Annotated in this window: 30 protein-coding genes and 2 pseudogenes; 19 read left to right on the top strand and 13 right to left on the bottom strand. The window is 69.7% G+C overall.

Features of this window, described 5'->3' with window-relative positions; genetic code table 11:
* The first annotated feature begins 490 nt into the window (after positions 1–490).
* Positions 491–2938: a Helicase associated domain protein gene (locus AB0C46_RS37315; protein ID WP_362833558.1), complete on the top strand. Its 2448-nt coding sequence runs from the start codon at positions 491–493 to the stop codon at positions 2936–2938.
* A gap of 523 nt (positions 2939–3461) precedes the next feature.
* Here AB0C46_RS37315 and AB0C46_RS37310 read toward each other — a convergent pair.
* Positions 3462–4247, bottom strand: coding sequence for a hypothetical protein (locus tag AB0C46_RS37310; RefSeq protein WP_362833557.1), 786 nt, complete (start codon positions 4245–4247; stop codon positions 3462–3464).
* Between the two features lie 123 nt (positions 4248–4370).
* Between AB0C46_RS37310 and AB0C46_RS37305 the strand changes: the two genes are divergently transcribed.
* Positions 4371–6083 (top strand): DUF262 domain-containing protein, encoded by a 1713-nt coding sequence (locus AB0C46_RS37305; RefSeq protein WP_362833556.1) that lies wholly within the window; start codon positions 4371–4373, stop codon positions 6081–6083.
* Position 6084: 1 nt separating this feature from the next.
* The gene (locus AB0C46_RS37300) at positions 6085–9279 is read left to right on the top strand and encodes an SNF2-related protein (protein ID WP_362833555.1); all 3195 of its coding nucleotides are present in this window, start codon (positions 6085–6087) and stop codon (positions 9277–9279) included.
* Here AB0C46_RS37300 and AB0C46_RS37295 read toward each other — a convergent pair.
* Both AB0C46_RS37295 and AB0C46_RS37290 read right to left on the bottom strand, forming a co-directional pair.
* The gene (locus AB0C46_RS37295; protein ID WP_362833554.1) at positions 9229–9813 is read right to left on the bottom strand and encodes a zinc ribbon domain-containing protein; all 585 of its coding nucleotides are present in this window, start codon (positions 9811–9813) and stop codon (positions 9229–9231) included. The genes AB0C46_RS37300 and AB0C46_RS37295 overlap by 51 nt on opposite strands.
* Before the next feature lie 218 nt (positions 9814–10031).
* A complete protein-coding gene (locus AB0C46_RS37290) occupies positions 10032–12350 on the bottom strand; it encodes a Helicase associated domain protein (RefSeq protein ID WP_362833553.1) in 2319 nt (772 codons plus the stop codon).
* Positions 12351–12575: 225 nt separating this feature from the next.
* Between AB0C46_RS37290 and AB0C46_RS37285 the strand changes: the two genes are divergently transcribed.
* The 9 genes from AB0C46_RS37285 (at position 12576) to AB0C46_RS37245 (ending at position 25533) form a co-directional block, all read left to right on the top strand.
* Positions 12576–13586, top strand: a complete 1011-nt coding sequence (locus AB0C46_RS37285; protein ID WP_362833552.1) for a TniQ family protein — start codon at positions 12576–12578, stop codon at positions 13584–13586.
* A gap of 254 nt (positions 13587–13840) precedes the next feature.
* Positions 13841–14479, top strand: coding sequence for a TnsA-like heteromeric transposase endonuclease subunit (locus AB0C46_RS37280; RefSeq protein WP_362833551.1), 639 nt, complete (start codon positions 13841–13843; stop codon positions 14477–14479).
* Positions 14476–16698 carry a transposase gene (locus AB0C46_RS37275; RefSeq protein ID WP_362833550.1) on the top strand — a complete coding sequence of 741 codons (2223 nt, stop codon included), beginning with the start codon at positions 14476–14478 and terminating at the stop codon, positions 16696–16698. Before AB0C46_RS37280 ends, AB0C46_RS37275 begins: the two co-directional genes overlap by 4 nt.
* 35 nt (positions 16699–16733) lie before the next feature.
* The gene (locus AB0C46_RS37270; RefSeq protein WP_362833549.1) at positions 16734–17873 is read left to right on the top strand and encodes an ATP-binding protein; all 1140 of its coding nucleotides are present in this window, start codon (positions 16734–16736) and stop codon (positions 17871–17873) included.
* A 92-nt stretch (positions 17874–17965) separates the two neighbouring features.
* The gene (locus AB0C46_RS37265; protein ID WP_362833548.1) at positions 17966–19030 is read left to right on the top strand and encodes a hypothetical protein; all 1065 of its coding nucleotides are present in this window, start codon (positions 17966–17968) and stop codon (positions 19028–19030) included.
* A gap of 134 nt (positions 19031–19164) precedes the next feature.
* Complete coding sequence (locus AB0C46_RS37260) at positions 19165–19338, top strand: hypothetical protein (protein ID WP_362833547.1); 174 nt, start codon at positions 19165–19167, stop codon at positions 19336–19338.
* A gap of 78 nt (positions 19339–19416) precedes the next feature.
* Positions 19417–21300, top strand: a complete 1884-nt coding sequence (locus AB0C46_RS37255; RefSeq protein ID WP_362833546.1) for an AAA family ATPase — start codon at positions 19417–19419, stop codon at positions 21298–21300.
* Positions 21297–23042, top strand: coding sequence for a UvrD-helicase domain-containing protein (locus AB0C46_RS37250; RefSeq protein WP_362833545.1), 1746 nt, complete (start codon positions 21297–21299; stop codon positions 23040–23042). Before AB0C46_RS37255 ends, AB0C46_RS37250 begins: the two co-directional genes overlap by 4 nt.
* 259 nt (positions 23043–23301) lie before the next feature.
* Positions 23302–25533 (top strand): hypothetical protein, encoded by a 2232-nt coding sequence (locus AB0C46_RS37245; RefSeq protein ID WP_362833544.1) that lies wholly within the window; start codon positions 23302–23304, stop codon positions 25531–25533.
* 132 nt (positions 25534–25665) lie between these two features.
* Here AB0C46_RS37245 and AB0C46_RS37240 read toward each other — a convergent pair whose 3' ends face one another.
* The 5 genes and pseudogenes from AB0C46_RS37240 to AB0C46_RS37220 all read right to left on the bottom strand — a co-directional run bounded on the left by AB0C46_RS37240 (position 25666) and on the right by AB0C46_RS37220 (position 31977).
* A complete protein-coding gene (locus tag AB0C46_RS37240; RefSeq protein ID WP_362833543.1) occupies positions 25666–26865 on the bottom strand; it encodes a hypothetical protein in 1200 nt (399 codons plus the stop codon).
* Between the two features lie 154 nt (positions 26866–27019).
* Positions 27020–27196 carry a hypothetical protein gene (locus tag AB0C46_RS37235; protein ID WP_362833542.1) on the bottom strand — a complete coding sequence of 59 codons (177 nt, stop codon included), beginning with the start codon at positions 27194–27196 and terminating at the stop codon, positions 27020–27022.
* Positions 27193–29136 carry a patatin-like phospholipase family protein gene (locus AB0C46_RS37230; protein WP_362833541.1) on the bottom strand — a complete coding sequence of 648 codons (1944 nt, stop codon included), beginning with the start codon at positions 29134–29136 and terminating at the stop codon, positions 27193–27195. Before AB0C46_RS37230 ends, AB0C46_RS37235 begins: the two co-directional genes overlap by 4 nt.
* Before the next feature lie 106 nt (positions 29137–29242).
* Positions 29243–30532 (bottom strand): annotated as a pseudogene (locus AB0C46_RS37225) (ThiF family adenylyltransferase); the annotation flags it as partial.
* A 131-nt stretch (positions 30533–30663) separates the two neighbouring features.
* Positions 30664–31977, bottom strand: a complete 1314-nt coding sequence (locus tag AB0C46_RS37220; RefSeq protein ID WP_362833540.1) for a hypothetical protein — start codon at positions 31975–31977, stop codon at positions 30664–30666.
* Positions 31978–32449: 472 nt separating this feature from the next.
* On the opposite strand from AB0C46_RS37220, the gene AB0C46_RS37215 reads away from it, so the two are divergent.
* The 4 genes from AB0C46_RS37215 (at position 32450) to AB0C46_RS37200 (ending at position 37109) form a co-directional block, all read left to right on the top strand.
* Positions 32450–34264 carry a hypothetical protein gene (locus AB0C46_RS37215; protein ID WP_362833539.1) on the top strand — a complete coding sequence of 605 codons (1815 nt, stop codon included), beginning with the start codon at positions 32450–32452 and terminating at the stop codon, positions 34262–34264.
* Complete coding sequence (locus tag AB0C46_RS37210; protein ID WP_362833538.1) at positions 34198–34713, top strand: hypothetical protein; 516 nt, start codon at positions 34198–34200, stop codon at positions 34711–34713. Before AB0C46_RS37215 ends, AB0C46_RS37210 begins: the two co-directional genes overlap by 67 nt.
* On the top strand, positions 34710–35162 hold the full coding sequence (locus AB0C46_RS37205) for a hypothetical protein (RefSeq protein ID WP_362833537.1): 453 nt from the start codon (positions 34710–34712) through the stop codon (positions 35160–35162). The genes AB0C46_RS37210 and AB0C46_RS37205 overlap by 4 nt, the downstream gene beginning before the upstream one ends.
* A gap of 1293 nt (positions 35163–36455) precedes the next feature.
* Entirely contained in the window at positions 36456–37109 is a 654-nt protein-coding gene (locus AB0C46_RS37200) for a hypothetical protein (protein ID WP_362833536.1), read from the top strand.
* Positions 37110–37361: 252 nt separating this feature from the next.
* Here AB0C46_RS37200 and AB0C46_RS37195 read toward each other — a convergent pair whose 3' ends face one another.
* Complete coding sequence (locus AB0C46_RS37195; protein WP_362833535.1) at positions 37362–37751, bottom strand: hypothetical protein; 390 nt, start codon at positions 37749–37751, stop codon at positions 37362–37364.
* A gap of 418 nt (positions 37752–38169) precedes the next feature.
* Between AB0C46_RS37195 and AB0C46_RS37190 the strand changes: the two genes are divergently transcribed.
* Positions 38170–38388, top strand: coding sequence for a hypothetical protein (locus tag AB0C46_RS37190; RefSeq protein WP_362833534.1), 219 nt, complete (start codon positions 38170–38172; stop codon positions 38386–38388).
* On the opposite strand, the gene AB0C46_RS37185 is transcribed toward AB0C46_RS37190, so the two are convergent.
* Entirely contained in the window at positions 38377–39468 is a 1092-nt protein-coding gene (locus AB0C46_RS37185; RefSeq protein ID WP_362833533.1) for an IS630 family transposase, read from the bottom strand. The genes AB0C46_RS37190 and AB0C46_RS37185 overlap by 12 nt on opposite strands.
* A 225-nt stretch (positions 39469–39693) precedes the next feature.
* On the opposite strand from AB0C46_RS37185, the gene AB0C46_RS37180 reads away from it, so the two are divergent.
* The gene (locus tag AB0C46_RS37180; protein WP_362833532.1) at positions 39694–40374 is read left to right on the top strand and encodes an MFS transporter; all 681 of its coding nucleotides are present in this window, start codon (positions 39694–39696) and stop codon (positions 40372–40374) included.
* 329 nt (positions 40375–40703) lie between these two features.
* On the opposite strand, the gene AB0C46_RS37175 is transcribed toward AB0C46_RS37180, so the two are convergent.
* The 3 genes from AB0C46_RS37175 to AB0C46_RS37165 all read right to left on the bottom strand — a co-directional run bounded on the left by AB0C46_RS37175 (position 40704) and on the right by AB0C46_RS37165 (position 44891).
* Positions 40704–41135 carry a hypothetical protein gene (locus tag AB0C46_RS37175; protein WP_362833531.1) on the bottom strand — a complete coding sequence of 144 codons (432 nt, stop codon included), beginning with the start codon at positions 41133–41135 and terminating at the stop codon, positions 40704–40706.
* A gap of 289 nt (positions 41136–41424) precedes the next feature.
* Positions 41425–41787, bottom strand: a complete 363-nt coding sequence (locus tag AB0C46_RS37170; protein WP_362833559.1) for a peptidase inhibitor family I36 protein — start codon at positions 41785–41787, stop codon at positions 41425–41427.
* A gap of 365 nt (positions 41788–42152) precedes the next feature.
* The gene (locus tag AB0C46_RS37165) at positions 42153–44891 is read right to left on the bottom strand and encodes a LuxR family transcriptional regulator (RefSeq protein WP_362833530.1); all 2739 of its coding nucleotides are present in this window, start codon (positions 44889–44891) and stop codon (positions 42153–42155) included.
* A 320-nt stretch (positions 44892–45211) separates the two neighbouring features.
* On the opposite strand from AB0C46_RS37165, the pseudogene AB0C46_RS37160 reads away from it, so the two are divergent.
* Positions 45212–45649: pseudogene (locus AB0C46_RS37160) on the top strand (helicase); the annotation flags it as partial.
* Between the last annotated feature and the right edge of the window lie 893 nt (positions 45650–46542).

The following is a 46542-nucleotide window of genomic DNA, read 5'->3' as shown; positions in this document are numbered from 1 at the left end:
TCGGCACCGAGCGGGGAACCCCGCTCAGGCGCGTTGCGCCGGCTATGCGCCCGCTCCGCGGGCGCAGGCGTGGCAAGCCACGCCTGTCAGTTTCCGCTTCGCTTCAACTGACATGTGGTAGGCCCGCGTTGCGGGCCTGTTCCGGCGGCAAGCCGCCGGTCGAGCCGCTTCGCGCCTCGAGGCAGGTCCGCTTCGCTCCCCTGCTGAAAGGCTCGCTACAAGGAGAGGCGTGCGGAGTCTGTCTTCTTGTCTTCTCGGGCACTTGACGCTCCGTCACATGTTTCTGACGGGCCGTCACTTCTGAGTGTCTCCCATACTGCTGGTGGCGGGATGGGGGTCTTCGGGGTTCAGATGCAGGGGCTGTCATGTGTGAGGCACGCTCGATTGTAGCGTGCGATGGCCTCGCAACTTGAGGTCTTGCATCATAATTTCTCTGTAGAGACTCTACCCTGAGGGCTCACTGCCCCCGTAGATCGAAAGGCGGGATCTCATGCCGAGGAAGCAGCGGCTCCGTCCACATCAGGTCGAGGCAGTTGATGCGGTGGTCCGCGCGCTCGGGTCTTCGGTGAGCGGAGAGCTGCCGGACGCGGCGGTGCGTGCGCAGGTGATTGCGCCTCCGGGAGCTGGCAAGAGCCTGATCGCGGTTTTTGCAGCGCAGGGGCTCCGTGCCGAACGGGTGTTGGTTCTGGTGCCCACGCTCGACCTACTGGGTCAGATGGTGGGCGTATGGCGTGCTGGCGGGCGTGGTGGTCGCTTGTTCGGGGTGTGCTCTGAGCGCGAGAAGGCTGCTGTGGGGGTGCGGTGCACTACGGATGCGGGTGAGTTGGCGGGGTGGCTCGCGGGTGCGGGCCGGGTGACGGTGTTCGCCACGTATGCCGCGGCTGGTCTGGGGGTCCTGGAGCGTGCTCACGCGGCCGGTGCGGGGCGTTGGGATCTGATGGTGGTGGACGAGGCGCACCGGACGGCGGGGGTGTTGGGGAAGCCGTGGGCAGTGGTGCATGACGATCGGCGGCTGCCGACGGTGCGGCGGTTGTACATGACGGCGACTCCGCGGTTGTGGGAGGTACCCGGGCTGGAGGGGGCAGCCCGTGGGTCGGGGCAGCTGGTGGCATCGATGGACGATGAGGAGATCTTCGGGCCGGTGGTGTACCGGCTGACGATGTCGGAGGCGATCGAGCGGGGGCTGATCGCGCAGTACCAGGTGGTCTGCGTGGATATTGCTGATCCGCAGCTGTCGGCGGTGCGGTTGGTGGGTGCGGAGGCGTTCACGGATGAGGTGCGGGGGGTGCGGTTGGCGGCCTTGCAGACGGCGGTTTTGAAGACTGCTGCGGAGCACCGGCTGCGGCGGGTGCTGACGTTTCATCACCGTACGAGTGAGGCGGAGGCTTTCGCGGGCGGGCTGGGGCAGGTGGCCTCGGCGTTGTGGGAGGCCGATGCGGGATCGTTCGCAGAGGCGGGAGCGGTGTGGGCGGACTGGCTGTGTGGGGAGCATCGGGCGGTACACCGGCGGCAGGTGTTGGAGACCTTTTCCGCGGGGGTGGTCGAGGATGCCGTGATGGAGCTGTGCGTGCTGTCGTCGGCGCGTGTGCTCGGCGAGGGGGTCGATACCGCGGAGTGTGATGCGGTGGTGTTCGTGGATGCGCGGGGCTCGACGCCCGATGTGGTGCAGGCGGTGGGCCGGGCGCTGCGGATGCAGCCCGGGGAGGGCAAGGTGGCCTCGCTGGTGGTGCCGGTGTTCCTGGAGCCGGGTGAGGAGCCGGACGAGATGCTGGCCTCGCGGTCGTACACGCATCTGGTGAAGGTGCTGACCGCGCTGCGGGCGCACGATGCCGAGGCCGTCGAGCAGCTCGCCGTCCCCCAGTCCCCCAGCCGGAAGGCTGCCTCGGGCGCGGGCGGGGCAGCGGGTGGGGCGGTCAGCGGGGCGGCGCAGGGGCTGCTGCGGTTCTCCACGGCCCGGGATCCGGTGCAGTTGGCGGCGTTCATCAGGGCGCGTGTACTGCGGCCCGAGGGTGAGTACTGGCGTCGGGGGCTGCAGGCCGCGATGGCTTACGCCGCCGATCAGAGGCACCTGCGGGTCCCCTACGGGTATACCGCCCCCGATGGTTTCGCGCTGGGGGTGTGGATCGCCAAGCAGCGCGTCGCCTACCGCCAGGGCACCCTGGCTGAGGAACGGGTGAGGGAACTGGATGCGGCCGGGATGGTGTGGTCCCATCTCGAGGTGGCCTTCTCCGAGGGCCTGGCCGCCGCGCGCTGCTGGGCGGGGGAACACGGGCACCTCCTCGCCCCCACCGAGGCAACCTGGCAAGGCTACCCCGTGGGGATCTGGCTGCGTGACCAGCGTGCCGCCGCGCGACGAGAACGAGCGGCGCAGAACGGGCCTGGCGGGGGCCGGGCATCGGGGAGGCCCAACAGTGCGCGGCGGTGGCGGGAGCTGGAGATGATCGATCCCGCGTGGTGCCCAGCCTGGGACATCGCCTGGCAGCGGTGCTTCCACCTCGCCCGCACCCACGTCAACGGCGGCGGGGAACTGCCCGCTGTGCCCGGGGAGATCGTCGTCCAGGGCGAGGACCTCGGGCGGTGGGCCAGCGTCCAGCGCACCGTTGCCGTATGGGGCGGCTTGCTGCCCGCGCAGCAGTGGCTGCTCACGCAGGTGCTGCACCTGACGCCAGACCAGGAGCAGCCTCAGGCAGGACCTGCGCCAGGCCGGCAGAGGGCCGTGAGTAGGACGCGGGCGCAGATGTGGGCCGACAACCTCGCCGCCGCCCGCCAATATCGCCAGCGGGAAGGACACCTGAATGTCCCTCGCCAGCACGTGGAAACCGTGGACGGTGACGACCGTGCGCTGGGAGTGTTTATCGCCAACTGCCGGGCACGCAAGCAACGCCTGGCCCCTGACCGGGTGCAGGAGCTAAGTGCCGTCGGATTGAAGTGGGGGTGAGGAATCACGTGTAAAGGCCGCCGACGTACGCGGCCGTCGCACCATCATCACCCTCGATCGCGCCGACTGGGATCTGGAGAGAATGGGGCGCCCCCGGACCAGGGCGCGGTGTGCGGGGGCGGCCCGTGCCCTGTCGTCCTGTCGTCCTGTCGTCCTGTCGTCCTGTCGTCAAGCAAGGCACTACGACCGTAGAGCCCCATCCCAGCAGGCGCCCGGTGCGGTAGGTCGGCTGGGTGAGCGCCGGGGTGTGCAGACGACACCGTCGAACCGGATCGACAACCCCGCCCAGCCCGGGCGGTGCGAGGACCTAAAGGCCGACCGGGCAGGGGCGCGGGACCGCGGCTGGCGCGTTGTCGGGTGCGAGTCGGGTTACCTGCTCTGATGCTTGCTTCGACGGGATCGGGACGGCAGTCGAGAGTCACCGAGCTGATGCAGATCATCCACTCCCGCACTGCTGGTGCCGCCTGCGGCTGTAGTGGGCCGTGGGTGCCCTGACGGCCCAGGGAGTACGAGGCGGTTGTTCTCAGTCGTTACGGTGACGGGCGAGCATGTGGTTCAAAGCCAGGTCGTGGGCGGTGGCGGGGCTGCGGACGTAGGAGCACACCAGGCACGTGCCCGGGCCGTAGCCGACACCGAAATCGTCGAGGCCTCTGACAGTGAGGGTTTCGCGTCCGCAGACGGGGCAGTCCGCAAGGCCCATGCCGTCGATCAGGTGAGCAGGCAGGTGGTCGGCTGCGAGGGCGCTCCGCCGGTCGGCTTCCTCCTCGCCGATCAGTTCCAGGTAGTCCTGTGCCCGTAGTCGCTCGTACCGGTCCTGGATCTCGTTCTTGACCCAGTCGGCTTCCCGTTTCTCCTCACTGACCTGGCGCAGGCATGAGTGGTCATCAAGTTCGAGCAGTGCGACGACATGCCGCTCCTCCAACTCGCCCACACCGCGTGCGTGCCGCACCCGCTGGGTCTGCTCCAGGGCGTCGTTCAGCGTCGCCACGTCCACTGCGATCTCCGGCTCGTCGGCCGCGTCCGGGACAACGCGTATGCCCTCCCTGGCCTCGTCGCATTCTTCAGCGATGATCTTCAGCAGCTGTGATGCCGCCTTCAGCCGGTGGTCGCCGTTCCTGCGTTTCTCGGTCTCCTGCCCTGGCCAGGTGCGGGCGACGATAGCCGCCAGCCCGTTCGTCAACGCCTGATCGAAAATCGCGGCAGCACCAGGGACCTGGAAATCGACATCCAGCACCGTGGCGCACCGGCCGTACTCTTCGGCTCGTTTCTCCTGCACCTCCTCATCCTCACCGATGGGCCACGGCAGCACAGGGGCGGCCCTTGCCGGCGCCAAGGTGGTCGCTGGGCTTGGCCGTGCAGGGCACCCGGGCTGAGCTGGTCGAGAGTCGGGCCGACGTCGGCACCAGCGTTTCCTGGCGTCTCAGCGCAGACAGTGTGCGGCGGCAAGGACGCCGAGAGGGCGGGCCGCAGAGGTGACCGCCGTGTCCGCCGGGGATTGTCAGACCCTCCCGCTACCGTCCCTTTTGTCTCATTTTTCTATCTTTGGAGGTGTGGGGTGAGGGACACCGGCATTGAGCTAAAGCGGTTTCTGGACGAGGCCGAGGGCGGGGCGTACGACCTTCCTCCGATGCAGCGGGCTCTGTGCATCCGGCCCGCCTTCTCCGTGCGGCTGATCGACTCTCTGTACCGGGGCTACCGGGTCGGCTCCCTGCTGATCTGGGAACCGCCGGTGGGCCACCGGCCCGCCGCAGGCCGCTACCAGACGCTGGCCGGGCGGCCACGCTGGTGGATCCTGGACGGCCAGCAGCGCGGCACCTCCTACGTGGGGGCCTTCGGACGGCGCCCGGCCTGGATGCCCGAGGAACGCTGGAGCGACATAGGCGGGCCGGCTCTGGAGGTGGCGGCGCGCTTCACCGCCGCAGGCCGCATCCAGTTCCGTGCCCACCAGCCGGGCCGTGTGCGGCACGTCCGGCTCGCCGATCTGGTCGCCGGCGGTGAGGTGCGCTCCCTGCTGGAGGAGGCGAGCCTGAACCCCACCGATGCCCTGGTGGAGAAGGCGCTGGAGCTGCGGGCCGGGCTGCTGCGCTATGTGCTGCCGGTGGAGTGGCTGGCGGCCGAATGGGCCGACGCGGCGGAGAACTTCATCCGCCGCAACCCCTCGCTCAAGCCCGAGGAGCGCTCCTTGTGCAGCCTGAGCATCGCCTTCGAGGAACTGCAGCGCGAGCACGTCGATGCGCTCGTGCAGAGGGCCCGCACGGCGGGCTTTGCCCACTGCCTCGACCGCCATCAGCTCAGCCTGGTCCTGCAGGACTTCCTGCCGCGCGAGGCCCGCCGGGCCCAGGGACGGTGGGCGCAGCGCGATGCGGTGAGCCGGGCCATGGAGCGGACCGAGCAGTCCGTCACTCAGGTCATCGCCTTTCTTCACCGCCACGGCATCACCAGCGACGCCGTGCTGTGGTCGCCTCCCATGGTGCGGGTGCTGTGCGCCTTGTTCGACCGTTTCCCCCAGGCGGCCGCCTCCCCGTTCACTTGGCAGTGGCTGGCTCATGCCGCCGCATCCCAGTTCTCCCCCGGCGGCCCCCGGCCCGCGCGCCCTGGCCGGGACGTCCAGGCCGTCGTGGCCTGTGCGTCCTTCCAGGAAGCCGCCGCACTGCTGGCCGGGCAGATGGCTCCCGTGCACGCCTCTAGGCTGCAGGCCGAGGAGTTGAGCAGTCCGTGGGCGTCCAAGCGGCAGCTGCTGGGGGCGGCCGGCACGCTGTATGCGATGGCCTGCGCGCGCCGCATCTGCGGTCCGGTGGTCGACCTGGCCGACCCAGCCATGGTCTTTCCCGACCCGCGGATGCGGCCGCGGCTGCTGTGGCCCGATGCAGGCAAAGAGCTCAGCCTGGCGGCCTGGGCGCTGCTGGGCGACGCCAGCGCCGAACGCATCCAGGCCGGCGGTGGGTGGAACCGGACCGTGTTCGAAGATCTGGACGTGCCCCCGGGCATCCTGGCCGCGCACCAGCTGGCGCCCCCGGTCGGCGGGGCGGTGGCCGTGCCGGTGGAGCAGCAGCTGAAGCTGCGGGCGCAGGCCATGACGGATGCCGTCAACGCGTTCCTCGAGGCCATCGGGCCGCTGGCCGTCCCCCGGGGAGAGGAGGTCTGACATGCCCTCCACCCTCCCGCCGGACGGTCCGCAGTGGCGGCAGGCCGGGGTGTATACCAACGAGGACGGGCAGAGCGTCGCCGGGCTGCTGACCGGCTGGCTGCGCGAGGCGGAGCGGGACGGCGGATGCCTGACACTGACCGCCGGATACATCAGTTTCCGCGGGCTGGAGCTGCTGGTGCCCGCCCTGCGGCGGGTGGTCGAGGCTGGCACGCCGGTGCGGCTGTTGATCGGTGCGGAGCCGACCGGGCGGGCCGCACTGATCGAGCCCGCCGGACCGCCGGAGGACCGCAGACGGGTCGCCCAGGCACTGGGGCAGAGCGAGCAGGCACTGCGCGCCGAGCTCAATGGCGTTCCCACCACGGCGGCCAGCGCCTGGCGGCTGTATGAGATCCGGCAATGGCTGCGCCATCCCGGGGCGGAATGCCGGCGCTGGGAGCACCGGTTCCTGCATGCCAAAGCACTGGTGGAGGTCACGGCTTCGGGCCGGTGCCGGGCAGTGGCAGGCTCCTTCAACCTGACCCTGCCGGGGCTGTGCACCAGCGGCGAGCTCGGCCTTGCCGCACACAACGCCCGGCAGAGCCGGGCCGTGGCCCAGGTCGTGGAGCGGTTCTGGCAGCAGGGCGCCTCCTACGACCTGGCTGCGCTGATCGACGAGCGGCTGTGCCCGTATCCAGCCGAGCTGGTGTATCTGCGGATGCTGCTGGCCCGTTTCGGTGACGAGGTCAACGCAGCCCCCTCGCCGCTGTCCTTGAAGACGTTCCAGCGCGACGGGGTCGCCAAGGCGCTGGCGGTGATGGACCGTTACGGCGGTGCGCTGCTGGCCGACGAGGTCGGCCTGGGCAAGACCTACATGGCCGGGGAGGTGATCCGCCGCCTGACCCTGACTGGCGCGGGACCGGTGTTGGTGGTGTGCCCGGCCCACATCAAGCAGTCGGTGTGGCGCAGGCGGCTGGACGAGTGGCAGATGGACGGCGTGCACGTGCTCAGCTACCCGCAGCTGCTGCTGCGGGTACGCCGCCTGATGCGCCGGGGCAACGACAGTGCCTGGCGCCGCTACGGGCTGGTGGTGCTGGACGAGGCGCACGCCCTGCGCAACAGCAACACCTGGCGGTGGGCGCTCATGCAGTTGCTCGCCCGGCAACCCGTGCGGCCGAAGATCCTGATGCTGTCGGCGACCCCGGTACAAAACCGGGGCCGTGACCTCTCCCAACTCCTCAAGATCGTCGCCCCGTTGCGGGACGAATCCGACGACCCGGTGCAACGGCTCCGTCCGTCCTTCGACGAGCTGGAGGAACTGTGCGAGCACGCGGACATGCTCGACGAACGGGACCTGGAGCGGCTGCACACCGAACTGGACCGGCTGATGGTGCGCCGCACCCGGCCCTTCATCGTCCAGGCCTACGCCCGCGAGGCACGCCGGCTCAAATTCCCCACCGTGCGGCAGGTTCCGGTGCGCTACAGCCTGCCGCCGCCGCTGCAAGTCCTGTTCGGTGATGTGCTGGACGCGGTCGGCCACGACAATGCCCTGTCCGAGGACCAGCTCACCGACCTGGAGAAGCTGCGCGGGCCCACGCCGCGGGTGGCCACCCTGCGGCTGGCCGCCTACAAGGCAACCACCTATCTACGTGTTGATCCCGACGAGCCGCGCTGGCTGCCCCTGCTGCTCGGCCTGCTGCGCATGGGTCTGCTCAAACGCATTGAGTCCTCCGTCGCCGCATTCGCCGCAACCGCCTCCCACATGGCCGAACGCACCCGCACCGCCCTCGACGAACTCGACCGGGGGCGGGTGCGCGTCTACGTGCCCGTCCGGCTCAAGAAGGAGATCCGCGAGCTGCTGGACTCCCCCACCCGGCAGGTGGCCCACAACGGTGAAGAGCTGGACTACAACACACTCGTCGACCACTACCTCGGCGGCGAACGCCCTCCGCCCGGCGCGCACACGACGGGACGGGACTTCCGCTACCGGCAGGCCACCGACTTCGATGTGGCGTCCATGCGAGCCGACCTCGAACACGACCTCGAGGTACTGGAACACCTTGCCCGTACCGCTGCCGCAGCCGTCCCTCATGACCCCAAGCCCGACGTCATCACAGGGCTCCTGGCCCGGATCTGCGCCGGGCTGTCGTCCGCGAAGACCGTCCTGTTCGCCAGCTCCCGCGTCACCACAGCGGATCTTGGAAAGCGCCTGGAAACAGCCGCAGCCGCAGGCGGCCCGCTGGACCTCCTCCAGGGCCGCATCGCCAATCTCGGCGACACCGAGATCCCCTCCAAGGCGCACATCGCCACAGTGCTGGGGCAATTCGCACCACTGACCGCCGCCAACCTGACCGGCGAGATCGGTTCCGAGATCCCCGAAGACCTCTACGACCTCCTGCTCACCACCGACATGCTTGCCGAGGGCGTCAACCTCCAGCAGGCCAGCTACGTCATCCACTACGACCTGCCCTGGAACCCGAAAATCCTCGAGCAGCGGCTGGGCCGCATCGACCGCCTCGGCTCCCCGCACACCCACGTGACGTCCTACACCGTGCTGCCGGACGTCGGGCTCGATCTCGTCCTGCGGCTGGTGGATCGGCTCATGGCCAAGACCCGCGTCGCCGCCGCCTGCGTGGGCACCCCCAGCGAACTGCTGCCCGGCGCCCCGGTCGAACCGCGCAACTTCGTCGACCTGATCGACCAAATCGACCATCCGCCATCCCGCCGCGGCCGCCTCCCGCTCGCCGAACACCAGCGGGTCTGGCTCGCCCGCGCCCTGCGCGAACCACGCCTCAAAGACGCCCTCGACCGACTGCCGCTGTGGTGCGGGGCCATCCACCCCGGCCACTTCGACGTCCCCGGCGTCGTCTACTGCTTCACCGTCCTCCAGCCACCCGACCAGCGGCGCATCACCGCCTTCGCTCGCGTCCACGGGCACCCCCGCCACCAGGCCATCACCCTGGACGCCGCCCGCTGCCTGGAGCAGGCCCATCTTGATCTCGAGCAGTGGCTCGACGCCTGCACACAGCACGCCGTGCCTCTCGCACCCCAGCCGCATGTCGCCCCGGCCGAAATCCAGCTGGTCTGGGAACTCCTCGACTACGCCCGCCAGCAGGTGGCCACGGCGCACGGCGTCACCGACGACCCCGCCGGCGAGCGCATCCAGCTAACCGCCTGGATACTCCTGCCTGACCGCAACGCCACCCCGGCTTCCTGACCTCCGGCACAGAATCGTTGACATCCTCCCCCTCCCAAAGGAGGGGGATTCCCGCCAGCCGGCCGGTGGTGACCGGCTTGGGCTTCGGGTGGGTTCCCCGTTCAACGGCCGTGCCTGGCGTGGGATTTCCACTCCAGGGCTGACCGGCCCTCCAGGGGCGTTTAGCCTCTCCGCCTGCCCGGCGGCGAAGATCACACGCGACGCATTGAGGTCACGGTCATGCTCAGTACCGCAGCCGCCGCACCGCCAGGTGCGCACGTGCAGCGGCTTCTTCCCGTCGTCTCGCGGTGTGCCTCCCCCGGCTGAAGCCGTGAGTATCCACTGATCGTCTGGATCCCGGTGCAGGCACGCAGAGCTCGCGGGCGGTCTGACGGGCCGGAGCCTGTCCCCGGGACGCCGCACCCGCGTGCGGGCCTGCCTTGGCTCCCGGCCCGGAGCCAAGAGGGCATGTGACCGAGATGCGTCGGGACGCGATGGTGCACGGCGGAGTCGTACGCGACTGGGGACGTTCAGCGGTACGTCCCGGGCGGACATGACGCGGAGCCGGGATCCGGGCTACCCCGGGCCGCCCGGCTTCGCTTCCGGCCGCCCACGGCAACCCGGCGGTGCCTTCGGATTACGCGCCGAGCGGTGTCGGCATGGCGCCGACCGGCAGGGCCTGAAGGCGGGCGGACAAGGCCCGGGGGCTCTGGTCGAGATAGGTCATGCCGCCGGTCCCGCACAGATACGTGCGAGCGCCGGTCGCGGCCGCTTTATACCAACGTTCGTGTCCACCGCATGTCGAGTGCTTCGAGAGCATCGAGCTGTTCGCGGGACAGACGGTAGGGCCGCCGGCGTTTGTCGGAGAGCCATTCCCCGAGGCGGAAGGAGCTGCCGCGGTCCCAGACGACATGGTCGTAGGGGACGTTGAGGTGCTGATGGGTGCGCCAGTAGGCGTGGGCGTGGCGCAGGCCGTGGGCGAAGGCGCGTTCGCTCTGGCTGCGGGGCGGGCGCAGCAGCAGGGCGAGCGGGTGGTGGAGTGGCAGGGCTCCGAGGAGGTTGTGCTGAGCGGAGCTGAGGCTGGGCAGGACTTGGAGTTGCTTGTCGAGCCACTGCTCCAGCGGTCGGTCGTCGCTGTCCGGGGTGAGGTCGGGAAATGCCAGTTCGCCGCGGCGGGCGGCTGCGAGAGCGCGTGCGTAGATGCGCCGCCAGTGGCCGTGCTTGTCCCAGCCGGCGTCCCACCAGGGGTAGATGTCGGTGAGGGCCCGCTGGTAGCAGTAGGGCAGTTGCCCGCGGCGGGCCTTGGTGCGGCATGTGTTGATCCAGCGGCCGACGTCCATGCCCCGGAAGCGTTCCCCTGGTACGGGCGAGAGGTGGCCGTGCTGGGCGTGGTAGTCGCGGGCGATGTCCAAACGGTGCTCGATGCTGGTGCGGGGGTGTGCCCAGATCATGCCCAGCGCGTCGAGCGCTTCGATGCGTTCGGGCTTGAGGCTGTGGTTCATGCGCAAGGAGCGCTGGTTGCCCAGCCACCAGCCGAGATAGAAGCGGTCGGGGCCGCAGTAGCTGCTGGGCACTTTGAGGTGGCCGTGTTGTTCGCGGTAGCGGCGTGCGCTTTCGAGGCCGAGTTCCCAGATGCAGTTGTGGGGGTCTTCGGCGTACAGGCTGAGCAGGGGGATGAGTTCGTCGGCGCGTTCGGGGCGCGCCACCGGGTGCAGGGGGTCGGTGGGCTTGGGGTGGCGCAGGTAGTGGACGCGGTGGAAGACATGCTCGTCGTAGAGCTTGAGGGCGGACAGGACCTGTTGCAGCAGGTAGAAGCGGGTGCCTTTCGCGGCGTCGGCGAGGTCCTGGCCGGGGGCCTTGTAGACGGGGATGATGATGTGGGCGACTTTGTTCTGGCCGGGCACCGGGCGCAGGGCCCGGCCGACGGCCTGGACGATCTGGTACGTGCTGGTCTTGGCGCTGGTGAACAGGACGGAGTCGATGGCGGGGACGTCGACGCCTTCGGCGAAGATCATGCAGTTGGTCAGGACGGCCCGCAGTGGCTTTTTGTCGCTGGAGGTCAGGGAGGCTTCTTTGAAGGCGCTGACCTGGGTGAGCCTCTCGTAGCGGCTCTGCTCGCAGTTGACGGTGCCGGCCTGGAGCGGGCCCTGCATCCGCTTGGGCATCAGGGCAGCCGTCTCGGGGAGGGTTTCCGCGAAGACCTCGGCGGCCTTGATCCGTGGGGAGAAGACCAGGGCGCGTCGTAGGTCGTAGTCGTGCATGGCGCGCAGCAGGGCGACCTCGGCGGCCGCCATGCGCAGGCCTTCGGAGTCGGCGGCGAGCATCGGGTTGCGGTTGAGGATGGCGCGCAGGTCGGCGTCTTCCACCTCGATGGCGACGATGCGGTAGTCGGCCAGCAGCCCCTGGTCGATGGCGTCGGCCAGGGAGAGGCGGAAGACGACCGGGCCGTAGAGGTTCAGGTCGTCCATCGAGGCGACTTCGATGTCGATCGGGAGGTCCTGGCCCGTGTTGGACTCGAAGTTGCGGGGGGTGGCGGTGACGAAGAGCCGGTGGTGGGCGAAGATCTGCTGGCTGTTCAGCAGCAGCGCCCAGGGTTTGGCGAGGTTGCCGGCGGTGCGGTGGGCCTCGTCGCTGACGAGTACGTCCCAGGGCGGCATGTGGAACAGCCGGTGGGCTTCGGCGATCTTTCCCAGCGAGTGGTAGGTCGCGAAGACGCTGACCGGGCCGTCGGCCTGGGAGATCTCCGCGGCGAGTGCGGCAGGGGTGGTGACGGCGGTCAGGATGCCGCGCAGGGCCGGGTCCTTGGGCAGGTCCGGATCTCCGCTGAGGGCAAGGTAGCGGCCGGGGCGGCCTTCTTTGTGCCACTCGCGGGCGGTCTGCTCGAGCAGTTCCAGCGTGGGCACGACGTTCACGGAGGTGCCCGTGGGCGCCATGTGGTGCACGACGTTGAGGGCGATGAAGGTCTTGCCGCTGCCGCACGGGGAGTCGACGCGGCAGCGGGGCGCACCGAGGAGGAACTCGGTGACGCAGTTGTCGACCGCCTGCTGCTGGAACGGGCGCAGCGGGGTACGCAACCGTGGTAACTCGGCCATAGCCGTGCTCCTTTCGGGTTTTTGAGGCAGTCAGGTCCTCCTCGAGGGTGGAAGGGGGCCTGCCGCCCTGCAGTGCACAGACGCCCGCACTTCACTCGAACGGGTGATGGGGGCTTGCGGCCGTGCGCGGTCGGGACTGGGATGCGGAGGTTGCGTTGTGCGCGTGATCCCGGCCGGGCCGCGCGCGGCCGGCCTGTGGCGCATGCGGTCCTGGTGGGAGGTGCGATGGCAGACAGGACGGGCGTATGGGGACCGCGCCTGCGGCTGCGGGTCCCCGTGCCGCACCTGGCCGGCGAGTCGACCGGCTCGTTCGTCAATCGCCTGGCACATGCCCACGAGTTGGAGCTCGGAGATCTTTTGGACCGGGTGGGCACGGGCCGCCAACCGGTCAATCCTCGTCTGCCGGCCCTGGCGGAGCTGTATGTCAACCGGGCGGCACTGGATCATCTGGCGGTGCTGTCCGGCCGGACACCGCACCGGCTGCAGCTGGCCCTGACCAACCTCCAGGCTCGTTTCCTGCTGCCGGGAGATGATCCGGCGCGCTGGCAGTGGCCGTTCGAGGTCCGTGGGGGGCATGTGGTGCGCTGCTGCGACCTGTGCGCCCTTGCCCGGGGTGTGGGTGAGGCGGCGTGGCTGATGGGGCCGGATCCGTGGCGGGTGTGCCTGCGTCACCGGCGATTCACGGACGACCACCGCGGCCAGGACCCGCACGTGGTGCGGCTGGAGGGACTGCCGGAGGTGGTGCGTGCGCACGCCGACCGGTTGCGGCTGGAGCGCCGCTTCGGGGCGGCGGGAGCGGAGCTGTTCGCCGACGGCTTCCAGATGGTGGCGCGCTGGTGGGAACGTACGCCGGACGTGTGGAGCTGGACGCAGCGGGCCTGGCGGGCGGGACTGGAGGGGCGGGAGCTGCGCACCGGCCCGCTGGTGACCTATCCGGAGGCCGTCCAGCTGGCGCGGGAGATGCTGCGCTACGAGCAGCGCGGCGAGCGCACGCCTGCGGCGCGGGCGGTGTGGGTGCAGGACGTTCAGCAGCTGATGGCTGGCTGGGGGTTGGAGGACGTGGACGGCTGGGGCGAGCTGGCGCAGTGGCTGGATCACCATGCTCAGCCAGCTGCGGCCTCGTTCGCCGACGGTGCCGGTGGTGCCCGTCGGCGCCGTCGGCGGGTGCTGGCCGTGGGGCACAGCCGACTCGCTGAGCCGTCCGGCTCGTTGCGCGAGCGCTCCTGCATGGCCTGAGAACTGGCCTTTGTCAAGGGCGAGTTGACCGGAGGCTGGTTTGTCAAGGGGGTGTCACCCGTTCGAGTGATGCCTGCTTCGGTGCACTGACCGCTGCGGGCGGGAGACGGCCAGGCTGGCGTCACGGCCTGGTTCGGGGCGACGGCTCCGGCGGGCAGACGCGGAGGGAGGCGCCGGGTGCGTGAGGTGAGGGCGTGGCATCTCGACGACGATGGCCGCTTGGTGTGTGTCGCACCCGAGGCGCTGTGGGGGGGGTGGCGCTGGAGGAGCGCCAGCCGCCTACAGATCCGGTCGCCTACCACGGCCGGCAGGGTAAGCTCACCGACTGGTGGTCGGCGACGACCAGCACGCTGGTGGTGTGCGGGTCCAAGCGGCGCACCTATGTGGCCACCGAGCTGGACTTCGATCCCGCCATCCGCCGTTTCGCCGGGGAGCCGGTCGAACTGCACTGGGAGCAGGGCCGCATCCGGCACCGGTGGCGGCCGGACTTCATCGCCCTGACCCGCGACCAGCAGCGGCAGGCCGTGGTGCTCGCCCCGCACCGGATGGGCCCGCAGTGGCGCGAACGCCTGGCCGCCCTGCGCGAGGTCGCCGCTCAGGCCGGCTGGAGCGTGTGCGTGCGCCCGGTCCCGCACGGGGTGCGGCGGGAGAACCTGCTGCTCGTGGCGGACTTCCGGCAGCCTGCCGTCTGCGATCAGGCGCATGAGCGTGCCCTGCTGGCCGCGTTTCGACGACCGCGCCCGCTGAAGGAGGGCGTCCTGGCCAGCGGAGTGCCCGAGTTCCTCGGTCACGACCATGTGTACCAGCTCATCTGGCGCCGTCTTCTGGACATCGACTGGAGCCGGCCGCTGCTGCCCTTCTCCCCGGTCTGGGCGGCAAGGGGGCAGCGATGACGGGCACTGTGTCGGGCTGGTTCGAGACCGACCGGGTCTGCCTGGGGGATCTGGTGCGCTGGCGCGGTGGCGTGTGGGAAGTCAGCGCCTTCCAAGGGCGGCAGATCACCCTGCGGCCGCAGTCGGGCGATGTGGCGCCGGTGGACATGCTGTGGCGGGAGGTGGAAAGCGCCCCGGACTTCGCCGTCCTCGACAACGACGGGCAGGACGTGGCCCGCGCATGCCTGCCCGCGCTGGGCGAGCTGCTGGAGGCCGCCACCCCGGCAGAGCGCGAGAAGGCCCTGTGGTGGCACGAGCACATGAAAGAACTCCACACCGGACTGCGGCCCGGCTCCACCACGGCCCGCCCCGGCTACGACCCGGACACCACCACCTTCAAACAGCGCTGCCAGACCAAGTCGGCCGAACTCGCCGCCGTCGGCATAAAGTTCAGCTGGCGGGCGCTGGATGACCGGCGCCGCGCCTGGAAGGGGGCCGACGAGAATCCGCTGGTGCTGCTGTACGACGGCCGCAAGACCCGCACCCCCGACCCGGGCGGCCGCACCGACAAGCGGGTCATCGCGCTGATGCACGAGGTCACCGCCCGCCACGCCCGCGAGTCGGGCGGCCGGGTCAACCGCGTGTACGAGGACGTCGAGACCCTCGTCCGTCAGCGTTACCGCTGGGAGTTGCAGGATCCTCGGGAGGCGGAGCGGCTGCTGCTGCCCCGCTCGACGTTCTACACCCGGATGCAGGAGCTCGGGCTGACCGAGCAGCTCAAGAAGACCACGCGTCGGCGCTCACGCGAGGCCAGCAAGCCGCGGCGCCCGTACACGCCGTCGGTGGCGCTGCGGCCGGGCCAGCTGGTACAGATCGACACCTCTCCGCTGAAGATCAAGGTGATCGGGGACGACGGCCGCGCCGTCTCGGCCGAGCTGACCGCCGCGATCGATGTCGCCTCCCGCTCCTGCACGGCCCTCATGATCGTTCCCGTGGTGACCGGGGAGGGAAAGCCGGGGCAGCGCATCGGGGGCCGCGCCACCAAGGCGTTCGATCTGGTGCTGCTGCTGGCGCAGTGCTTCGCCCCGCTGACCATGCGGCCCGGCTGGGACCCGCTGACCGCGGCCCGCAATTCGGCCCTGCCCTACGGCCAGCTGTGTGCGGCCGACGCCCGCTTCGCCGAGGCCGTCGCGGCCCGCCCGGTCATCCACCCGCGGACCATCGTCATCGACCAGGGCAGCCCCTATCTGAGCGATCACTTCAAGATGGTGTGCAGCTTCCTGGGCATCAGCATCGAATACGCCCGCAAGGACACGCCCACCGACAAGCCGCTGGCCGAGGCCTTCTTCCACGGCTTCGCCGACACCTTTAGCCAGTTCGTGAAGGGCTGGACGGGCCGCAGCTTCGAGCAGCGCGGCTACGGCGTCGAACGCCAGCGCCTGTTCAGCATCAACCAGGTACAGGCCGCGGCCGAGGAATGGGTGGCGCTCGACTACCAGCAGCAGCCGCACGAGGGGCTGCGCAGCCCCCTGTATCCGGGGATGGTGCTGTCCCCGAACCAGATGTACGACCGGCTGGTGGCGAGCGACGGCTACCGGCCCCGGCAGCTGACGGCCGAGGACAACCGCAAGCTGCTGGTGCCGGCCTGGGTGACGGTCACCGACAAGGGCGTCCAGATCGACAACCGCACCTACCGCTCCCTCGATGGGCGGCTGCGGGATCTGGAGGGCCTCGACTCCGGACTCGCGCACAAGAACGGCCGGTGGGAGGCCCGTTACAACCCCTACTATCCCGGCGTCGCCTGGCTGTATGACCAACGGCTGAGCGGCAGGTGGATCCCGGTGGAGTTCCTCTACCGGCACATGCTGGCCGACCTGCCGTGGACGCACTATCACTGGCAGGACGCCGCCGAGGAATGGGCGCTGGGCGGCGGCAGCCGCGAGGATGAGGTGGCCATCACCCTGGCCGTGAAGGAGCGCCACCGCCGCACCCGCCGCGGGCCGATGGCCCGGCAGGCGGCCGAGCCCCGCCTGCCGTTCCGCGGAGTGATCCGCCCCGAGACCGGCGACGCGTCCGACTCCGCGGCGCCGGCCACGCCGCTGGACCCCGACATCGTTCCCGCCGCCCCCTCGCTGCCCGTGCCAGCCCGGGATGTCGGCAACGGCCGCTACACCCTGCCCACCTGGGCCCCGGCCGGCTCCGAGGACGACCCGCCGGCCGGCACCGCTGCGCCCGCATGAACCCGCCTCTCGCTTCACCCGCCGAGGAGAGCCGTATGAAGACCACCGCGCCCGCCGCATCCGATGCCCGGGCCGAGATGGCCCACCTGGTGCGCACCACGCCGCCCCTGCCCGCATGGATCTTCTCCTGGGAAGGCTGGGACCGGTATGTGCGCACCGAGTTCAATCCACCCGACCTGCTGGACTGCGCTCCCGCGGACGTGGAAGTCGACGTGGACGACCCGCGGGTGGACTACCACCGCCATCTGCTGATGATCGAGACCGCGTTCTTGGAAGACTGTCTGCTGCGGGCCCGAGGAACCTTCGGTGTCAACGGCAACCGGTACGAGGGCCTGCTGGACATGGTGATCGACGGCCCGGCCGGCACCGGCAAGACATACCTGCTGCGGCTCATCGGCCGGGAGCTGCAGCGCAGGGTCGAAAAACACTTCAGCGACCGGATCCCGGTCGTGCACATCACCGTCCCGCACGACCCGGAGAACAAACTCAACTGGATATGGGAGATCGCTTCCTTCCTTGCTCTGACACCCGAGCCCAAGAGCGAGGCGGAAGCCCGTCAGCCGCGCCGCATCCCCGACCTGTCCCTGCCCGTGCACACCGTCATGGAACGCAAGCAGACCCGCCTGCTGCTGGTCGACGACATCCAGCGGGTCTCCCCCGCCCAACTTGGCCCGATCCTGCACTACTTCGACTACCTGCGCACCCGGCTGGGCATCACCACCATCTTCTGCGGCACCGGCGCGACCGACATCGTCCATGCCGCCCGCAAAGGCTGCGACCGCCGCGACGAAGCGCTGTGGACCGCCCACCAGCGGCTGCAGCCGGGGGCCACTCCATCCGACCTGAAGGCGGCAGTGGCCAAGGAACACAAGGTGCGCAGCCTGCTGCCGGTCACCTGGGTAGACCCGCTGCCCTGGAGCGATGACAACCAGGAGCCCCTCCTGGCCGTGCTCAAGGGCTACGAAAAGAACCTGCGCATGCGCAAGCTGAGCAAGGACGTTCTCACCCGGCACGCCCAGTACCTGCACGACCGCACCGGCGGCTACTTCCTCTACCTGTCCCAGCTCATCTGCGGCGCCGCCGTCGCCGCAATCCTCGATGGCACCGAGGACATCACCCGCGAGCACCTTCAGGCCATCCGCATCGGCCGGGAAGAGATCCTGCCCAGCCGCTGACCACGCCCGCGAGCACCGGGCGGCACAGGTTACAACCGCCCCCCGCGCCCGCACCGTTTCCGCCAGCATCCCTCTCCAGGATCGAGCCCACTATGAGCGTGGAGCTGACCGGCATCCAGGACGTGCATGCCCTGTGGCTGCAGACACTGGACTTCCTCCGCTACAACCCGCCCCAGACGTGGGCGGACATGCTGCAGCAGGAGGGAGTGACGTTCTTGATGCCGCCCGCCGTGGCGGCACTTGAGCGGGTGGAGGATCAGGCGGCCGCCCTGGCCAATGCGGAAAGGCGTCGGCTACGCAAAGCGGACTTGTTCTACATCACCCGGGAAGCCGCCGCGAGCGTCGCGGGGATAGACGTCCCGTGCATCGCCCAGATCGCCAGCATTGTGCCCTCGCCATCCGGACTGATGGTGTGGGAAGAGCCGCCGGTGCACATCGAGAGGGGTGTTGTGCTGCGGGCCGTGTCCTGGGGGCCCGCCTATGACGGTGGCACCTGGTGGTCCTGGTGGACGGATACGGCAGCCTGTGTGCGCGCCGGCATCACCGAGCCGAGCATGCTGATGATCCACGGAGGGCTGACCTTCCACGAGGAGGTCCACACCGAGCCCGACTTCTGGCCGGTGCAGGCCGATGACCCCGCGCTCCCGGAGCACCTGCAGTTCCGTGCCCTGCTGTTCACGTGGATGGCGATCTCCTGCGGTCTTCTGGTGTACCGCGAGTCTGTGGGCCCCAGCCAGGACATCTGCGGGCATCTGCGCCGCACGGGTATGGAGTCCCGGGCGGTGCACCGTGTGATCCCGGCCAGCAGCGGCGACCGGCCGGAGCTGGCGCAGATCCTGCGCCGCCAGCTTCAGCTGGACGGAACGTCCATGGAGGAACGGCCCTACCCAGGCTACCTGCCGGCGCAGTTGGCGCCGTGGCACGTCTATGTGCCGGGTCTCGGGCACCGCCTGATCGTGGAGATCCCCTCTCTTGAGCCCGGGCAGACCGCGGTTCCCACGCTCGGCGCCAGCCGGAGGGTCGGCAACCTCGCATTCGCGCCGGTCAGGACGGTACTGCGCCAGGGCTGGCAGTTCCACAACGGCTATGTGCAGTCCCTGCTGCGCTACGAGCCGGAGTTCGGACTGCTGACGGAGCCCGGTGATGAGGAGTTCTGAACGCTTGCGCACCCCACGGCACCCGTGACCGCTGTCTTGGGCAGCTACCGGGCCGGGCCTTCCCCCACAGACCAGCCCCGGCCTGCGGGAAGCGAGGGTGGTCGTGCCGACGGGCATCACCAGGCACGGCGCTGTTGCGGATCGGCTTCGAAGACGACTACCTGCAGCGCCTGGTGATGTACATGGCGTTCCTCTTGGACGCCCGGTTCGCAGCTCACGTGCAGCTGGGCCCGGCCTCACGGCAGCTGGCCTTCCTGTGGCGCGGGCCATCATCTGCGCTGACCGCTTTGGGTTACGACGAGTTCTGAACGCTGCGCCAGACAATGCCCACTATTATCCGATGATCGCTATTCCTCAGAGTGACATGCCGGGGACGGGGGCGGGCAGTGTACGTGGCCGAGGTGCTGGTGGAGCGGTTCCGGTCGTGCGAGCGGGTACAGATTCCGCTGCGGCCGGAAGTGACGGTGTTGGTCGGGGAGAACAACGCGGGCAAGTCGTCCGTGATCGACGCGCTCCGGCTGCTCACGGACCCCCTGGACGGGCGGCGCGTGCGGTATTTCGAGGAGTCCGATGTCCTCACCACCGCGGCCGCGCAGGGCGGCCCCAGCCTGCAACTGGACGTGGCCGGCATCGGCCCGCAGGAAAGCGGCGCGTATCTCGAGGCGCTGCTGCCCCAGGGGACTCCTGACAGCCGTACCGCCCGGTGGCAGGTGTCCTGGACGCCGCCGCAAACGGGCGGGCGGCGTGGAAGCACCGTCTGGGCGCAGGGCGCGGGCCTTCCGGTCACGGGGGACCCTCCGGCGCGGGGCGGTGTGCGGCATGTCTATCTGCCAGCGCTGCGCGATGCCGAGCGGGAGCTGGCCTCGGCGGGCGGGGATCGGGTGCGGATGATCCTTCGCGGGCTGCTGGGCGATGACGAGCAGGCCGATGCCTTCGTGGAACGGATCGGCACCGAGCTGAAGAAGGTGGCAGCGGACCCGGACGTGGTCAAGGTCAGCGAGAAGATCAACCAGCCGCTGCGGGATCTGACGGTCGGCGCGCATCCCCAGGCGAGTGAACTGGCCCTGGCCGAGCCGACGTTCGCGTCGATCGCCCGGTCGCTGCGCATGCTGCTGGGTGATGTCTCCGCCGCGCCATTCCCGTTGTCGGCCTCGGGGCTGGGTTACGCCAACACCCTGTTCATCGCCACGGTGATGGCCGAGCTGGACGCGGCGGCAGAGGCGGATCTGACCGTGCTGCTGGTCGAGGAGCCCGAGGCGCACCTGCATCCGCAGCTGCAGACCCTGCTGCTGCGTTACCTGCAGCGGCGGGCGCGCGCCTCGCGCCGGCAGCCGTCGGGAGATCCGGCTGAGCCGGCCGGGCATCTGCAGGTGGTGGTCACCACCCACTCCCCCATCCTGTCGGCCGCTGCGAGCGTTCAGGACCTGGTGGTCATGGCGCGCTGCCCGGGTGAGCTGTCGGACAGCTGGCGGGCGCGGCCTTTGCCCATTCCCCGGCTGCAGTTGAGCCCGGACCGGGTGCGGCATCTGGACCGCTATCTCGATGCCACCAAGAGTGCTCTGCTGTTCGCGTCGCGGGCGATCCTCGTGGAGGGCATTTCCGAGCTTCTGCTGCTGCCGGCTCTGGCCGAGCGGGTCCTCGCCGCAGACGAGGACGCCGATGCGCCGGCGAAGCGGGAGGCGTTCGAGGCGGTGGAACGGTTCTTCGGCACCACCCGGGTGATCGTGGACGGTGTCGGGTTCGAGGTCTATCTGCGGGTGCTGCTGGCACCCGTTGACGGCATCTGTCTGGGCCGGCGGGTTGCCTTGATCACCGACACGGACGTGGCACCCGATCAGCCGGAACCACCCCGGCTGCAGTCGCTGCGGAAGCTGCCGCGCGGCTGGCATTCTCCTGGCGAGCTGCACCTGGCCGCGGCGCCGAGGACGCTGGAGCCGGCCCTGTGGTCGCAGAACAACATCACCGCCTTGCGGGCGGCGTTCCTGCGCTGCGCGCCGCACTCGCAGGACCGCTGGAAGCAGGTCGTTGAGGCGACGGATCCCGCCCTGGCGTTCGGGGAGCTGTTCGTCCCGAAGGCCAGCCGGACCGTCACCGGCACGGACGGAGAAATCCTGAAGGGCACCGAGATCTCCAAGGGCCGGTTCGCGCAGGAACTCGCCGACATACTGGCCGACCGGGTGGTGCCGTTCACGGTGCCCGAGTACCTGGCGGGTGCCATCCGTTTCATCACCGCCCAGGACACGAGCACGCTCGCAGTGGGCGCGCCATGACGACGCCTCAGCAGGATCCGGTACGGGCCGACGCCGAGAAGCAGCAGCAGGCCGCCATGGTCGTGGCTGCGCCTGCGTATGTGGCTGCCTGCCCGGGCGCGGGCAAGACGCATGTGATCACCAACCGGCATCTGCAGTCGCCCCGGCGGCGGCTGCGGAAGGGGCGGGCACTGATCTCGTTCACACGGGTGGCGCGGGACCAGATGGCCCGGCGCTGCCGCTCGGCGGGCCGCGCCGATCTGGTCCAGGCGCCGCACTTCATCGGCACGCTCGACTCGTTCCTGTGGGAGTTCCTGGTCAAGCCGCGGCGGGCGGCCCAGCCGGCGCCCCGTCTGCTGGAATCCTGGGCGAGCATCAAGGCCCCAGTGGAGGGCGCGGACCGGGAGATCAACCTGCACCGCTTCCCCATGACGGTAGATCCCTCCTACAGCGAGGCGCGCGAGGCTGTTGCCTGGGACAAGCTCGACTACGACACCCGCCAGCTCATCAAGGACACCTCCTACAGCCGCGCGCAGTGGGAGAAGAAGATCTTCGAGACCCGCAAGGCGTGGTGTGACGAAGGCTATTTGACCGGGCACGAGGCGCGGGTCCTGGCCCTGTGGAACCTGCGCCACGCCAAGACCGCCACCGCTCTGCTGCCCCCGCTGCTCTCCCGGTTCGCGGAAGTCGTCGTCGATGAGGCACAGGACTGCTCCGCCGCCGACCTGGCGATCCTTCAGCTGCTGCACGACGCAGGCCTGCCGCTGGTTCTCGTCGGCGACCCGGACCAGGCCATCTACGCCTGGCGCGGCGCCGAACCCCAGGCTCTCCAGTCCTTCGCCGCTCAGCTCTCCCCCGCCCCGCACCGCCTGACCGGCAACTGGCGCAGCTCCCCCGTCATCTGCCGGCTCGCGTCCACCCTGCGCACGGGGCAACGTCCGCCGGACACCTCCGTGGTGCGCGACGACGACATCCCCGTCCTCGTGCTGCCCACCCGATTCGCCGACTCCGGCAGCCGGCACCTGCACGCCCCAACCGGTGCCGGCATCGTCGACGCCTTCCGCACGCTGGCCGAGGAGTACGCCGTCCCGGCCAAGGACTGCCTGGCGACCGCCTACAAGTACGCCACCCTTCCGGGCATCACCCGGGAAAAGCCCAACACCAAAGCAATCACCAGCCTGGGCTGGGCCCGCACCGTCACCCACACCCCGGGCGCCAGCGGCGATGACCTCGCCCGGGCCTGCGCGGTCGCCGTGCGCGTCCTGTTCGGGTACTGGTACCCGGGCGAGACCGGCGGCCCCGACCGCATCATGGCCGGCCACCGTCTCTCGGCCGGACAGGTCAACCGCACGGCGTTCGCCTTCCTGCACAGCCTGCCTGCGCCCCACCGGGAATGGGGGCCGCAGGTCTGGCAGGCCATGAAGGCCTGGCCCGCTCTTCCCGGGGCTGCTCCGCAAGGCGGCAAGGGCCGCCCCGCCGGAAAACCCACCGTGTCGCGCCTCCGGGTGGCCACCGGTATCCGCACCAACATCGTCCACCAGCTCAAGGGCGACGAAGCAGACGGCGTCCTGCTGTTGCTGCCCGATGCCGGAAGCGTCCAGCGCTGGGCCACCGCAGACCCGGCCACCGACGAGGTCCTGCGTGTCTGGTACGTCGCCGTCACCCGCGCACGCCGCCTGGCCGCCATCGCCGTACCCGAGGACGAGACCGACGCGCTGGCCCAACTGCTGGCCAAGGACCAGGTACCGGCCCGCGTCGCATGAGATCTCCTTCATGCTGCCTGACCCGGTACGGAGACAGGCAGCGTGGGGAGAAACCCGGAAGGCAGCGCAGTGAGCATCGCCGGCCTGCAGCGCCGGCATGACGACATCGGCGGCGGATGAAGTCTATCTACTTGTGCGCTTTTGAGATCAATAGGCCGTAGCCGTGCCGGACTCGGCGAGGACCGGGCTAGGGTCAACTTCGGCCTGGTCACGATGGTTTGGGCCGGTGACGAAGTTCGCTCACGAGGGAGCCAGCGCAATGCACGGTCAGTTGACACCGGACGTGCCACTCGGCCCGTTCGAGGGCACGGCGATCACGGTATGGTCGGGGCAGGGCAAGCAGGCGAAACTGCATGCCAAACCCTCGTGTTCGTACCTGCGCTCGGCTCACGGCGTCGAACGGACGGTACATCTGGATGCCGTTGTGGTAGGCCGGATGTGCCCGCAGTGCGGCACCTACGGGTCCTGGGCACGTCCGGGTACAGGGCTGGCGGTGTTCCTGGACACGGTGACCGGGCTGGGTCTGTTGTATGAACTGGACAGCTTCCGCGCACCGGACGAGGACACCTTCAGCGACGAAGAGGTCCGGCACGCGGCCGCTGTGCTGTACACGCCCGTGGCCGACGGTCCGGCGGTCCCTGCCGAGCAGGACGACGCGGAGGACGACGAGGACGGCACGTGGGAGGAGCGGCAAGAGGCCCAACGTGTACGCGAGTCGGTGCTGCGGCAATGGGGCGGCGCGCTGGCGAGCATGCACCGTACCCACCGGAAACTGGCGCTGTTTCCCTGGCTGCGGGCCTGGGCCGGGGAAGCTCTTGAGGCAAAAGCCGGGTATCTGCGCGTCCTGCAGGAGCAGGCCCGGCTGCTGGTCGTCGAAAGGGCGCTGCTGGCGGCTGCCGCGGCGGCTGCCATGACGGAACCGGATGTTCCCGCCGACGAGCCGGCCTTCGCGCCGCTGGGCGGCCCCGGCAAGGCTCGCCGGCTGCTGCTGAAGCTGTGGCGGCGGTGGCGCAGCGCGGTCGAGGACAGCTGGGACGACCCGCAGCAGCAGACGTACGTGGTTCATCACCTGACCGACACGATGGGCAGCCGCCGCAAGGGACGCAAGCAGATACTGGATCGGGCCCGGGCGGTGGTGGCCGGCTGGGAGGCCGACGTCCGAACGGCGGCCGGCGGGCGACACGGCGAGCGGGTTGTGGTCGCTCGTTTTCCTGATGATGCGGCGGAGCGCGGTTCTGGCAGGTCACTTGTGGACCGGCTGGGTGAGTGGGAACTGGGGGTGCTCGCCTCGTACACGGCCGGCACCGTCTGGGAGCCGCAGTCCGTCCTCACCCTGCGGGTGCCGGAGCCGGTGGCCGTGCGGCTTCTGACTCACCCTCACACGCTCTCCTACAGCGAGCCGGAGACTGCCGAGGCCGGACAGCCTGCGGCGCCGTCCCCGGCAGAGCCGCGGCCTGGGACCGGATCGGGGCTGGGGCCGGGGGTGTTCGACGACGCGCCGGTCCACAGCAGGCGACCGGTCACCAGCGAGCACCTGCGCGCGCTGCGCACCGCGATGCGGGATGCCGAACAGCTGTACGTGGTGTTCTCCGTCGACGGCGGGCTTGAGGTCGTGGCCTTGAGCGTTCTGGAGGAACGGTGCAGCTCAGGATGGCAGGGTTGCATCGTCGCCGGTGCAAGTGACTTGCCCGACGCGCTCTTCGCGCCCCGCCAGCCCTCTTCCGGGCAGGAGGAGCCGGTCTGGCCCGCCCGTATCCACGATCCGCATCACGAGGCGTTCGGCAGCCATCTGAGCTCGACAGAAGGCGAACGGGTGCTGGTGCGGCTGCGCGAGGGGCGACGCGACACCGATCACGCGCTGCGTTCGCTGGCTCTGGCCCGCGGCGTGGCCGACCTGCGCCGGCTGGAGGCTGTCGGGTATGACGACCGGGATTTTCCGCGCCGTCCCTTCGTGTCGGCGGTCTGGCACGGTCTGCTGGCCATGGAGCAACTGGACCTGGAGCCCTTCGAACACGACACCGGCACCGGGTGGCGGCAGGGGTCGGGGCTGCCGCTGGGCGTGCTCGCCAAAGTGCAGGTCTACACCTCGGACGCGGAGGGCCGCTATCAGGGCCGGGCCCACTCCCCCGACTGCAAGCACCGGCGTCCGGAGCGCGGTGTCACCGGCGACGACGACTTGGTGAGCATCGCGGAGTTGCTGGACAACAAGGGCTTCGATCCGTGCAGTAAGTGCGGCGGGTATGCCGTGCGCCGTCTCAGCCAGGATCAGGTCGCCTACTACCGCGCCGCGCACCGGCTACACAGCCTCACCGACCAGGTGCGCTCGGCAGCGGTCGGCAGCGCCGGCAGTGCTGAACTGGCGGCGCAGCTGACGGAGTTCGCCGAGCTTGACCGGCGGACTGCCGACGCGTGGTTCCCGCTGCGGAAGGAAGCCCGCCAGTGGCGGCGGACGGTTGCTGCTCTGATGGGTGAGCTGTCCGGATCGGTATGACCGAGGACAGGGCTGCGGCGCTCGGCGCTGGAAGGCTGCCCCGGCGTCCGGCGGGCCTCTCGCAGCGCCGGTTGGACGCCTCGGCCGTCGGGCACCCCTGCCGGGTTCCGGGCGGGCTTGGGTGCCGGTGTGTCACGCCGGGCTCAACAGCACCTGTTCCACGTCCTGCCAGGCTGGGGGCGGTTGGGCTGCGGAACGCACGACGGTGAGCAAGCGTCCGTCGAGGCAGGCGTCGAAGCGGCCTTCGGCCCGGGCGAGGCGCTCCCGGACACCCGCCTGGGGCGGGGGCTGTTCGGCCAGGACGGCCAGCAGCACCTCGTGCCGGGCAGGTCCCAGCGCGTCGGCTGGCACCCAGGCGCCGCGGACGGGAATGCCGGCGAGTTCCGCGTCGAGTGCGGGCGCGGTGTCGTACAGCCGCTGGACCATACGGCCGGTCCGTGAGAGCAGGTCGGCCGCAGGTTGTGCGCGGGCAGCGGCCAGCGGCATCGCGTCCTGCGGTGCGTCCGTGTCGGGCGGTGGGGCGGATGGTGCGCTGGGCGGTGTGGTGGGCGACGGCGGTGCGGGATCGCCGGCCGGCATCTGCCCAGAGGGGTCCTCTGGTGGCCTGCGCCGTCGCTCGCGCACGGGAAAGCGCCATTGGCCGCCTCCGCCCTGCCGCTTCCAGCGGTCGTCCAGTGCACCGTCCCAGCGTTTGTCCTGAGGAAGGAAGATATCCACGGCGACGCCGGAGCGGCCGATCCAGACCCAGCTCATGAAGTAGGCGTGGTCGCGGTGGGACGCCGACCAGAGGGCGAGTTCCTGCAGCCGTCTCTTCTGCTCGGCGAGCGGCTGCTTCGGCAGGAGTGTCTTGGCGCGGCGGTGCCGGCCCCGGGCCTCTCCCGCGACCCTGCCTCCGGGCAGATGGAACAGCAAGTCCGGTCTGATGCCGCCGTTTTGATAGCCCGTCAGTATGCGGCCGGGCAGTGCGTCGAAACTGTGCAGGGCATGGGCCGTGTTGTCCCAGGCGAAGAGGGCTTCGCTGGCCGCCGTCAGCATGCCCAGTCCTGAGCTTTCGGTGACGAAGCTGCGGATGTGCCGCGAGCTCGCCACGAATGCCCGGTGATCGACCTGGAGCGGGGCACCGGCGCCGGGGGCTGCGAGATAGCTGGCCAGAAGGCGGACCTCGAGCTGCCTGGTGCGGTAGTCGACGACCCTGTTGAGGTCGCAGGCGAGCGCGTTGATGTGGATGAGCCGGGCCAGTCCCACCCCCAGGTCACCCTGTCCGACCTGGGTGGCGGTCACCATCGGCCCTTGCACCCGGAACTGCCATACCCGGGCCCATACGGTGCTCAACGTCGTGTTCCTCCCCGATGCGGTGCGCCCGCGTCATGGCGTATCGCACACCGTCACGTCCGATTCTCCCTGCCCTGCAGCCGCCCAGGGTGTCACGTCGTCAGTCGCCCAGTCCCCGGCAGGTGAGTGCGCCCAGCTCGTTTTCGACGGGGCCTCAGTGCCGGGAGTGGCGCAGGTACATCGGCAGGACGGTGCGCATGAGCTGTTCGCCGCGGGTGGTGATGGCCTCGAAGTGGGTGCGGGTCATGGCGGCGAAGTTGGTCGGGTAGGTGGCCACTGCGCTGCGGGGGACGAGGTCGGCGGGCGGGGCGGGCAGGCGGTCGTCTTTCATGCCGAGGTAGGCCAGGGCGAATCCGTCGATGCGTCCGCTCGCGGCCCATTCGTGCAGGCGGGAGCGGGCGGAGTCCTGGGCTTTGCGGTGGACGGTGGCGAAGGAGCGGCTGAGGCGTCCGGTCTGAAGTGCGGTGCTTTCAGGGTGAGTTCTCCCTGGCCCGCGTCGCAGGCGATGATGAAGGGCACGTCGTAGACGTGCTGGGTGTGGTGGGGTGAGCGTCCGGGTTCCAGGACGGACAGGCCGAGGTTGTCGTAGACGCCGCCGTCGGTGAGCAGCACGGTGTGCTGCTGGTGGTGTCCGTCGCGGTGCTGGAAGGTGAAGGTGCGTTCCAGGGCGGGCAGCAGGGCGGGGTAGGCGGCGGAGGCGGCCACGGCGGTGGCGGCGGGGATGGGTTCGGTGATGGTGCCGTAGCGGGAGCAGCCGCTGCGGGTGCTGCCGAAGCGGACGGCGTTGGTGGTGGCCAGGTCGGTGGCGGTCAGGACGACGTCGAGGCCGGGGTGGGTGACGTCGGCCATGGTGCGGGTGCCGAACGCCTGGCGGGCGAGGACGGCGGCCAGGGCGTCGGTGCGGTTGGCGGGGCGGGCGACGCTGACATCACTGCCGCGGGTGAACGCTCCGCGGGCGCCGGCGCGGGCGGCCGCGGTGAGGTTGCGGGCGACGGCGGAGGGTGTGAACGCCTGGCGTGCGATGGCCAGTTGCAGGCCGGAGCGCAGCAGGTCGGTGGTGCGGGTGTCGAAGTCGGCGAAGTCGGGCGGGCCGTAGGCCCACAGGGCGGCGAGCAGCGAGCCGCCGGAGATGCCGGAGACGACACGGATGCGGTCGAGGAGGTCGCGGTCGTGGAGGGCGCGCAGACAGCCGAGGTGGAAGGCGGCCGCGCGGGAGCCGCCGCCGGACAGGGCGAGGCCGAGGGTGCGGGTCATGGGCGGGCGTCGTCCGATCGGCGGGGGGGCGGGCAGGGTGTTGTCGGTGGCGGGGCGGGTGGCGTAACCGCCGGGCCACCACAGGCCTGGGCCGGGGTGGCCGGCCGGCGCGGTCGGAGCTGGTGGGGTGGCGGCCGTGGTGGTGCGGGTGGCGAGGCGGGCGTAGAGGTCGGGTCCGTCTGCGGTGGTGAGCCATTTCTGCCAGACGGGTGGTGGTCCTCCGGCGATGAGGACGAGGGCTCGGGTGGGGGCGTCGTCGAGGGGCAGGGTCAGGAGTTCCATGGCCGTGCGGTCGGTCGCGCTGGGCTGTGCCGGGGTGTGGGGGTGGGTGTGCCACAGGCCGAGGAAGCGGCTGGTGTTGCCGGTCGCGGTGCGGCGGGAGGCGAGGTGGTGGGTGACGCCGTCCAGGCCGTGCTGGAAGTAGGTGTCGCTCAGCAGGGAGTCCGGGGGCGGTCCGGTGGCCTCGTCGACGTGGATGATGCCGGTGGCGTCGTCGATGGTGCCGAGCAGCATGCCGCCGGTTTCGACGCGCGGGCCGCGGACGCGGGCGCCGCGGCGGGCTTCGGCGCGCATCTCGGCGAGGGCGGCGGGGGCGATGCGGACGTCGTAGCCGGTGGCGTCGTCGGTGATGGTCGTGTCGTTGGGCCAGGTCAGCCAGCGCGGCCCGGCGGGCTGGGGGTCGGTGGGGCCGCTGGGTGTGCGGACGGTGAGCGCGGCCATGGTGTGCTGGCCGTCGGGGGCGTTCAGAGCGTGGAGGATGCCGGTCATGAGCTGTCCGGCCAGGGCGGCGACGTCGGCGGCGGAGCCGGTGAAGGTGGCGTCCGAGCAGCCGGGTTCGGGCTGGAAGAGGTCGGTGCGGGGCTCGGTGGGGAAGAAGTCCTCGACCATGTCGGCCAGGGCACCGGTGGGGTCGGTGCGGGCGGCCAGGGAGGTGCGGCGCAGGACGTCGGTGCCGCCGCCGGTGGCTCCTGGAGGTGAGAGGGCGACGATGCCGCGGGTGGCCTGATGGCCGATCATCAAGGTGGCGAGGTGGGGCCAAGGGAGGGGTGGGGTCGGTGCGGCGGGCGCGTTCGAGGTAGGCCCGTACGACGCGGTTGGCGGTGCAGTCCAGGATCAGGTCGAAGGAGTGCACGCCGAGGACGGGAAAACGGCGGGTGATGTCGGCGACGACGGACTCGATACGGGTGGCGTGCGGGTCGATCTGGTTGAGGCGGTCGGCCAGGACGTCGGCCTTGGGGTATCCGATGTCGGGGTCGGTGTAGGGCTGGCGGGCGTGGATACCGGGGTGCACGAGTGACTTGTCGACGACGGTGACGTGGGCGGCGCCGGCGCGGGCGCAGATGTCGGCGGCGGGCGCACCGAGCGCGCCGGCGCCCAGGACGAGGATGCGTTTGCCGTGCAGCCAGGCCGCCGGGGTGTGGTGGTCGCGGCGGACGGTGACCTCGGGGCGGGCCTCGTAGAGGCTGAGCCACCGGGTGGTCAGGGTGTCGAGCCATTCCTCGCCGATCTGCATGATCTCGTCGCCGAGTTCGGGCAGTTGGCGGTCGACGTAGGCGGTGACGGCGCGGCGGGTGAGTTGGTCGGCGAAGTCGGGCAGGTGCCAGGCCACCAGGTGGGTCCGGCGGGAGCCGTGGCCGCTGTTGCCCCGGGAGGGGGTGCCCAGCAGGAGATGGACAGGGGCGGGCGGGCGGGATGTGCCGTCCGGGCCTGTCTGGTCGGCGGTGGTGCGCAGGCGGCGGTTGTGGTCGGCGGCCAGGCCGACGAGACCGAGGATCATGCGGGCGGTGATGCGGCCGCGCGCCAACGCGGCGATGAGCGCCCGGGCGGTGTCGGGGTATTCGAAGGTCAGATGGTCTGTGGTGATGACAGCCGGGGCGAGGAACACCTCGGCGTCGTCGGGGAGTTGGGCCGCGGCCCGGGCGTCGGTGAGGGTGTGCGGCCACGGTCGGCCGAAGGGCAGCCAACCGACCACGTCGCTGCGGTCGGCGTTGACATGGTGCAGGAGGGCCGCGCCCAGCCACGGCTCGTCGTCGGCGGCGGTAGGCGCATCGCGGCGGACGACGAGCAGGCCGTCCGCGTGGTCTCCGAGCGCGTGAGGCGGGTGCAGCGGCTCGCCGGGGGCATCGAGTTCGCCGGCCGCGGCAGCCTTGAACCAGTCCAGCAGGCGGGTGATGAACCCGTACATGCCATCAGCCGGGTCCCACTCGGTCGCCGTGGAGCGGTACAGGCACGGGAAGCGGGCCCAGACGACGTGCGGGGCCCCGGCGAAGCGTTTGTGCCGGGTGTGCACCAGCGGGACCTCGAAGGGGAAGTCCGGCGGGATGTAGAGGGTGACGGGCTCTTCGCTGCGCAGCCGCAGGCCGCCCTCGACGCGGGGCAGGCCGGCGCATCCGACGCTGATGCGCGCCTCCACGAAGCCCGTGGGGGCCGCGGGTGCCGTGTCCACGTGGGAGAGGAAGACCCCGCGGTCGGAGTCGGTGATCTGCCGGAGTTGGTCGAGGGCGAGGTGCTGGCCGGCCGTGACAGCCGTAGTGGTGCGGTCGCTCACGCGTCACCGAATCCCAGGGGCGTGGCGGGTGCGGCCTTGTCTCCTCGGGCCTGCTCGACGGCGCTGCGCGCGGCGGTGGCCGCCCGGGGGGAGGGGAGAGCGGCGGTGGCGGTGAAGGCGGCGGCCGGGAAGCGGGTGGTGCCCAGCGCGGCCAGCATCCGCCGTCCGCCGCCCGCGGCCTTCATCACCAGGGACTTGGCCTCCAGTTCGGCGACGTCGACGAGTTCGAACCCGAAGAGGGGGTCCAGGGCGAACACCACCGGCCGGGGCTCGTCCTTGGTGGGGTACTCGCCCGTGCACAGCACCGGCAGCACGGTGATCTCCGCGTAGGCGTCCCGGGCCAGCAGGTGGGGCGGATTGTGTCCCTTCTCGTCCTGGTCCCGGAAGGGCCGGGAGCTCGCGATCACCCGGGCGTCCGGGCTGGCGTAGGTTTCGAACTGGTCGAGGATGTCCTGCTTGCGCTCCTCCTCGCCGTCCTCGCCCTTGGCGTACATGACCTTCTTGGAGCAGTGGTGCGGGGAGAGCAGCAGGTCCCACTCCACCCGATCGGTGTTGCCGAAGTACTCGCTGTTGTCGAAGATCTTCTTGATCGTGGGGTAGGCGAGGTCGCCGAGCAGGAGCAGCCGGCCCGTCGCGCCGGTGCCGGTGGGCATGCGGATCTGCAGGGCGAGGGACGTCTCGTTGCGTTCACCGGCGCAGTCGCCCTTGAACGGGGCGTGGACGAACGCCTCGAACGTTCCCGACAGGTCGTTGCCGTCGATCATCGTGATTGTCTTGCCGGGGAAGGTGAAGTACTCGTCGGGCAGCTCGTTGTAGGAGTGCTGGTCGCGGTCGTCGTCGTAGCCGATGATCCGGACCCGGTCGCCGCTGGCGGGCTCTTCGCCGTTGGCGAGGGCCTCCAGGGTGGCGGCGACGCGGCGCTCGACCTCGTCCTGGAAGAGGCGGGCGTCCTCGCACATGGTCTGGTCCTGGGAGATCTCCCGCCACAGCCGGGGCGTCGCCCAGATCTCCCCGATCAGGATGTCGCTGTCCACCAGGTCCCGGAACCCGCAGCAGTGGTCCAGGTCGGCGTGGGTCAGGGCGAACACCGCGAGGTAGGGGGTCTCCCCATCAAGCCAGTCGGGGCACGGCAGGGTCTCCGCGAGACGGTCGATGACCGCGGCGACGACCGCGTCCTTCTCGTCGGCAGCCTTCATGTCCCGCAGGTCGACCTGGAGGACAAGGTCGCCGCCGAGCACGAGCGTGGTGGAGTCGCCCGTGCCGACCGGCCAGAACACCACTCCCCGCTCGGGGAGTTCCGTCTCGACCATCCTGTTGCCTCTTCACTCGATGTGGGTCAACTGGCGGGAGAACCACACACGTTCTCTCTGCTTCCATAGCTACCATGCGCCACTGACAACACGGTCTCACCAGGCATTTCACGTGCTGCCGGGGCCCATGTCAGGGGCTGTCGGCCTGGAGGCGGCCTCCCGGCGGCCGCAGGGTGCACGCCGCCACGCGAGCGGACCGAGAGATTCCGCTCCCGTGCCGAAGCGCCGCGGAAGGGGCGCTGGTGAGCTGGCGGCGCTTCCTCGGATCCCGGCCCCTTTCCGCCCCTGTCCCCCGCGCTGGACCGCGTCGTGGGCTGGACGGCTCGATGCTGTACGTACGGCTGGGGCATACCGCATCCCAGGCCACCGCGAGCGGAGTTGTGCTGCTGCGCCGCACCGGCGCCTCACACACTCCCGCCCCCGGGGCAGCGGTCTGCGCCGCGGACCGCGCAGGGGCCGATATCGTGGGGGCGTGCACGACGAGGAACCACCGCCGACCGGCGACACCGCCCAGGACAGCACGGCACGGACGGCCGGCCCGCTCGATCCAGCGCAGCTGCGGCGGATCACCTCCCTGCACCGCGGATTCACCTATCAGAACCTGTACGCCGTGGGCTGTCTGCTGCGGCTGCGTGAGGCCGGTGCGCAGACGCTGCTGATGGAGCTGGACGAGGACCTGGAGGTCGTGCTCCCGGACCGGCATCTCTACCTGCAGGTCAAGACCCGGCAGGGCAACCTGATGTGGAGTGACATCAGCGGGTCGGTTGAACAGTTCGCCAAACTGCGCGCGGAGCACACGGCGGGGCGGCGCCCCGGCGCGCCGAAGCTGATCGTGGTCAGCAATACCGCACCGGGTCGGGATCTGCTGCAACAGACCCAGCAGACGGGCTGGCCGGCAGGCGTGTCGCTGCTGTGGCCGGGACATCCAGATCCGGAAGAGACGTGGCTGCCGCCGACTGCTGCGGATCTCACCGGTGTCCTGCAGTGGTGCACCGAGCAGGCCGCCCGGGTCCCGTTCGGGTCCCTGGGAGCGCAGACGCTGGTGTGGAAGCTGGCTGCCCGCGTGCAGTACGCGAGCGCCGGAGCCCATGGGCGAGCCTTCCATACCGGTGAACTGGCCTCCTTGTACGAGCAGTTCGTCGAGGAGCTGCAGGCCTTTCCCCAGGTTCCCGACGTCTACTGGCCGCCTGGCGGCGAACCGGAGCTGACGGGCGAGCAGCGCGTGCGGCTGGTGACTGGCTTCTCCGGGGTCGGGAAGACGACCTGGGCGGCGCGCGCCGCCGCCCAGTGCCCGCTCCCGGTCACCTACTTCGATGCCGGCCAGATGCCACCCGCAGTGGTGCCCGGCGCGCTGGCCCGGGAGGTTGCTGCCCGGCACCTGAGCGGGCCCGATGCCCTGAGTCTGCCGAGCGGGGCCGGCATCGACGTCCTTCGGGCCGTGCACGGCCGACTGACTCACGACGGCACAGCCATCGCGGTCGTCATCGACAACGTGCACGACCTCCCATCCGACGACCTACTGGCTGCTTGTCCAGGCGCTGCCGACGGCCCAGATCACGCTGCTGGGCCACCCCACCCGGAGCAGACCGCGCTCGCCGCGCATCTGGGTGTCTCCGCCGAGTCCTTGCCCGGCTGGGACACCGACACCGTGGCCGCCGTCTTCGCTGCCGAAGACTGCACCCTGGACTACCCCACCGCACAGCGGGTCTTGGCACTCACAGCTGGTATGCCGCTGTACGTCCTCAACTCCGCGGCGCTCACCCGCACTAACTACGCAGGTGACGGTGGCGCCTTCTGCGCGGCGGTGCAGGAGCAGACCCACCTCGCCCCCACGGCCCAGGAACGCATCCTGGCACAGACCTTCGAGCACCTGTCCGTGCTGGCACGCACGATGGCCGGCCTCATGGCCATCGCTGAAGTCCCCCTGAGCAGACCGGAATTGCAGCAGCTGGCAGCAGCAGCGGGACCGATACGTCCCGCTGCCGCGGCCAGGGCCGTGCGCGAACTCGTAGGCCTCGGCCTCGTGCAGACACTCGCCAACGGTTTCGCCAAACTCCACGATGCGGCCGCATCGTTGGCCCTCCATGGGTCGCATGACCTGCATGAGGAAGCCGCCCGCCGTGTCGAGCAGACCCTGGCTGATCTTCTCGAGGCCACAGAGAACTGCCGCGGCTGGCCCGCTGGATGCGGCTGCTCGCCGATACCGGCCAGATCGACCGCTTGCTGGAGATCACCAGTCAGGAAGGCTTCTACGAGGGCGGCTTCCCGCGCGAACTGCGCACGGTGATCGCGGACGTGGCGCAGGATCCGGGTCGGGACGCCGTCGACCGCCTTGATGCGCACAGTGCGTTGGCCTCCTGGGCATATGGGGAAACCAACTGGGAGGCCTACGCACGCCACGTCCACGCCATGGAAGTCCTCGCCTCGGAGGGCGGCAGCGGGATCGGACCACGTGAGAAGGTCCTGGTGGCCATCCGCCAGTTCCCTCTGCACGGGCACACCGGTGACAACGAAGCCCTCGATGCTACGTTCAGGACAGCCCTGGCTGAGCTTCTCGCCCCCTCCCTCCTGGAGCGATCTCTGCGCTACGGCTACGTTCAGGGGCTCTACCACGCAGGCAGCTACCGAGCCGCAGGCCCCGCAGCCCTGGAACTCGCCGACGCCTACTGCGTTCACCTCGGCCTGGACCTGGCCAACCTCCACGGCCCCACCGAGGCACTGCACAAGCCTGTTTGAACAGCGAGACACCCGACGACTACAAGCGCCTCGCCGACTGCTTCGCCATGCATGTCAAGTGCTGCCGTCAGCTCAAACTCGACTACGGCAGCGCCGCGTTCCCCGCCATGAAGCTCTACATGGCCGCAGGGGCCTGGCGATCCGCCGTCGACCTCGGCCAGGACGTGGTCGAGACCATGCTGCGCTTCGACGAAGCACAGGCCGCCCTGAACTTGATCGACCGGCAGCTCCTGCCCATCACCCAGGCCTACAACCTGCCCGAACTCATCGTCGGGCTCAGGTCCCACCGAGCCGTGGTCCTCGCCCGTACCGGAGACATCGCTGCGGCCAGAACAGAGATCAGCAGCCTCACACGGTACGAGTTCACCCCAGCGCAGGCCGCCGACATTCGCGAGCAGGCCAGCATCATCGAGGAACTCGCTGCTCAACAGGCACAAGGCCGCCCCTGACCGACCCCGCCAGGCAGGTCGATCACCTGTTCCCTCAAACCGGCGCGCTGGTCATCCGACCGGTGACACCGCACACTCTCACACGCCTCTGACCTGCATAAATACGAGTAACTTCACAGGGGTTCCGGCGGTAGTTGCGACTTTCCAGCTCAATCACGGATTCGCTGCCCACAGCACCATCTAGCGCTGGCCATAGCCACGCAGACAGCAACCTGCACAGGTCAGACACCACGTGCACCTCGATTCAAACTATCCAACTTGACCACGTGCGCCCAGCTCACATCCTGAAGCGCCCCAGATCAAAACCAGGAATCCACACCTGGCGCATAAGGCGGCTGAAGGCGACGGCTGGGTGATCGGCTTCGGCTTCGGCCAGCCGGTGATGACGTGCCCGGGATGCGCAGACGGTCGCGGCTCCGTCCGGGAACGCGGCACCTGCCGACGGTGCATGGGCCGCACCGATGCGGCGTCCAGGTGTACGTACTGCCTGCACTCCGAGCCGCCAGGCACCGACGGCTGACGGCCTTCACTGCGCGGCCCGCCGCTAACCCATGGGAAGGCCGAGCTCATCGAGGTCGTCCGCATCACCGATCCGCCAAGCACCTCAGTTCGGAGGCCCTGGCGGGCGACACCGCCGCCATCTGGGAGGGTGACCAAGCCCAGCAGGCCCTGTCTCTGATCGCCGACCTACCAGGCGGTGAGCTGTACCGCTGCTTCCTCCCCGGCTGGGGAATCCGGGCGCACAACTCCACCGGTCGGCTCTTTGAGATCGCCTTCTGCTTCCGCTGTCACGGTGCCCGCACCTGGGGGCCGGACCTTCCTGTCGAACAACAAGGCCAGACCTTCGAGGCGGAGAGCCCTGCTGCCCTTGAACTGCTCCGTCGATTTCGCTCCTGCCTGCCGGACTGAAGTACAGCTCTCCCACGCCACTGGTGGCCGACAGCCCGTCAGGCATCACGCCAAATTCAACGTCGTCTTAACCTCGCCGTTTCAGTTGACGTGAGGCCGGTTGGTGGCCGGGAACGCGAAAGTCCCTTCTGATCTGGGGCGATGAACCTTGTCGAGGGGTTCTGTCGGTCCAGGTGGAAGGCACTTTCTACGTGTGAGAAACCCCCAGAGCCCCGCTCCCAGCTACACCGCGCGATGCCTCGGATGTGCGCACGCCATCGCCAGGTGCGTCAGCGACCGATGGTCACCAGGTCGTGTCAGGTCAGCTGGTGGGTTCTCCACCGGTTGCTCCCCGAGAACCTACCGGACGATCCGATGTCAGTGGTGACTGGCAGCATGGCGATCATGAGCCGAATCATCTCGTTCAACACCGCAGACAAAGCCGATGTCGTGGCATTTCTCGGGGCCGCCGGGAACCTGACATCTGACCAGCAGCGCAACCTCGGCGTCATGCGCGAGCTCGCGCAGGCCCGTCAACGTGACCTCGACCACGAGGGCCTCGACTGGGGCCTGTCCATCCCGGACGCGCTCGACCACCTCATAGCCGGCCACGCCAGCTCAGACGCTGAATACGCGGCTGCCGCCTACTACAGCGCCCTCCAGCTCATCATCGACCGTAACGGCTCTGACCCATCCGACCTGGGCGTCTACTCCAAGCCCGGCACCTTCTTCAGCCTGCTGGACGACGAACTTCGCCGCCTGGGGGTGAGCGCCGACCTCCTGCCCCACGCCCACCTATTCGCCGGGCCGCCCGACGAGATCCCCTTCTACATCCCGTATCCCGTGGACGGCCCGCACATCGGCATGTGGCCGCTGGCCACGGCCAAGCCCGCCGCGGACGCCTACCGCGCGGTCCTGGGCCAGATGGACGACGGGTTCACCTACGACACCCAACACCTCATCGAGAAGCTGGAATTCGAGCACGCCGAGTGGGAGTTCGCCACGAAGAACCTCGACTGGTACACCCAGGACACGATCTTCTTCTCCATCAATGGCTGACGTGCCATCGCCGCCCTGGAATGGCCCTCCCATGAAATCCGCACCGCGCCCGTGCCCTGCGGGCCCGGTCGGTGGTGCTTCTTGCATGGCCGACGACACCGTCGCTGCCCCGGCCACGGGCCGGTCAGGCCAGAACTGTGGCCACGGTCTCGCGGATGGCGCGCTGCTGCAGCGCAAGACACACCGTCTGCTCACGCTGCCAGGTGTGCGCAACGCGGTGGCTCTGGCGACCGTTCGCTGGGCTCCCGACTGTTATGCCACGTAGCTGGCCTGCTCCAATTCGTACACCGCGCTGCGGAAGCGGGAGCTGGCCCCTTCCCCGTCTCCCCCGTCCAGTTCGTTCAGCCCGTTATTCAGCTGTCGCCTGGCATCCTCGATGTAGGTGATGGCGGGGGTGCTCTCGCAGCCGCCGCCGGAGGTGTAGTTCATGGCGGTGTACGCCAGGTCCCGGGCGGCGTCGAGGTGTCCTGCGCTTGCGTGGCTGGCTGCCTGCCCGGCGTAGTCCTCGGCGGTGACGACCGCCCTCCAGCATGCGGACCTCGCGCTCGCCGCGCTCGCCGCCGGGGCAGCAGCGACAACTGCTCCGCCGCTGAGTGCAAGGGTGGCGGCCACGGCCGCTAGTCGGGTGCGTATGCGAGTCACTGACAAGACTCCTTCCGGATGGCAACGAAGGCTGTCAGCCAACTCAGCCATGCCTGGTGCCGGCAAGGAGCGCGGTGCGGAATGGCCTGTTCGCCTAGATGAAAGGGCTTTAGGCCGGTTCTTGCACGAGTGGGCCGTGTATGCATCCGCGCCCATCAAAGCCGTTTTTGGACCGGTCGCGGGCCCACCGACGTTCGACCGGCGGACGGTGTCCAACTTCACTGGCAAACGGTCAAGTCCGGCGTCAGAGGGCACGTGCCGAGGCCGCTCGCCCAACGAAGGGAGAAAAAGTCGCGGCACGGTGTCACATCGGGGCGGATTCGGCCCCCTTCTCTGTAATGAGGCGGCAAGGTGTGCCGCCCGGCGAGGAGGCACAGATGAATCCGCACGGGGTCACGACGAGCCAGCGGGACCTGCGGTGACCGGCATTCTGCCGCGTACGTCGGAGGTGGGGCACTGGCTGTGGGTGCTCGTGGAGGCCGGTCTGAGTCTCTGGTGGATCGCCCTTGCTGCTGCGGTTGCGTGGATTACGGCCGCGGTGTGGTGGCGCCGTCGGGCGGTGCGCGAACTTGCCGACCGTACGCGGGTGGAAGTGGTGCCGGCGGCCACATTCGCCCCGGAGCTGCTAGTGATCTGAGTCAGAGATTCGTCGGCAGTATGCGGCGACTTTGTCGAGGATCTCGTCGGCGGTTTTCGTCCAGGCGAAGGGCCGCGGGTGTTCGTTCCAGTCGGTGAGCCAGCTGCGGATGTCGCGTTCGAGGGCCTGGACGGAGCGGTGGACACCACGCTTGAGTTTCTTCTGTGTGAGCTCGGCGAACCATCGCTCCACCAGGTTCAGCCAGGACGAACCGGTGGGTGTGAAGTGCAGGTGGAAGCGGGGATGGGCCAGCAGCCACTTCTTGACGGCGGGCGTCTTGTGGGTGACGTAGTTGTCCAGGATGAGGTGTACTTCGAGGTCGGCGGGCACCTCTGTGTCGAGCTTGTTGAGGAACTTCTTGAACTCGACGAAACGGTGCCGCCGGTGCAGGGAGCCGATCACCTTTCCCGTGGCGACCTCCAGGGCCGCGGACAGGGTGGTGGTGCCGGCGCGGACGTAGTCGTGACTGCGGCGTTCGGGAACACCGGGCACCATCGGCAGCACGGGCTGAGACCGGTCCAGGGCCTGGATCTGCGACTTCTCGTCCACACACAGGACCAGGGCCTTCTCCGGCGGATCAAGATAGAGGCCCACCACGTCACGGACCTTGTCGGTGAACAGAGGGTCGGTGGAGAGCTTGAACGTCTGCGACCGGTGCGGGGCCAGGGCGAAAGCCCGCCAGATCCGCGAGATGGCGGACTGGGACATGCCCGTGGCCGCCGCCATGGACCTGGTCGACCAGTGGGTGGCGTTCTTGGGCTTCTCCTCGAGTGTCTTGACGATGACACGTTCGACGTCTGCGTCTGTGATCTTCCGCGGGACGCCGGGCCGCGGCTCGTCGGACAGGCCGTCCAGACCGCGTTCGAGGAAGCGCCGCCGCCAGGTGCGGACCATGTCCGCAGTGACACCGAGCCGACGTGCCACCTCCATGATCGAGTGCCCCTCGGCGCACTCCAGAGCGATCCTTGAGCGCTGAGCCAGAGACTGGGCCGTCGAGCGACGACGCACCCAGCCTTCCAGCACGGTCCGTTGGGCATCAGTGACCGACAACGGCGGAATCTTCGGACCCGGACGACTCATACCCAACCAACGACGAATCTCCGACTCAGGTCACTAGAACCATCTACAACACACCCAGCCACACTCAGCACACAACACATAACCCCAGCTCACACACCCCAACCACCCCGCCCAAAGCACCAATTCAGCCCCTCAGCGAACCCACAACACACCAGGACAACCGCCACCCAGCACACCAACACCCCCTCCCAGCGTCACTCGTTCTCATCATCTACGGGGTGACACGTGGCGGACAGAGCGGAGGGGACGATCTGGGCACTATCGGCTCCCTTGTCCTGGCGGTGGGCTATTGGCTGCCTTTTCCGGCACGAGGCCCGCGTGGCGGATCCGCTGTTGCCTCTGAGCCTGTTCGCCCCACCGCACGTGCGAGCCGGCACACTCCCCGCGTTCCTCTTCTACTTCATCGTCAACGGGCTGTTGTTCTTCACTCCGCTCTACCTGCAGGGCAAGCTCGGCTACTCACCCTTCCAGTCCGGCCTGGGTGTCCTGCCGATGGGAGTGGTGGTCTTCCTCTCCTACGTCATCGCCCCTAAGGTCCTTGCCCGGCACGGGCAGCGGCCTCTGCTGGTGGGAGGACTGCTGCTCATCGCGCTCGGCGGCGCTCTGTGGGTGGGAACACCGTTGGACGGGCATTACTGGGCGTGGCTCTTCCCCGGCATCGTGATCATGAGTGTCGGACAGGGCTTCGCCTTCACCTCCTTCAACGCGGCCGCCCTGACCGGCGTCTCACAACGGCGCCACGGCGTGGCCGGCGCACTGAATGTCACAGCTCAGCAGGCCGGGGCTGCCATCGGCACCGCCACCATGGTCACCATCGCTGCTACCGCCGCCCCCGACACATCCGCTCAGGGCAAGCTGACCGGCATCACATGGCGTACTTGGTGGCGGCCGTCTTCACCCTGGTGAGGACCGCCGCCATTACCGGCCTGCGGTCACTGGGGCATGCCCAGCCTGTGCAGCAGCAGAAGTCGGTCTCGATGGCGGTGTCGGCGACGGTGGCGAGAAAGCCGAAATCCTCGCGGTCAGACCGTGGTAGCGGTTGGCGGGCATCTCTGAAGACCATCCTCGCAGTGACGCCGACCGCGGTGAATTTCGAACAGCCAGCACCGGCACGGTCTGTCCTGAGTCTCCCCGGCGAGGCCGTAATTGTCGCACTCAAGGTCATAGTTGCCGCACTCGAGGTCGCTGTAGCCGGGGCCGATGATGGGCACGAGGCCTCTATTCGATGTCGGTGATCAGCGGTAGGGACTCCAGCCACCGAAGCGAGCCATCAGCATCCGTGCCCCTTCCTCATCCAGCCCGAGAGTCCCGGCGACCTGCTCGGCTGACGCGTCGCGTCCGGCATCGTGGGCCGGCCAGTACCCGACCTGCCCAGCAGCCACCTCCAGCCGACCGGCCACCCGCACAGCCACCAGCCCTTCGGCGAGCAGGTGTGGCGCCACATTCGAAGCGAAGCCGCACAACGAGCGGACCGTAAGCAGCTGTCCGTGGCCGACTCGGCCGTGGTGATGCGGCGCGACACCCATCTCCTCTACCGCAACAAACAGACCGCCCCCGGGCGGTGGGCGCGGCGCACTGCCGCCGAGTTGGCCTTGCTCACCGAGCAGTTGCGTTTGTGCACCGGCGAGGAAGCCGGCTGGTTCTGGGCCATCCAGCGCCAGCTGCATGCAGAGATGCCGCAGTACCGCAACGACCTCGTCGCGATCGCTGGGCTGGCGTGTCCGCTGAAGCCCGCCCGACAGCCGCGCCGGCTCCACACACCCGCCCCCGCCGCCGCACTGCCCGTGCCACCGAGACCTGCCGCGCGGCCCGGTACCCATACCGTGGTACCGGACCGCGCGGCTCGGCGGCCGGGAGCCCGGCTTCAGCTCGTTGTGGCTTCAGGGTTCAGCACCGCAGGCGGCGTGATTCCGTGGCACCGGCCGAACCCGGGTGGGCCGACATTGCTGCGGGGAGCTAGCAGGCGCGCCACGAGGTGATCCTGTCGTTGGCTGTCGGTCCGATGTTGGGGCGCGACTCGCCCGGTCCCACCCTCGACAGGAGGGATCCCCCGTAGTTTGAGTTGTCGTAGAAGCAGATCTGGGAACCGGTGCGATTCCGGAGGGAGGTCGTCTGATCGTTGATGTGGTCTCCGACATTGGAACGCTTAGTTCCGGGTACGAAGAGGAAGCGGCCTTCGTAATTGCTGTCGCCCCAGACGCATACGTACTTCTTGGGGCAGTCGTTGGGAACGGCGCTGGCCGGCGTCGCTCCTAAGCCAACTGTCGTTGCTGTCACACACGCTGCCGCGATGACACCGGCCACCAGAGTTCGCTTCATGTCTTTCCGCCTTACCTTGTCGATCTGCGTGCCGCAGTTTGCGGTCATCAGGAATGCGTGAGCAGGCCGGGTGGGCAGTCGGTCGGATGTGGAATAGCTGTGGTGTCCGCCGAAGGTGCCGGATTCCGGTCCCGCTCCCCGGCGCCTCATTCCTGCCTGCTTCATCCGCACCTGGTGCGCGGACTCCCCTCTCTGTCAGAGCGTCCCGTCCGAGCGTTGTCCGGGGCGGCTGTCCCGGACGCGTATTCATCCTCGGCGCTGCCGCACTGCGGTGCATCGGCGAACATCGCCTATATCGATCGGGCGGGAGGCCGGAGGTGTAGGCGAACATCGCCTACACCTCCGGGCGGCACGGCGGCCCGGGGTCAGGGAAGCTGCATGTCCCTGAGCTGGCGGCGGGAGGTGATGCCCAGCTTGCGGAAGATGTTGCGCAGGTGCGCGTCGATGGTGCGCGGGCTCAAGAACAGCTGCGCGCCGACCTCCTTGGAGGTGGCCCCGGTGGCTACCCGCCGCGCGATGTGCAGCTCGTGGGCGGTAAGCGCATCGGTCGGCCGGGCAGTGGGCTTGTGTGGCCGCTCGCCGGTGGCGCGCAGCTCACGGGCGGCGCGGGCGGCGAATGCGTCTGCGCCCATGCCGGACAGCAGTTCGTGGGCGGTGCGGAGTTGCTCGCGGGCGGCCTGACGCCGGCCTTCGCGGCGCAGCCATTCGCCGTAGACCAGGTGGGCGCGGGCGAGATGGGTCACCATCCGGCAGCTCCCGAACCGCTCGATCGCCTCGCGATACAGCGCCTCGGCGACCGGCCCGGTGCTGGTCAGCGCTCGCGAGCGCGCCTCAAGACCGAGCGCCCACTGGGTGCCGCTGACGCGAGTTCGCGAACTGAGCAGCTCCAGCGCAGCCGCCGCCGGGGCTGGTTCACCAGCGCGGACGGCCGCCTCGATGAGCTCGGGCAGGGCCAGGTTGCTGTGCTCCAGCTCGTCGGAGTCGCTCGGGCCTGCAGCGGCGTCGAACGCGGCACGGTAGGCGCCCGTGCCGTTGTGCAGCACGGCCAGCGTGTACTGGGCCACGGTGACCACCGCGCCCTCGCCCCGCCGGGTCGCATCCTGGACCATGGCCGCGTGCAGCTCGGAGGTTTCGGCCTTGCGGCCGCGCCAGGCGGCGAGCATGATCCCGGTGACGGTGACGGCCGCAGGCTGGATCGCGGTGGCCTCGGCGACGAGCTCGGCGGCGTGGGCGAGCTCGCCGGTGTGCACGAGCACGACGGCGAAATAGTCAAGCGCGGCGGGCAGCTCGGACAGTGCGCCCGCTTCGCGGGCGAGCCGGACGCGGCGGCCGGCCAGCTCATACACCGTCTCGTCGTCGAACAGCGCCACCGCGACGCGGCTGGCCAGCCACAGCCAGCGGCGGCTGTCGTCCGCTGCCGCGGTGCCGGGATGGCGATCGTGGTGGCCGAGCGCCCCCAATGCCCGCCGCAGGCTGGGCACGCTCGCCTCGTACCCCTGCGTGGCCCTGGTCACCAGCCCGTCAAGCAGTAGGTCCACCACCCCTGGCGGGTGCGGCGGTGCGGGCGCGGCCTGGGCCGCTTCGGCCACCTCCCGCACCCTGCAACCGCGGCCGAAGGAACCAGCGACGACGGCCGCTTCGAGCGCCTGCAGGTAGGTCTGGCGGGCCGTCGCGACATCCAGCGGGACAAGCGCCCTGGCCGCGTCCAGCAGCATCCCAGGCACGTCACTGCTCCGGGTGGTATCGAACGCGATCTGGGCGCGCAGCAGCTCCACCCGGACGCGTCCCAGCGGATCCAGCGGTACGGCCGCCGCAACCGTCAGCAGCTCCAAGGCGGCTTCGGGCGCGCCGGCCTGGTGCGTGGCGTGTGCGGCGGCCAGCGCCCGGCGTGCACGGTCGGCGGGTTCGGGGGTCAGCACCACCGCTTGTTCCAAGAACGCGGCCGCGGCGGCCGGCCCGCCGCGGGTCCATGCCCGGCCGGCCAAGCGCTCCAGCTCCACCGCGATCGTCTCGTCGGCCCCGAGCGTGGCCTGCGCGCGGTGCCAGGCGCGGTGGTCGGGGTCGGTCTGCGGGTCGGTCGCCGCAGCCAGCGCGCGGTGCACGCGCCGGCGGTCAGACGGTGCGGCGGCACGGTAGACCGCCGAGCGCACCAGTGGATGCAAGAACCGCACCCGGGCGCCGATCTCCAGCAACTCCGCCGCCTTCGCCGGTGCAGCTGCCTCGGCGCCGATACCCAGGTACTCGGCCGCACCCCGCAGCAGCGCCGTATCGCCGAGCGGCTCAGCCGCCCCGACCAGCAGCAGCAACTGTGTCTCGGCCGGCAGGCTGCGTGACCGGCGCTGGAAGCTCTCCTCGATCCTGCGCGGCACGCTCAGTGCGTCCGGCAGCCCAAATCCACCCGCCAGCTTCACCGGTCCTGCGCTTCGGGGCAGCTCCAGCAGCGCTAGCGGGTTGCCCCGCGCTTCGGCGATGATCCGGTCACGTATCCGCTCATCGAGCGGTGTCCTGACCCCTGTGGCGAGCAACGCCTGCGCATCTGCTTCACCGAGCCCGTCCAAGCCCAGCTCCAGCAGCCCAGCGAACGGGTGAGCGTCGCTCGGGTCGGGTGTGTGGTCGCGCAGCGCGAGCACCAGCGCCACCCGCTCGGCGTCCACCCGCCGCGCTACGAACGCAAGGGTCTGTGCGGATGCCGCATCCAGCCACTGCGCATCGTCCACCAAGCACAGCAGCGGCCGTTCCTCGGAGACCTCGGCCAGCAGACTCAAGGTGGCCAGCCCGACCAGGAACCGGTCCGGCGGGTCCCCGGCACGCAGCCCGAACGCCACCCCCAGGGCGGCCTGCTGCGGTTCGGGCAGCGCACCCAGCCGGTCCAACAACGGTGCACATAACTGGTGCAAGCCCGCGAACGCGAACTCCATCTCGGACTCCACACCCACCGCACGCTCCACCCGGAACCCCGACGCGGCGCCACGGGCATACTCCAGTAACGCGGTCTTACCCATACCGGCCTCACCGCGCACCACCAGCACGCCGCTGCGCCTCGACCGCGCGTCTGCGAGCAGCCGTTCGATCGCCTTACGCTCGGCGTGTCGGCCTAGAAGCATCGTTGGTTCTCCTGTGGGCGCCGGCTGACACTCGGCCGGGCTGATTCCCCGTCTGCGTCCCTCTCACGCTCAGCCCCAACCAAAGCCTGGCGAAACCGTTCCCTTAGGCAATCGCGTCGCCTATACGAAGGCACCTGCCGGACCTGGCCCTTCAACGCCGGACATGGTGACGGAGACCTGCCCCGGCCGCGTCGACGGTCCGGACACCCACGTGCCAGGCGCGATCCAGCAGTGTGACACCGCTCAAGTCTACGTTCGCGTGGCATCCGTCGGCGAGCGAACCGCATATGAGGTGATTCGGCGACCGGACACACCATCAACCCCTTCAAGGCAGTTGCCAGGGCGCGGCGGTGGGCATCTGGTGGAAGAACGCGCGGGCCGCAGCGAGGAAGGCTGCGGAGATCGAGCAGCGGCGTGCTGGGGGGCTGCCGGCGGAGTCGTCGGGGGGCGCTGACCGAGGCGCGGCGTGAGCAGCTGGAGGAGGTCGACACGTCCTGGTGCACGGTGTGGCCGGTGACGTGGCAGCGGTGCTTCCACCTGGTCCGGCCGCACCTGGACGAGACCGGGGCGCTGTCCACCGCGGCGGGCGAAGTCGTGTGCCAGGGGCGAGGATCTGGGGCGGTGGGTGACGTCGGTCCGGGCTCGGCTGGGACAAGCTCACCACCGTGCAGCAGTGGACGTGCGAGCAGGTACTCGGCATTGAGCCCGCGTCCGAGGACGAGAAGCCGAAGCCGAAGCCAGGCGTTCGAAGTCAAGCACGCCAAAACCCTTCCAGTAGCGAGGGCAGGGTGCTGGCAGCTATCGGACATGCAGGGGGACTCCCCCGCGGCCACGGTTGCCCGTGGGCTCGGCTGGTGCCGCGGCGATGCTCGGGTGGTGGCACCGGCTCACGCAGTACGCCCGCCTGGCGGGCCTGATGGATGATATTCGAGCTTCGCGCTCAGCCCGGAGTGGCACGGCATCGTTGCACCGCATCGAGAGTGTCGACGCCGCTGAGACGAGAGCTGCCGTGCGAACCCCGAGCACCTCATAGCCCAGCTCGACCCGTACCTGCACCTGATGGGCGCAGGCTCCAGCCACAAGCACGCCGGCTGGCAGGCAAGCGACTTCGCGGCCATGTACCAGGAGGTCTACCGCATCATCCGCGACACGGGGCGCCGGCACGAGGAAGCCCCCCCTCAAGCGCGACTGCCTCCAGTGGTTCGACGGAATGCCCTCCCTCATCTACGACAACCGCAAGAGCAGGCGCCACGGCCGACGCCTTCCGACCACCCCGGAGACCGCACGGCACATCCAGGAATGGCCTGCCGGGCACCGTAACGGAGCATGGCCTCAGGACAGTTGGGCATCCGCGACTCGTCCAGCGTGTCGCGGATGCCCTGCGCGGGCGTCAGCCGTTTGTCGGGTCGGTGGAGAAACGCCCGGCGCCGGTCCGGGAGTCGGGCATCCCGAGGTGAACGGTGGTGTACCAGGCGGACGTGTCGCGTTCGCCGTTGACGGCCCGGGAGCCTCCCGCGCGTCCGGGGCGCCCCGACAGGCCGGACTTCTAAGGGTGGCCCTAGATGAATGAGTCCGATGTTTGTGCTGGCCGCGACCATGGCGAAGGGCGCCCGTTGACTCGTGTGTGACTACCAGCCTGGACGCCCTTCTG

The sequence above is a fragment of the Streptomyces sp. NPDC048637 genome (assembly GCF_040650675.1).
Taxonomy (GTDB): Bacteria; Actinomycetota; Actinomycetes; order Streptomycetales; family Streptomycetaceae; genus Streptomyces.
The sequence above is the reverse complement of the archived record's forward strand: the minus strand, read 5'-3'. Positions and strand labels throughout refer to the sequence as shown.

Bases quoted from the DNA above. Each gene is read 5' to 3' on its own strand.
- AB0C46_RS37315 (WP_362833558.1), top strand. From the start codon at position 491: ATGCCGAGGAAGCAGCGGCTCCGTCCACATCAGGTCGAGGCAGTTGAT.
- AB0C46_RS37300 (WP_362833555.1), top strand. From the start codon at position 6,085: ATGCCCTCCACCCTCCCGCCGGACGGTCCGCAGTGGCGGCAGGCCGGG.
- AB0C46_RS37295 (WP_362833554.1), bottom strand. From the start codon at position 9,813: ATGTCCGCCCGGGACGTACCGCTGAACGTCCCCAGTCGCGTACGACTC.
- AB0C46_RS37290 (WP_362833553.1), bottom strand. From the start codon at position 12,350: ATGGCCGAGTTACCACGGTTGCGTACCCCGCTGCGCCCGTTCCAGCAG.
- AB0C46_RS37285 (WP_362833552.1), top strand. From the start codon at position 12,576: ATGGCAGACAGGACGGGCGTATGGGGACCGCGCCTGCGGCTGCGGGTC.
- AB0C46_RS37275 (WP_362833550.1), top strand. From the start codon at position 14,476: ATGACGGGCACTGTGTCGGGCTGGTTCGAGACCGACCGGGTCTGCCTG.
- AB0C46_RS37270 (WP_362833549.1), top strand. From the start codon at position 16,734: ATGAAGACCACCGCGCCCGCCGCATCCGATGCCCGGGCCGAGATGGCC.
- AB0C46_RS37265 (WP_362833548.1), top strand. From the start codon at position 17,966: ATGAGCGTGGAGCTGACCGGCATCCAGGACGTGCATGCCCTGTGGCTG.
- AB0C46_RS37250 (WP_362833545.1), top strand. From the start codon at position 21,297: ATGACGACGCCTCAGCAGGATCCGGTACGGGCCGACGCCGAGAAGCAG.
- AB0C46_RS37245 (WP_362833544.1), top strand. From the start codon at position 23,302: ATGCACGGTCAGTTGACACCGGACGTGCCACTCGGCCCGTTCGAGGGC.
- AB0C46_RS37235 (WP_362833542.1), bottom strand. From the start codon at position 27,196: ATGAAAGACGACCGCCTGCCCGCCCCGCCCGCCGACCTCGTCCCCCGC.
- AB0C46_RS37230 (WP_362833541.1), bottom strand. From the start codon at position 29,136: ATGATCGGCCATCAGGCCACCCGCGGCATCGTCGCCCTCTCACCTCCA.
- AB0C46_RS37220 (WP_362833540.1), bottom strand. From the start codon at position 31,977: ATGGTCGAGACGGAACTCCCCGAGCGGGGAGTGGTGTTCTGGCCGGTC.
- AB0C46_RS37200 (WP_362833536.1), top strand. From the start codon at position 36,456: ATGAGCCGAATCATCTCGTTCAACACCGCAGACAAAGCCGATGTCGTG.
- AB0C46_RS37185 (WP_362833533.1), bottom strand. From the start codon at position 39,468: ATGAGTCGTCCGGGTCCGAAGATTCCGCCGTTGTCGGTCACTGATGCC.
- AB0C46_RS37175 (WP_362833531.1), bottom strand. From the start codon at position 41,135: ATGCAGCTGGCGCTGGATGGCCCAGAACCAGCCGGCTTCCTCGCCGGT.
- AB0C46_RS37170 (WP_362833559.1), bottom strand. From the start codon at position 41,787: ATGAAGCGAACTCTGGTGGCCGGTGTCATCGCGGCAGCGTGTGTGACA.
- AB0C46_RS37165 (WP_362833530.1), bottom strand. From the start codon at position 44,891: ATGCTTCTAGGCCGACACGCCGAGCGTAAGGCGATCGAACGGCTGCTC.